The sequence below is a fragment of the Psychrobacter communis genome (assembly GCF_014836505.1).
Classification (GTDB): domain Bacteria; phylum Pseudomonadota; class Gammaproteobacteria; order Pseudomonadales; family Moraxellaceae; genus Psychrobacter; species Psychrobacter faecalis.
Map to the genome: position 1 here is coordinate 1 of NZ_JACSQR010000016.1, position 56,905 is coordinate 56,905.

General features: G+C 43.8%; 66 protein-coding genes, 1 tRNA gene and 1 pseudogene. 11 read left to right on the forward strand and 57 right to left on the reverse strand.

Features of this window, described 5'->3' with window-relative positions; genetic code table 11:
- Positions 1-164: 164 nt before the first annotated feature.
- The gene (locus H9653_RS07030) at positions 165-1,238 is read right to left on the reverse strand and encodes an aspartate carbamoyltransferase catalytic subunit (RefSeq protein ID WP_102076262.1); all 1,074 of its coding nucleotides are present in this window, start codon (positions 1,236-1,238) and stop codon (positions 165-167) included.
- Positions 1,239-1,659: 421 nt separating this feature from the next.
- Between H9653_RS07030 and H9653_RS07035 the strand changes: the two genes are divergently transcribed.
- Together H9653_RS07035 and H9653_RS07040 are read left to right on the forward strand one after the other, a co-directional pair.
- On the forward strand, positions 1,660-2,643 hold the full coding sequence (locus H9653_RS07035; protein WP_191691515.1) for a class 1 fructose-bisphosphatase: 984 nt from the start codon (positions 1,660-1,662) through the stop codon (positions 2,641-2,643).
- Between the two features lie 98 nt (positions 2,644-2,741).
- Positions 2,742-3,536, forward strand: coding sequence for a TrmH family RNA methyltransferase (locus tag H9653_RS07040; protein WP_191691517.1), 795 nt, complete (start codon positions 2,742-2,744; stop codon positions 3,534-3,536).
- Between the two features lie 81 nt (positions 3,537-3,617).
- Here H9653_RS07040 and H9653_RS07045 read toward each other — a convergent pair whose 3' ends face one another.
- From H9653_RS07045 to H9653_RS07080, 8 genes are all read right to left on the reverse strand, one after another.
- Complete coding sequence (locus H9653_RS07045; RefSeq protein WP_191691519.1) at positions 3,618-4,550, reverse strand: electron transfer flavoprotein subunit alpha/FixB family protein; 933 nt, start codon at positions 4,548-4,550, stop codon at positions 3,618-3,620.
- Positions 4,551-4,698: 148 nt separating this feature from the next.
- Positions 4,699-5,448: an electron transfer flavoprotein subunit beta/FixA family protein gene (locus H9653_RS07050; protein ID WP_144297715.1), complete on the reverse strand. Its 750-nt coding sequence runs from the start codon at positions 5,446-5,448 to the stop codon at positions 4,699-4,701.
- A gap of 506 nt (positions 5,449-5,954) precedes the next feature.
- Positions 5,955-6,527, reverse strand: a complete 573-nt coding sequence (locus tag H9653_RS07055; protein ID WP_191691521.1) for a DUF421 domain-containing protein — start codon at positions 6,525-6,527, stop codon at positions 5,955-5,957.
- 293 nt (positions 6,528-6,820) lie between these two features.
- Positions 6,821-7,033: a cold-shock protein gene (locus H9653_RS07060; RefSeq protein WP_068408416.1), complete on the reverse strand. Its 213-nt coding sequence runs from the start codon at positions 7,031-7,033 to the stop codon at positions 6,821-6,823.
- 367 nt (positions 7,034-7,400) lie between these two features.
- Positions 7,401-7,826, reverse strand: a complete 426-nt coding sequence (locus H9653_RS07065; protein ID WP_068408418.1) for a hypothetical protein — start codon at positions 7,824-7,826, stop codon at positions 7,401-7,403.
- Between the two features lie 297 nt (positions 7,827-8,123).
- On the reverse strand, positions 8,124-9,140 hold the full coding sequence (gene ilvC / locus H9653_RS07070; RefSeq protein WP_068408420.1) for a ketol-acid reductoisomerase: 1,017 nt from the start codon (positions 9,138-9,140) through the stop codon (positions 8,124-8,126).
- A 134-nt stretch (positions 9,141-9,274) separates the two neighbouring features.
- On the reverse strand, positions 9,275-9,772 hold the full coding sequence (gene ilvN, locus H9653_RS07075) for an acetolactate synthase small subunit (protein ID WP_068408422.1): 498 nt from the start codon (positions 9,770-9,772) through the stop codon (positions 9,275-9,277).
- Positions 9,772-11,604 carry an acetolactate synthase 3 large subunit gene (locus H9653_RS07080; protein ID WP_191691523.1) on the reverse strand — a complete coding sequence of 611 codons (1,833 nt, stop codon included), beginning with the start codon at positions 11,602-11,604 and terminating at the stop codon, positions 9,772-9,774. Before H9653_RS07080 ends, ilvN begins: the two co-directional genes overlap by 1 nt.
- A gap of 841 nt (positions 11,605-12,445) precedes the next feature.
- Between H9653_RS07080 and H9653_RS07085 the strand changes: the two genes are divergently transcribed.
- Positions 12,446-12,955 (forward strand): DUF4124 domain-containing protein, encoded by a 510-nt coding sequence (locus tag H9653_RS07085; RefSeq protein ID WP_225211650.1) that lies wholly within the window; start codon positions 12,446-12,448, stop codon positions 12,953-12,955.
- Between the two features lie 78 nt (positions 12,956-13,033).
- Here the strand turns inward: H9653_RS07085 and H9653_RS07090 are convergent, their stop codons facing one another.
- A complete protein-coding gene (locus H9653_RS07090) occupies positions 13,034-14,815 on the reverse strand; it encodes an NAD(P)H-hydrate dehydratase (RefSeq protein WP_191691525.1) in 1,782 nt (593 codons plus the stop codon).
- 194 nt (positions 14,816-15,009) lie between these two features.
- Between H9653_RS07090 and queG the strand changes: the two genes are divergently transcribed.
- A complete protein-coding gene (gene queG, locus H9653_RS07095) occupies positions 15,010-16,266 on the forward strand; it encodes a tRNA epoxyqueuosine(34) reductase QueG (protein ID WP_191691527.1) in 1,257 nt (418 codons plus the stop codon).
- 147 nt (positions 16,267-16,413) lie between these two features.
- On the opposite strand, the gene lysM is transcribed toward queG, so the two are convergent.
- The 6 genes from lysM to H9653_RS07125 form a co-directional block, all read right to left on the reverse strand.
- Positions 16,414-16,923, reverse strand: coding sequence for a peptidoglycan-binding protein LysM (gene lysM / locus H9653_RS07100; RefSeq protein WP_144297874.1), 510 nt, complete (start codon positions 16,921-16,923; stop codon positions 16,414-16,416).
- 402 nt (positions 16,924-17,325) lie between these two features.
- On the reverse strand, positions 17,326-17,562 hold the full coding sequence (acpP, locus tag H9653_RS07105) for an acyl carrier protein (RefSeq protein WP_068034635.1): 237 nt from the start codon (positions 17,560-17,562) through the stop codon (positions 17,326-17,328).
- 307 nt (positions 17,563-17,869) lie between these two features.
- Complete coding sequence (gene fabG / locus H9653_RS07110) at positions 17,870-18,604, reverse strand: 3-oxoacyl-ACP reductase FabG (RefSeq protein ID WP_223808606.1); 735 nt, start codon at positions 18,602-18,604, stop codon at positions 17,870-17,872.
- On the reverse strand, positions 18,595-19,563 hold the full coding sequence (gene fabD / locus H9653_RS07115) for an ACP S-malonyltransferase (protein ID WP_191691529.1): 969 nt from the start codon (positions 19,561-19,563) through the stop codon (positions 18,595-18,597). Before fabD ends, fabG begins: the two co-directional genes overlap by 10 nt.
- Positions 19,564-19,944: 381 nt before the next feature.
- Complete coding sequence (gene rpmF / locus H9653_RS07120) at positions 19,945-20,127, reverse strand: 50S ribosomal protein L32 (protein WP_068408434.1); 183 nt, start codon at positions 20,125-20,127, stop codon at positions 19,945-19,947.
- A gap of 328 nt (positions 20,128-20,455) precedes the next feature.
- Complete coding sequence (locus tag H9653_RS07125) at positions 20,456-21,049, reverse strand: YceD family protein (RefSeq protein ID WP_191691530.1); 594 nt, start codon at positions 21,047-21,049, stop codon at positions 20,456-20,458.
- 186 nt (positions 21,050-21,235) lie between these two features.
- On the opposite strand from H9653_RS07125, the gene H9653_RS07130 reads away from it, so the two are divergent.
- Complete coding sequence (locus H9653_RS07130; protein ID WP_191691533.1) at positions 21,236-21,940, forward strand: elongation factor P hydroxylase; 705 nt, start codon at positions 21,236-21,238, stop codon at positions 21,938-21,940.
- A gap of 241 nt (positions 21,941-22,181) precedes the next feature.
- Positions 22,182-22,802 carry an L-threonylcarbamoyladenylate synthase gene (locus tag H9653_RS07135; protein WP_191691535.1) on the forward strand — a complete coding sequence of 207 codons (621 nt, stop codon included), beginning with the start codon at positions 22,182-22,184 and terminating at the stop codon, positions 22,800-22,802.
- 79 nt (positions 22,803-22,881) lie between these two features.
- Here the strand turns inward: H9653_RS07135 and rplQ are convergent, their stop codons facing one another.
- The 33 genes and pseudogenes from rplQ to H9653_RS07300 all read right to left on the reverse strand — a co-directional run bounded on the left by rplQ (position 22,882) and on the right by H9653_RS07300 (position 42,847).
- Complete coding sequence (gene rplQ, locus H9653_RS07140) at positions 22,882-23,241, reverse strand: 50S ribosomal protein L17 (protein ID WP_068408443.1); 360 nt, start codon at positions 23,239-23,241, stop codon at positions 22,882-22,884.
- A gap of 19 nt (positions 23,242-23,260) precedes the next feature.
- Positions 23,261-24,268, reverse strand: coding sequence for a DNA-directed RNA polymerase subunit alpha (locus H9653_RS07145; protein WP_068408445.1), 1,008 nt, complete (start codon positions 24,266-24,268; stop codon positions 23,261-23,263).
- 81 nt (positions 24,269-24,349) lie between these two features.
- Entirely contained in the window at positions 24,350-24,991 is a 642-nt protein-coding gene (gene rpsD, locus H9653_RS07150) for a 30S ribosomal protein S4 (protein ID WP_068408447.1), read from the reverse strand.
- A gap of 48 nt (positions 24,992-25,039) precedes the next feature.
- Positions 25,040-25,429 carry a 30S ribosomal protein S11 gene (gene rpsK, locus H9653_RS07155; protein ID WP_058368279.1) on the reverse strand — a complete coding sequence of 130 codons (390 nt, stop codon included), beginning with the start codon at positions 25,427-25,429 and terminating at the stop codon, positions 25,040-25,042.
- A gap of 20 nt (positions 25,430-25,449) precedes the next feature.
- Entirely contained in the window at positions 25,450-25,806 is a 357-nt protein-coding gene (rpsM, locus tag H9653_RS07160) for a 30S ribosomal protein S13 (RefSeq protein WP_058025564.1), read from the reverse strand.
- Between the two features lie 254 nt (positions 25,807-26,060).
- Positions 26,061-26,177 carry a 50S ribosomal protein L36 gene (gene rpmJ, locus H9653_RS07165; protein ID WP_011279805.1) on the reverse strand — a complete coding sequence of 39 codons (117 nt, stop codon included), beginning with the start codon at positions 26,175-26,177 and terminating at the stop codon, positions 26,061-26,063.
- 32 nt (positions 26,178-26,209) lie between these two features.
- Positions 26,210-27,541, reverse strand: coding sequence for a preprotein translocase subunit SecY (secY, locus tag H9653_RS07170; RefSeq protein WP_180952577.1), 1,332 nt, complete (start codon positions 27,539-27,541; stop codon positions 26,210-26,212).
- Positions 27,542-27,560: 19 nt separating this feature from the next.
- Entirely contained in the window at positions 27,561-28,001 is a 441-nt protein-coding gene (rplO, locus tag H9653_RS07175) for a 50S ribosomal protein L15 (protein ID WP_068408451.1), read from the reverse strand.
- The gene (gene rpmD / locus H9653_RS07180) at positions 28,001-28,180 is read right to left on the reverse strand and encodes a 50S ribosomal protein L30 (protein WP_068408453.1); all 180 of its coding nucleotides are present in this window, start codon (positions 28,178-28,180) and stop codon (positions 28,001-28,003) included. Before rpmD ends, rplO begins: the two co-directional genes overlap by 1 nt.
- 22 nt (positions 28,181-28,202) lie before the next feature.
- The gene (gene rpsE, locus H9653_RS07185) at positions 28,203-28,718 is read right to left on the reverse strand and encodes a 30S ribosomal protein S5 (protein ID WP_068408455.1); all 516 of its coding nucleotides are present in this window, start codon (positions 28,716-28,718) and stop codon (positions 28,203-28,205) included.
- 2 nt (positions 28,719-28,720) lie between these two features.
- Positions 28,721-29,071 carry a 50S ribosomal protein L18 gene (rplR, locus tag H9653_RS07190; protein ID WP_068408457.1) on the reverse strand — a complete coding sequence of 117 codons (351 nt, stop codon included), beginning with the start codon at positions 29,069-29,071 and terminating at the stop codon, positions 28,721-28,723.
- Positions 29,072-29,082: 11 nt separating this feature from the next.
- Positions 29,083-29,616: a 50S ribosomal protein L6 gene (gene rplF / locus H9653_RS07195; protein WP_068408459.1), complete on the reverse strand. Its 534-nt coding sequence runs from the start codon at positions 29,614-29,616 to the stop codon at positions 29,083-29,085.
- A gap of 194 nt (positions 29,617-29,810) precedes the next feature.
- The gene (rpsH, locus tag H9653_RS07200) at positions 29,811-30,209 is read right to left on the reverse strand and encodes a 30S ribosomal protein S8 (RefSeq protein ID WP_068408460.1); all 399 of its coding nucleotides are present in this window, start codon (positions 30,207-30,209) and stop codon (positions 29,811-29,813) included.
- Between the two features lie 11 nt (positions 30,210-30,220).
- Positions 30,221-30,526 (reverse strand): 30S ribosomal protein S14, encoded by a 306-nt coding sequence (rpsN, locus tag H9653_RS07205; RefSeq protein ID WP_068408462.1) that lies wholly within the window; start codon positions 30,524-30,526, stop codon positions 30,221-30,223.
- A gap of 12 nt (positions 30,527-30,538) precedes the next feature.
- The gene (rplE, locus tag H9653_RS07210) at positions 30,539-31,075 is read right to left on the reverse strand and encodes a 50S ribosomal protein L5 (protein ID WP_068408463.1); all 537 of its coding nucleotides are present in this window, start codon (positions 31,073-31,075) and stop codon (positions 30,539-30,541) included.
- Positions 31,076-31,096: 21 nt separating this feature from the next.
- Entirely contained in the window at positions 31,097-31,414 is a 318-nt protein-coding gene (gene rplX / locus H9653_RS07215; protein WP_068408465.1) for a 50S ribosomal protein L24, read from the reverse strand.
- A gap of 8 nt (positions 31,415-31,422) precedes the next feature.
- Complete coding sequence (rplN, locus tag H9653_RS07220) at positions 31,423-31,791, reverse strand: 50S ribosomal protein L14 (RefSeq protein WP_010196702.1); 369 nt, start codon at positions 31,789-31,791, stop codon at positions 31,423-31,425.
- Between the two features lie 181 nt (positions 31,792-31,972).
- A complete protein-coding gene (gene rpsQ, locus H9653_RS07225; protein WP_068408467.1) occupies positions 31,973-32,245 on the reverse strand; it encodes a 30S ribosomal protein S17 in 273 nt (90 codons plus the stop codon).
- Positions 32,242-32,439: a 50S ribosomal protein L29 gene (gene rpmC / locus H9653_RS07230; protein WP_068408469.1), complete on the reverse strand. Its 198-nt coding sequence runs from the start codon at positions 32,437-32,439 to the stop codon at positions 32,242-32,244. The genes rpsQ and rpmC overlap by 4 nt, the downstream gene beginning before the upstream one ends.
- The gene (gene rplP / locus H9653_RS07235) at positions 32,439-32,852 is read right to left on the reverse strand and encodes a 50S ribosomal protein L16 (RefSeq protein WP_068034608.1); all 414 of its coding nucleotides are present in this window, start codon (positions 32,850-32,852) and stop codon (positions 32,439-32,441) included. Before rplP ends, rpmC begins: the two co-directional genes overlap by 1 nt.
- Positions 32,750-33,584: pseudogene (gene rpsC, locus H9653_RS07240) on the reverse strand (30S ribosomal protein S3). The gene rplP and the pseudogene rpsC overlap by 103 nt, the downstream one beginning before the upstream one ends.
- A 3-nt stretch (positions 33,585-33,587) precedes the next feature.
- On the reverse strand, positions 33,588-33,917 hold the full coding sequence (rplV, locus tag H9653_RS07245) for a 50S ribosomal protein L22 (protein WP_068408473.1): 330 nt from the start codon (positions 33,915-33,917) through the stop codon (positions 33,588-33,590).
- Between the two features lie 10 nt (positions 33,918-33,927).
- Positions 33,928-34,203: a 30S ribosomal protein S19 gene (gene rpsS / locus H9653_RS07250; protein WP_010196682.1), complete on the reverse strand. Its 276-nt coding sequence runs from the start codon at positions 34,201-34,203 to the stop codon at positions 33,928-33,930.
- Between the two features lie 12 nt (positions 34,204-34,215).
- Positions 34,216-35,043, reverse strand: coding sequence for a 50S ribosomal protein L2 (gene rplB, locus H9653_RS07255; protein WP_068408475.1), 828 nt, complete (start codon positions 35,041-35,043; stop codon positions 34,216-34,218).
- A gap of 11 nt (positions 35,044-35,054) precedes the next feature.
- Complete coding sequence (gene rplW, locus H9653_RS07260) at positions 35,055-35,405, reverse strand: 50S ribosomal protein L23 (protein WP_068408477.1); 351 nt, start codon at positions 35,403-35,405, stop codon at positions 35,055-35,057.
- Positions 35,402-36,004 carry a 50S ribosomal protein L4 gene (rplD, locus tag H9653_RS07265; RefSeq protein WP_068408479.1) on the reverse strand — a complete coding sequence of 201 codons (603 nt, stop codon included), beginning with the start codon at positions 36,002-36,004 and terminating at the stop codon, positions 35,402-35,404. Before rplD ends, rplW begins: the two co-directional genes overlap by 4 nt.
- Positions 36,005-36,018: 14 nt before the next feature.
- Entirely contained in the window at positions 36,019-36,657 is a 639-nt protein-coding gene (gene rplC / locus H9653_RS07270) for a 50S ribosomal protein L3 (protein ID WP_068408481.1), read from the reverse strand.
- A gap of 47 nt (positions 36,658-36,704) precedes the next feature.
- On the reverse strand, positions 36,705-37,016 hold the full coding sequence (gene rpsJ, locus H9653_RS07275) for a 30S ribosomal protein S10 (protein WP_010196670.1): 312 nt from the start codon (positions 37,014-37,016) through the stop codon (positions 36,705-36,707).
- A 428-nt stretch (positions 37,017-37,444) separates the two neighbouring features.
- Positions 37,445-39,037 (reverse strand): Rne/Rng family ribonuclease, encoded by a 1,593-nt coding sequence (locus H9653_RS07280; protein ID WP_191691536.1) that lies wholly within the window; start codon positions 39,035-39,037, stop codon positions 37,445-37,447.
- A 226-nt stretch (positions 39,038-39,263) separates the two neighbouring features.
- Positions 39,264-39,950 (reverse strand): Maf family protein, encoded by a 687-nt coding sequence (locus tag H9653_RS07285; RefSeq protein ID WP_191691538.1) that lies wholly within the window; start codon positions 39,948-39,950, stop codon positions 39,264-39,266.
- A gap of 65 nt (positions 39,951-40,015) precedes the next feature.
- Positions 40,016-40,501, reverse strand: a complete 486-nt coding sequence (mreD, locus tag H9653_RS07290; protein WP_191691540.1) for a rod shape-determining protein MreD — start codon at positions 40,499-40,501, stop codon at positions 40,016-40,018.
- Positions 40,502-40,703: 202 nt separating this feature from the next.
- Entirely contained in the window at positions 40,704-41,564 is an 861-nt protein-coding gene (gene mreC, locus H9653_RS07295) for a rod shape-determining protein MreC (RefSeq protein WP_102077546.1), read from the reverse strand.
- A gap of 245 nt (positions 41,565-41,809) precedes the next feature.
- Positions 41,810-42,847, reverse strand: a complete 1,038-nt coding sequence (locus tag H9653_RS07300) for a rod shape-determining protein (protein WP_414706782.1) — start codon at positions 42,845-42,847, stop codon at positions 41,810-41,812.
- A gap of 689 nt (positions 42,848-43,536) precedes the next feature.
- Between H9653_RS07300 and gatC the strand changes: the two genes are divergently transcribed.
- From gatC to H9653_RS07320, 4 genes are all read left to right on the forward strand, one after another.
- Positions 43,537-43,851 carry an Asp-tRNA(Asn)/Glu-tRNA(Gln) amidotransferase subunit GatC gene (gene gatC / locus H9653_RS07305; RefSeq protein ID WP_191691543.1) on the forward strand — a complete coding sequence of 105 codons (315 nt, stop codon included), beginning with the start codon at positions 43,537-43,539 and terminating at the stop codon, positions 43,849-43,851.
- Between the two features lie 68 nt (positions 43,852-43,919).
- On the forward strand, positions 43,920-45,422 hold the full coding sequence (gatA, locus tag H9653_RS07310; RefSeq protein ID WP_144297883.1) for an Asp-tRNA(Asn)/Glu-tRNA(Gln) amidotransferase subunit GatA: 1,503 nt from the start codon (positions 43,920-43,922) through the stop codon (positions 45,420-45,422).
- Entirely contained in the window at positions 45,422-46,948 is a 1,527-nt protein-coding gene (gene gatB / locus H9653_RS07315) for an Asp-tRNA(Asn)/Glu-tRNA(Gln) amidotransferase subunit GatB (RefSeq protein ID WP_191691545.1), read from the forward strand. Before gatA ends, gatB begins: the two co-directional genes overlap by 1 nt.
- Before the next feature lie 114 nt (positions 46,949-47,062).
- Positions 47,063-47,139 (forward strand) — tRNA-Pro (locus tag H9653_RS07320).
- A 79-nt stretch (positions 47,140-47,218) separates the two neighbouring features.
- On the opposite strand, the gene H9653_RS07325 is transcribed toward H9653_RS07320, so the two are convergent.
- Positions 47,219-47,503 (reverse strand): monooxygenase, encoded by a 285-nt coding sequence (locus tag H9653_RS07325; RefSeq protein WP_318242159.1) that lies wholly within the window; start codon positions 47,501-47,503, stop codon positions 47,219-47,221.
- A gap of 160 nt (positions 47,504-47,663) precedes the next feature.
- On the opposite strand from H9653_RS07325, the gene H9653_RS07330 reads away from it, so the two are divergent.
- Positions 47,664-48,587, forward strand: coding sequence for a DUF1853 family protein (locus H9653_RS07330; RefSeq protein WP_191691547.1), 924 nt, complete (start codon positions 47,664-47,666; stop codon positions 48,585-48,587).
- Between the two features lie 33 nt (positions 48,588-48,620).
- On the opposite strand, the gene H9653_RS07335 is transcribed toward H9653_RS07330, so the two are convergent.
- The 7 genes from H9653_RS07335 to H9653_RS07365 form a co-directional block, all read right to left on the reverse strand.
- Positions 48,621-49,151, reverse strand: coding sequence for a DUF2726 domain-containing protein (locus H9653_RS07335; RefSeq protein ID WP_191691549.1), 531 nt, complete (start codon positions 49,149-49,151; stop codon positions 48,621-48,623).
- Positions 49,152-49,480: 329 nt separating this feature from the next.
- Complete coding sequence (locus H9653_RS07340) at positions 49,481-50,668, reverse strand: SPOR domain-containing protein (protein WP_191691551.1); 1,188 nt, start codon at positions 50,666-50,668, stop codon at positions 49,481-49,483.
- A 275-nt stretch (positions 50,669-50,943) separates the two neighbouring features.
- Positions 50,944-52,311, reverse strand: coding sequence for a bifunctional tetrahydrofolate synthase/dihydrofolate synthase (gene folC / locus H9653_RS07345; protein WP_191691553.1), 1,368 nt, complete (start codon positions 52,309-52,311; stop codon positions 50,944-50,946).
- 170 nt (positions 52,312-52,481) lie between these two features.
- Positions 52,482-53,444, reverse strand: coding sequence for an acetyl-CoA carboxylase, carboxyltransferase subunit beta (gene accD / locus H9653_RS07350; RefSeq protein WP_191691555.1), 963 nt, complete (start codon positions 53,442-53,444; stop codon positions 52,482-52,484).
- 286 nt (positions 53,445-53,730) lie between these two features.
- Positions 53,731-54,555: a tryptophan synthase subunit alpha gene (gene trpA / locus H9653_RS07355; protein ID WP_191691557.1), complete on the reverse strand. Its 825-nt coding sequence runs from the start codon at positions 54,553-54,555 to the stop codon at positions 53,731-53,733.
- Positions 54,556-54,667: 112 nt separating this feature from the next.
- The gene (gene trpB / locus H9653_RS07360; RefSeq protein ID WP_225211652.1) at positions 54,668-55,942 is read right to left on the reverse strand and encodes a tryptophan synthase subunit beta; all 1,275 of its coding nucleotides are present in this window, start codon (positions 55,940-55,942) and stop codon (positions 54,668-54,670) included.
- 99 nt (positions 55,943-56,041) lie between these two features.
- The gene (locus tag H9653_RS07365; RefSeq protein WP_190295464.1) at positions 56,042-56,725 is read right to left on the reverse strand and encodes a phosphoribosylanthranilate isomerase; all 684 of its coding nucleotides are present in this window, start codon (positions 56,723-56,725) and stop codon (positions 56,042-56,044) included.
- Between the last annotated feature and the right edge of the window lie 180 nt (positions 56,726-56,905).

Consider the following 56,905-nt stretch of genomic DNA (forward strand, 5'->3'; position numbering starts at 1 on the left):
GATGCGCAACTTGAGCGTTTTCATAGAGTGATTATGACCTCAATGAGTTTGGTTGACAAGTCTGTTTTAAGGCTGAGCGACAATAGCTGACGCCTAATGTCCACGCCCTAGAAGGGACGTGGTTTTACAGCGCTTTTTGATAATTAAAATAGGGCAGCAGAGGATTATTGACTCGCCGCTTGATGCGCGCGCTGACCTTCCATAGCTAGCGATAACACTGCCATGCGAATCGCAATGCCATTATTTACTTGCTTTAAAATAACAGACTGGTCACCATCGGCAACGCTTGAGGCAATCTCAACCCCGCGATTCATCGGCCCAGGATGCATCACCAACGCATCGGGTTTAGCCAGTGCTAGGCGTTCAGGCGTAATACCATAGTGTTTATAATACTCACTCGACGACGCCAGCAGCGGCGAGCCGATACGCTCATTTTGTATTCTTAATCCCATAATGACATCACAGTCGGTGACGCATTCGTTCATATCTTCATAAACTTGCACGCCAAAACGCTCAATACCTTTGGGTAATAAGGTACGCGGCGCACAAACACGAATATCTTTAACTCCCAAGGTTTGCAGCGCACTGATATCTGAGCGTGCGACCCGCGAATGCTTAATATCACCGACGATGGCCACAGACAATTCTTCAAACGGGCGCGGTGCTTCACGGTGAATGGTCAGCATATCGAGCATACCTTGCGTCGGATGAGCATGCCAGCCATCACCGCCGTTGATAATAGCAATATCTGGCGTTACTTCGGTTGCCATAAAATGCGCCGCGCCTGACGCTGAATGCCGTACCACAAAGATATCCGCCGTCATCGCTTGTAGATTCCATAAGGTGTCGCGCAAGCTCTCGCCTTTTTTGGTACTGGAGCGCTCAATATCGATATTGAGCACATTGGCACCAAGACGCTTTTCGGCGACTTCAAAGGTTGTACGCGTGCGCGTTGACGGCTCAAAAAACAAATTCATCACCGTATAGCCTTCAAGCTCAGGGCGGTTAATCAGTTGCCCATTATCATCAAAAAATGTCTCTGCTTTGGCAATAATTGCCTGCAGTTGCGCTTTACTTAAACCCTCTACCCCTAAGAAATGGCGAATACTGCCATCGTTATTGAGCTGCGGACGACTGAGCGAGGCGTTGAGCTTTTGATGAATAGTCTCAGGATCAAACTTGGCATAATCAGTCGGCGAAACGGTTGGTGTTGAGCGACTATCGATAGAATTTGACATAATGGCACATCTTTATTGTTAGGTGATATGAGGTGATGATCATTATTTAGGCGTTTTACGCTCGTTAAGCACACAGACAAGGACATTTTGGCGCTTATTTGCTACAATTTAGCGCAATGACAAACAACCTTAAAAGATAGCTTTTGGCGTCTTAGTGAGCAATGGCTCTAGACATATAGCAAACCTTATCAAAAGCCACTTATTAACACCATAAATAAATAATCATAGCGCTAGTGTAGCTGATTTTGTGGTCAGGACAAAGACGCCTTGCTGGGTATTTAAAAATTTGCCAAATTTAGGCAAATTAAAGGTGATCTAACCGTCTCTCAAACTTCTATTTAATTTTTATTCTCATTGGTCTTATTTTTAAAAGTACTTATTTTAATACTATCTATTTTAACCGTCTTTATCAGGAAACCTTATGACAACCTTAGCAAATTATCTAAACGCTGATGCCAGTAACCCGGCACTTAATGACGTAATTACCACTGTAACTAATGTTGGTAAAACCATCTCGCAGTTATTAAGAAAAGGGGCGTTAGCAGATATCTTAGGCGAAGCAGGTAATCAAAATGTCCAAGGTGAAGAGCAGAAAAAACTCGACGTCTTAGCTAACGATTTATTATTAGAGGCGTTGGCAAACAACGCGCATTGTGCAGGTGTTGCCTCAGAAGAGCTCGACGATGCTACCCCTGCCAACGCTGATGGTAGTTTATTGGTATTGTTCGATCCGCTTGATGGCTCATCAAATATCGATATTAATATGGCCGTCGGTACCATCTTCTCTATCCTACCGTACCAACGCCAAGGTCAAATCAGTGCAAATAGCGATTTTTTACAAGCGGGTAATCAACAGCTAGCCGCCGGTTATTTGCTATATGGCACCTCTACCTTACTGGCATTAACCATTGCTGATAATGTCGTGATGTTTAGCCTAGACCCTGATAGCAATGACTATGTGCTGATAGAAGAAAATGTTCAGATTGATGCGGATACTAGTGAATACGCTATCAACGCTTCAAACTATCGCTACTGGCAAGCGCCTATGCAGCAATATATCGATGAGCTCATTGCTGGCAAGACCGGTGTGCGCGGCCGTGACTTTAACACGCGTTGGGTGGCGGCGATGGTCGGCGATGTACATCGTATTTTATGTCGCGGCGGTTTATTCACCTATCCGTTTGACACTAAAGATGCTAATAAAGCAGGGAAATTACGCTTGATGTATGAGGCCAATCCAATGAGCTTATTGGTTGAGCGCGCGGGCGGCGCTGCTACCGACGCGGTGCAGCGTATCTTGGATATAGAACCAACGGATATTCACCAACGTGTCCCTGTGGTACTTGGTAGTAAAAATGAAGTCGATTATGTTAAAAATCTGCATTTAAAACATGCTGGTAAATAAATCATTTGCACCCAATTTGATAATAATCGGCATATAGCGGTATAAACAATCGACTTTACGCTGATGATTCAAACTCTTTATATTTTAAGCGATCCATTATGGTAGCAAATCCCACCGAGCTGATTACCTCAGATAAAAATACCAGTATCAAGTTGGTTAAAGGCTTATTGACACAAGCGCGCCAGCGTAAGAAACAAGGGCAAACCGTCATTGAAGGCGTGCACCTTATCGATGCCGCTCTGCGTAGCGATTACCCATTTGTGCAGATATTACTGTCTGAATCGGCGCACCAGCATTCTGAAGTTCAGCAGCTTTTGACGCGCCTGCCGACTTATACGCCTATTTTGACTTTAGCAGATAGCCTGTACGAAGGTATTCGTAGCTTAGGGACTGGCATCGATATCATGGCGCTGATTAACATTCCAGCGCCTAGCCTTAAACCCATCAATGATGACTGCTTGATTCTTAATGATGTCCAGGACAGCGGCAATGTCGGTACGCTACTGCGTACGGCGGCGGCGGTTGGCATTAAAAACATACTTTGTACCAGTGCAACAGCGCAAGCATGGTCACCAAAGACGCTCAGAGCAGGTATGGGCGCGCAGTTTGCCCTCAGCATTTACGAGGGGTTAAGTGTGCAAGATATTTTAGATTTCGTACAAACGCCGCTATTTGCCACCAGCTCACATACCGATACGGTCATTTATCAACATGACTTAAGAAAGCCAATCGCTTGGATTATGGGGCATGAAGGCCAAGGTGTTTGCGACGAGCTAATGCAGTGTGCCACCCCTATCGCCTTGCCGCAGCCTAACGGGCAAGAAAGCCTGAATGTCGCCATTGCAGGCTCATTATGCTTGTATGAGACATTGCGTCAGAGAAGTTATGCTTAGAATCATTTAGAGAAAACACGAAAAACCCGCTATAAAAATAGCGGGTCTTTTTTGCTTCATTACTTATGCAAGAGGTAACAATTAAATCTTGCTAGTCAGCTCAGGCAATGCCTCAAACAAATCGGCTTCTAAGAAGTAATCAGCAACGCTCGCGATTGGTGATTCTGGATCATTGTTGATAGCAACGATGACTTTAGAATCTTTCATACCTGCTAAATGCTGAATCGCGCCTGAGATACCCGCTGCGATATAAAGGTCTGGTGCAACGATTTTACCTGTTTGACCAACTTGCATATCGTTTGGTACATAGCCTGCATCAACAGCAGCCCGTGATGCGCCAACCGCAGCGCCAAGCTTATCCGCTAGCGGCTCGATATATTTAGTGAAGTTTTCACCATTCGCTAATGCACGACCACCAGAAACCACGATGCTTGCAGAAGTCAATTCAGGACGGTCAGATTTTGCCATCTCTTCATTGACGAAGCTTGATTTACCCAAATCTTGAACATTATCGAGTGTCTCAACAGACGCTGAACCGCCTTCGCTTGCCACAGGATCAAAAGCAGTGGTACGGACTGTTAAAACCACTTTATCTTCTGAGGTCTTAACTGTTGCCGTGGCGTTACCTGCATAGATAGGACGCTCAAAGGTGTTTGCGTCTACGACCGCAGAGATTTCTGACAACATGCTCACGTCAAGTAAAGCGGCGACACGTGGCATAAAGTTTTTGCCAGTAGTGGTAGCAGCAGCGATGATATGGCTATAATCACTAGCGATGTCAGCAATCAATAGGGCGATATTGCCTGCCAATTGATGTTCATAAGCGGCGTTATCGGCTAATAGTACTTTAGTCACGCCTTCAGCTTTAGCGGCTGCATCAGCTGCTGCCTGCGCGCCGCTACCAGCGACCAATACATGGACGTCATCGCCTATTTGCTTAGCAGCAGCGATCGTGTTCAAAGTTGCCTTTTTTAGACTGGCATTGTCATGTTCTGCATATACCAAAATTGCCATTGTTTTTATCCTTTATTTATTCGTATTATCTATTCATGCGGTTGTTTGTGTACAAAACGATTTATCAAATCAGCTTAAATATGAAACCTTTTAGATAACATCATTTTGCACAAGATATGCCGTAGCAAAATATTAAAAGACTCACGCCTTAGATAACTTTTGCTTCATTTTTTAGCTTATCGACCAACTCGTCAACTGAACCTACCTTGATACCCGCTTTACGCTCAGAAGGTGGCACGACTTTGATAATTTCTTGCTTAGAAGTCATATCGACACCGAAATCAGCAGGTGTTTTTTCATCAAGTGGCTTTTTCTTTGCTTTCATGATGTTAGGCAATTTTGCATAACGTGGCTCATTTAAGCGTAAGTCAGTGGTGATAACCGCTGGTAGCTCAAGTGCTAGGGTTTGCAGACCACCGTCGATTTCACGCGTGACGTTGACTTTGCTGCCTTCAACTTTTACTTCTGACGCAAAAGTACCCTGACCGATACCCATCAATGCTGCTAGCATCTGGCCAGTTTGGTTGTTGTCATCATCGATGGCTTGTTTGCCCAATAAGATAATATCCGTAGACTCAGATTCAGCGATATTCTTAAGGATTTTAGCAACTTGTAATGGATAAGGTTTTTCGTCAGATACGACCAAAATCCCACGGTCAGCACCCAAGGCTAAAGCTGCACGAATTTGCTCTTGTGATTCTTTTGGACCGATTGAGGCGACGATGACTTCATCAATCACGCCCGCTTCTTTTAGACGAACGGCTTCTTCAACAGCAATTTCATCAAAGGGGTTGATTGACATTTTAGTGTTAGATAAATCTACGCCCGAATTATCAGCTTTTACACGAACTTTTACGTTGTAATCAATGACACGCTTGACCGCTACTAATGCTTTCATACGTTCCTCGTTTATTAATGTTATGAATTAAAAATTACCAATTAAGAACCAAAGGTTCATTTTTTTCAAACTATGGTGCAAATTGTCGTTCAAAATACTACTAAAGGTTTTTACCACATTAGCATAGATTTAAACATAAATATGTATAAGCCGCTCACCCAAGATATCGCGGCATCATATTTATTATTCGCTAGTCGTGATTTATTATCGGTATTTACTCATCTAAGTATTTACCAATAACAAAAGTATACCAGTAAACGATTAAATCCTGCTAAAGCTAAGCCAACCGTTATTATCAGACCCGTCTATCTTGCGTGAGCTCAGGACTAAGGTCAAGACAACGCCGTGAATAATGCGTCATAAATTTGTCACCATTGTTGCAAAAACAGTCTGTAAGTGCCTAAATAGAAAGTTATTTGACGTAAAAACGCTCACGCTCTCGATATTTACGACATTAACAAGCTTCTAATGACTGATTATTTTTTATGACTTGCTCTACTGACTTTTTATTGTTTAAGTGGGTTATCAGATTTGTTAGAATCAGTCAACAAATGGCTGTCGCGAATGTCGTCAAACAGTGACCAGTCGGGCGCGGTATTATCCTGCTTAATGACACTCATATCGCCGGTCGTTTCCATAATAACGGCGAATACTTCGCTCTTTGATTTCAATCCATTCTTACGCAATACTTCTTGCACGTCACTTTTGGTCAGATTGGCCTCTTTTAAATTATCGCAAAAATACTCTCCGTGCGCCATTAATATGATTGCTTGATTATCAATCAGCGATTTTAGAGGCTTAAATTTACGCCTAATAAGAGATATAGACCCTTGAATAAGAAACAACACCGCAACAGCGACTAAGCCTTGTGACAAAGATGGACTGTCAGATAAGATGGTTGACGCCAGTATGCTACCAATAGCGACGGTCATGGCAAAATCATAGCTTGAAAGCTTGGAAAAACTGCGTAACCCCATCAACCGCGTAAACAAAATGAGTCCCAAGTATAATCCAAGCGCCGATAGTGAAATGCCAACTATTTGCTGCCATTCAATCGCAAACCATTTTTCCCACTGCATACACTCGCCTTTTTTATTTGGTATTAATGCCTAAAAACTTTTTTAAACTAATCCTCTATTAACATAACAGCGTTATTGTCAAAAATAAATAATCACGCTTTGTCCAAACTTACAGAATTTAAGTCATTTTCTTAAAAAAATATCATAAAAAAAGCAACCTGATGAATGGTTGCTTTTTTTTAACGTCTAAACAGTATTTTTATTGTTTTAACAAACAAAGGAATCAATACTTATCGATCATCTTTATGGTATCAAGTTGGCTAATAAATCAGTTTACTCAATAATCACTAAGATTAGATAGCTTCGATTTGCTCAGCTTGTGGGCCTTTCTTGCCATCACCTAAGATGAAAGACACTTTTTGGCCTTCGGCTAGAGTTTTGAAACCGTTACCTTGGATAGCGCTGTAGTGAGCGAATACGTCTTGTCCGCCATTGTCTTGAGCGATAAAACCAAAACCTTTAGCTTCATTAAACCACTTTACAGTGCCTTCAACTTTCTCTGACATAAATTTTCCTAACTCTTTAACTGTTGGCGAGACGTGTGTCATCACCGATTAATTGATATATACTCAAGTGTTTTTTGCTAAGCGCATCGGCTTAAACCCTTGATTTATCTAGAAGATAACCTCAAGCTCTTGCCTAAAATCCTATGAGTACAAGCTGATTATAGCAGCTTTTCTAAACTGCAACAGGTTAAATTATTTTTTTTTGTAAAAAACCGCGGCCTTCTGTCAGCTTTATCATTAAATAAATATTTATTATTTAAATAATTGATTTTAATGGTTATTTTATAGTATCTAAGCTAAAAAAATTAATTTACGATACTCTTAATAGCACAACAACCAAAAATACCATCTAAACGCTAAAACATTGTTATGCAGGTAGCGGTAACCAGGGCGATAATAAAACCAGTAGACACAAGGCAAAAAATATCAAAGAAAAGGATTGGCTATAGGCGATATATTTAGCTGGCACCACCAAATCCTTCGGTGAGTCTGGTATGCCTTTGCGCTTGAGCAGACGCGTACCATATATCCAGCCGTAGATGGTATAGATGCTATAAGCGACTGGCACGGCAATGGCCAACGGCGCCAAATCAATGACGTACAACGCCAGAGTAGAGACAAAGAACCAAGCGGTATCAAGTAAAGAGCTGATGCGAAAGAACTTAGATTGCGGCAGCTTACCTTGGTTGCGCTTGAGCATCTCGCCTTCTATCCAAATCAATACTGCTACCACAGCGCTCAGAGTAATGTAGATAAATTGCGGCGTCAGCCAGTTAGGACTTGGTATTTGCACAACAGACAACCTGTAATCAAGAAAGAATAAGAATAAAAAATCAAGCGCTCAGATCATTCTTTAGCGTTTGGTTTTAGTATTTTTTTAAATAAAATAAGCAAGTCTGCTTATATGAGGCAGTAATAAAGAGTTTTCAACCACTAACAAGTGATTACGGTGGCAACTTTCTCTAGATTATTGAATTGCTAGCCATTAAAAAACCCATGCTATCGAGTGATAACATGGGTTTTGATTTTTAGATAACTAAAATGATAGAGATTTGATTATTGCTTAATTGCTTAACCATTCACTAATAAATTAGTTTTTGTCTTTATCGATGATTTTATTGCCACCAATCCAAGGCATCATGCCGCGCAATTTCGCACCAGTCACTTCGATTTGGTGCTCAGCGTTGTTACGACGACGGGCAGTCATTGAAGGATAGTTGGTTGCGCCTTCACTGATGAACATTTTTGCGTATTCACCAGATTGGATGCGTTTTAGCGCATTACGCATCGCTTCACGTGACTGTTCGTTGATCACTTCTGGACCAGTCACGTATTCGCCGTACTCAGCGTTGTTGCTGATTGAATAGTTCATATCAGCGATACCGCCTTCATACATGAGGTCAACGATAAGCTTTAGCTCATGTAAGCACTCAAAGTAAGCCATTTCAGGAGCATAGCCGGCTTCAGTTAGGGTTTCAAAGCCCATTTTTACCAGCTCAACCGCGCCGCCACAAAGTACCGCTTGCTCACCAAATAGGTCGGTTTCGGTTTCATCTTTAAAGGTCGTTTCGATGATGCCTGAACGACCACCACCAACACCAGCAGCATAAGACAAGGCTAACTGCTTAGCTTGACCAGACGCATCTTGATAGATAGCGATTAAATCTGGGATACCGCCACCTTTGGTAAATTCTGAACGTACGGTATGACCTGGTGCCTTAGGCGCCACCATAATAACGTCAAGGTCGCTACGTGGCTCTACTTGGTTGTAATGGATCGCAAAACCATGAGCAAAAGCAAGGGTTGCACCTTCTTTGATGTTTGGCTCAATCACATCGCTATAAAGCTGTTTTTGGAACTCATCAGGGGTCAAAATCATCACGACGTCAGCCGCTTTTACCGCTTCTTCTACTTCAGCAACTTTAAGGCCCGCGTTTTCCGCTTTTTTCCATGAGCTAGAATTGGCACGTAGACCAACGGTGACATCGACGTCTGAGTCTTGTAAATTCAACGCGTGTGCATGGCCTTGTGAACCGTAACCAATAATGGCAACTTTTTTGCCTTGGATGATTGATAGGTCACAGTCTTTGTCATAATAAACGTTCATAAATAGAGTCCTTTTCCTAAAACATGGCTGGCCATGGATAATAAGCGCTTCTGCTCTAACCTAAACTCTAAAGTATTGGCTAAAATGAGCGCGCTGTTGATAATAAATTAAGATTTTTAATAACGATTATAAAATTACAAGCTTAGGGTTTTTTCGCCACGTGCAATACCAATCACACCCGAACGCACCACTTCCATAATGCGCTCGCGACCAATCACATCGATAAAGCCGTCAAGCTTGGCTTTATCACCAACGATTTGAATGGTGTATAGGTTAGAATTGACATCAACGATTTGAGCGCGGAAAATATCAGCACTGCGTTTAATCTCTTCACGTACACCGCCCGACGCTCGTACTTTAATAAGCATCAGCTCACGCTCGACGTGCACATTGTCTGTTAGATTGAGCACTTTAACCACTTCAATCAATTTATGCAATTGCTTGGTGATTTGCTCGATTCTTTCAGGCGAGGTAATGGTAGTGACCGTCAGACGTGAGATACTTGGATCATCAGTAGGGGCGACGTTTAGCGTCTCGATGTTATAGCCGCGTTGGGAGAACAAGCCGACTAACCGCGACAACGAACCCGCTTCGTTTTCCATCAATACCGAAATCAGATGTTGTTGTTGCATTAGGTACGCTCCCCTTTTGTTAACCACATATCACGCATCGCTTGCCCAGCGACTTGCATCGGATAAACATGCTCATTACGATCGACATAAACGTCGATAAATACCAATTTATCAGTCATAGCCATAGCTTCAGCCAATTGTGCTTCCATAGTCGCAGGATCGGTAATCTTAATACCGACATGACCATAGCTTTCAGCCAATTTGACAAAGTCTGGTAGTGAGTTCATATAAGACTGCGCATGACGGCCTTCATACAGCATGTCTTGCCATTGTTTAACCATACCCAACTGTGCATTGTTTAGGTTCAAAATCTTGACTGGCAAGTTATATTGTAGGCAAGTCGATAGCTCTTGAATATTCATCTGAATAGAGCCTTCACCGGTAATACACACCACGTCACGCTCAGGATTGGCAAGTTTTGCCGCCATCGCATAAGGCAAGCCTACACCCATGGTGCCCAAACCGCCGGAGTTCAACCATTGACCAGGCTCATTATAAGTATAATAAAGCGCGGCAAACATCTGATGCTGACCGACGTCACTGGTGATAATGGCGTTACTATTGGTTACTTTATCCAAAGCCTGCACCACCGCTTGTGGCTTAATACCATTATCGGTATTAGTGTCATAACGTAGGCCATGACGCGTACGCCATTCATTAATTTGTGACCACCAATCTAACAAGGCATGCTGCTCAAGCTCTTTATCATCACCGATGATTTCTAACATATCGGTCAAGACTGCTTTAACATCGCCGACGATTGGAATATGGGCATTAATGGTTTTTGAAATGGATGCCGGATCAATATCGATATGAATAATCGTGGCATTCGGACAGAATTTTTTGACATTATTGGTCACGCGGTCATCAAAACGTGCACCGATTGCCAAGATGACATCAGCGTGATGCATACTCATATTGGCTTCATAGGTGCCATGCATCCCAAGCATACCTAAGAACTGACTATCAGAACCTGGGAAAGTACCTAACCCCATTAAGGTATTGGTAACTGGCAAGTTTAAGCGATGCGCAAGTTCCCTCAGCTCTTTGCTCGCTTTACTCCAGATGACCCCGCCGCCTGCATAAATAACAGGACGCTGTGCTGACAATAAAGTTTCAACGGCCTTTTTAATTTGACCGCTATGACCTTTTAGTGAGGGCTGATACGAGCGGATAAACACGTCTTTTGGATAAGCGTAGGCAAATTTTTCACTTGGCGCTGTCATATCTTTTGGTACGTCAATGACTACTGGGCCTGGACGTCCAGACTGAGCGATATGAAAGGCTTTTTTGACAATCATAGGGATTTCGCTAGCATGGCGCACTTGGAAGCTATGCTTGACGATAGGACGTGATACACCGACCATATCGGTTTCTTGGAAGGCATCTTCACCGATTAGGCTACTAGGTACCTGACCTGAAATAACCACCATCGGCACAGAATCCATAAACGCGGTGGCGATTGCCGTCACGGTATTGGTCGCACCTGGACCTGAGGTCGCGAGCACCACACCTGTCTGACCGGTCACGCGTGAATAAGCATCTGCCATGTGGCCGGCTGCTTGTTCATGACGCACTAAAATATGCTCAATATTTTCTTGTTGAAACAAGGCATCATAGATATGTAGAACGGCGCCGCCTGGATAGCCAAAAATATATTTGACCCCTTCGTCGGTCAGTGCCTGCACCAACATCTCAGCGCCAGACAACATCACAGGCTGCTCGCTACCTTCTGCAAGGCGTTGTTGCTTTTCTTCAAAATTTTTGGCGGCATTACCCGTTTGGGTATGTCCAGTCATATTCGGACTTTGCGTGGTTTGCGTCACTGTCATCACCTTTTTTTGTGGTAAGAATGGTCGCTCATTTATAAAAGAAAACACCGTTTTTACAAGGTTATTGGTCTTATAAAGAAGACTTGGGATTCTTATCCATATCAAGAATGTGTGCCTACTATATTCAAGTAACACTGTTATATAGAACAGCATGGCCCTCAAACACAGCAATATATGTAGGGTCAGCTTTGTGGCAGGATTTTATCGACAGACAGTGACAAGATGCGAATGCACCTATAAAAGAGGCTTATTATTTTGAGAATACCAAGTTACGACAGTGATAAATAAATAGAGGCAGGATATAAAACGACTCTCAATAATATTGACACGCTATAGGATCGCTAAATCTTATAACTTATTTAATGAGTTGTTGTTAAAACTACACATTGCGCCCTATTTTTTATTACAGCCAAATCTTACGAACCACAGTAATAATAAGTTTATCTTAGTCATTGTAGACAGATAAGTCCGCAGACAATAAATATAGCTTTGAATACGCATTAGGATAATGGCATTTTATTCCATATCATTGTCACAAAGAAAATAAAACTGAGCAAGCTACTGATAAGCAACCCGTAGTCCTTATTTTCAAGTGCCACGGCAATTTTATAAAAGCCGCTCACTGACCAATCAACTGCTATTATATTCGATGGTTTGGGCACCTTTGTCAAGAAAAACTTCTAAACCCTATGCCTAACTATTAGTTATTAAATAATGTACATTTATAAGTATTATTTGCTAAAATCAAACGCTAGTGTATTTATATTGTTATCAAGACGATTAAATATTATCCTTATCTGATAAATACGTCCGTTTCTTACCTATTAAGAGGATTGTCATTATGGCAATTGTTACCATGGCATCTGCGTTTCGTGTGAACACCGCTACCAAACTGCTTCTAAGTATCAGCACGGCGTGTATGCTCATGCTGCCAATCAATGCCAGTCATGCCATTCAGGTTTATAAATCTATCGGCGCGCATGGCGAGGTGAAGTACAGCCAACACGCCCCGCAAAACGGTAGAAATATTGAAGTGATAGAGTTTCGTAGTGACGGCAGACAAAGTAACGCCGGACAATTGGCAGGGAAAACCGAAGCCAATCAAGCGGTTCCGCAAAGTGCTGAAGAACAGCGCGTGGCTCAGCTAGAGGCGCGCATTAAAGAACAAGAAGCACAGGCGAATGCTCAGCGTTGCCAGTCATTACGCAATAATTTAACCAACCTAAATGTTGGTGGGCGTATCTACGAGATGGATGCCAATGGTAAACGTCAATATTTAGATGGCCGTGAAATTGAGCTAAAACGCGAGCGTGTACAGCAAGCCATCAATCAATATTGTAATGGTACCTAAACTCGGTCTTTATATACCTTTGAATAATACCATCACTGCTCTATTCAACGTTAGTCATTGATACTGATAACTGATGATTCAGTCAGTTATCAGGTGCATAATATGGCGGATAGCAACGGGCATATCCTGTGCTTGCAAGCCTCGTTGGCCGATCAATAATGAGCGACAATTATGAGTATGGCTAAGACTTTCTAAATTTTCTGCCTGCCCCGCTAAGCAGTCGCCTGCCAGACCGTGAAGCAGAACCGCTTGGTGCAAACTACGCGCTTCTTCGGTCAAATCCTTTTGCGCTAGCAGACCTGCAATGACGCCTGATAACACATCGCCCATGCCAGCGCTTGCCATCCCGGCATTACCGACGCCACAAACGTAAATCTGTCTTTCCTCAGCCTTTTGCTCTAGCACTAACGACCCTGCACCTTTTAGCACCCAATCGCCGCCATAGATTTTGGCGCACCGTTTTATCATGGCTAGCCTATCCTCTTCTACTTCATTGACCTCTTTATTCAACAATCTTGCCGCTTCACCACTATGCGGTGTTAGGCAAACTTGATGTTCGCTACTATACGCTTTTAGCTGTGTAACCAGTTTATACTGCTCTGCCTGCAATGTTGCCAAATGGTATAAACCATCCGCATCAATCACTATTGGTTTGCTGTTTTCTATCGCCGTTTGGATATAATTTATAAACAACGCTTTTGCTTTGTCATCACGGCCAAGTCCCATGCCGATAGCAATAACACTGGCTTCTTGGATGAGGTTTTTTACGCCATCTGTATCGTGTAAATTGATGGTCATCGCATCAGGCAATGAAGTTAATAGCGCTCCATGAAATGCTTCATGACAGGCGACGGTAATTTTACCCGCACCAGTCGCCATCGTACTTGAAGCCGAGAGGATAGCAGCACCGCCCATGCCCTGCGAGCTATCAACGCGATTACCGCCAATCACCAATACATGCCCGTAACTGCCTTTATAACTGTTTTGACGGCGTGGATTTAATGGATAAGCTGCTGTCAGTAGCTTGGCAATTGGCTTAAATTCTTTACTAGCCATTTGATAAGGTATGAGCGGAATGTCAATAACTTGTCCGCTATAATCCATACCATCGTTAGTATGCAAACCAAATTTGCGCGCAATCAAACATAATGTCGCATCAGCGTTTACAGCTACTTGGTCGAATACTTGCCCGGTTGCGGCAACCAAGCCACTGGGCACATCAACCGCAACCACTAAAGCGCCATTATACTGCGCGGCATCGTTAAGGGTACAAATTGCTTGCTTATAAATACCATCAGGCACGCGATCTAAACCTATACCAAATAACGCATCGACGTAGACGTCTGCTTGTAGCGGCTTACCTGCGTTTTCCTTGTCATGAGCGCTCATATCTTCAAATCGTAGACAATCACAGTTAGCAGATAGCGCTACTTGTAGAGCTTGGTTGGCATCAGATAAAGAAGCTTTTTTGTTAGATGACTGCGTTGTCTCAGCTATCGCAAAAACTTGTTTATCAAAGCCAACCGTGATGATTTGTACTTGCCAGCCTATTTGCTGCAAATAATAAGCAATCAACCAACCATCACCGCCATTATTACCCTTTCCAACCCAAATACTTACTCGAGGCGAACAGTTATTGCGATTATCAGTGTTAGTAAGTGCTGAGGAATGAGGATTAAGCATTTTTTGCTCATAAAGCACCACAATATAATGTGCCATCTGCCATGCAGCCTGCTGCATTAATCCAAAACTATCATGACCTGCGCCAAACCATGCCTGCTCCATAGCATAAATCTGCTGACTACTATACAACGCTACTGGTATGGTCGTTTTTGTGGATACATCGGTTGCTACTGGCATGGTTCATCCTCGCTTATTTTTATTGGCTGGTTTTATTATTTTAATCATAAGGTAACGTATGGGTGGTATCAGCTCTATTAGATTTTACGAGAGCTTACAGCTTGGTATAAATACAGCTTTATTCATTTTACTACTTGCGCTCGTCGCTCACTGGCTTATCATACTGCTATTCACATTATCATTTATAGCGCATTATGAATAGCAAAGCCCAACCTAAACAACTTCAATCGACACAGCCAGACGCACAGACCTCAGATGCTCACAACTTGGCAGCGCAGGCGTCTGCGCCTAATCGTGTAGAGCAAGCAAGAATTGCCGTTCATAATGCCTCAAGCTTTGCTACACCGGCAGACGTCAAACAATGGATTAAAACCCAAGCGCAAGGCCTAGGATTTGCTGACTGTGGTTTTTTATCGGTGCATCATCCTTTATTTATCGAGCAAACAGAACATCTAAAGCAATGGCTGGCAAAAGGGTATGAGGGGCAATTGCAGTTTATGCATCATAACCATCATCTGCGGGCCCAACCTGAGCAATTGGTAGAAGGCGCGAAAACCATCATCAGCGTGCGCATGGATTATTTAACCCAAACTCCCACGCCGCGCGCGGTCACTGATAACGCTTATCCCAATCAAGGTATCATCGCCCGTTATGCTAGGGGGCGTGATTATCATAAGACCATGCGCAGTCGCTTAAAGCAATTGGCATTAAAAATTGAAGCCATGCTACCTGAATGGCAGCATCTTAATATTGGCTCAGAGCAGGATTTTATTTTTCGCCCCTTTAGCGATTCTGCGCCTATCTTTGAGCGTCCTATTGCCGATGCGTCCGGTCTTGGCTGGACGGGCAAACATACCCTGCTCATAAACAAGCAAGCTGGCTCGTTTTTTGTATTAGGCGAGCTATTTATGAGTCTTGAGCTGCCTGATGACGAACCGGTCAAGGAGCATTGCGGCAGTTGTAGCGCCTGTATTGACGTCTGCCCTACGCAAGCAATTATTGCGCCCTATGAGCTTAAAGCCTCTGCTTGTATCTCTTACCTTACCATCGAACACGACGGCATTATTGACAGCAAATATCGCCGTGCCATCGGTAATCGCATCTTTGGCTGTGATGACTGTCAGCTTATTTGTCCGTGGAATCGCTATGCCAATATCACGCCCGTAGAAGATTTTGCTCCAAGGCACAACCTTGATAACAGTAGTTTACTTGACCTATGGCAATGGCAAGAAGCGGAGTTTATGAAAAAAACCGAAGGCAGTCCGCTTAGACGCACCGGTTACGTGAATTTTTTACGCAATATCGCCATTGGTCTTGGCAATGCAGATGGTAGTACGGAAATAATTACTCAGCTGCAAGCAAAATTAGGCGTTCATAATGCCATGCTAGACGATCATATCCATTGGGCAATTAAAGAACAACAGGAAAAATTAGAAAATTTAAAACCGTAAATTCTATGGAAAATAAAGACCAAAAAAAATGCCTCTAATTATATTAAGAGGCATTTTTATTAGCACATAACTTTAAATATCTGTGTTTAAGCGCTTATGTTTAAATACTTATATTTAAACGCTTAGCTTTAAGCACTTAACAACCTATTACGGCTTAGGAATACGTAGAACTTGACCTGGATAAATCTTATCGGGATCAGAAAGCATTGGTTTGTTGGCTTCAAATATTTTCATATAATCACCCGTTGAACCATACACTTCCTTGGCAATTTTAGATAAGCTATCGCCAGATTTTACTGTGTACATGGTAGATTCAGGCGCATCTTCTTCAATATCGATATTATCAATAACTTTAGCGACGTTTTGCACGTTACCGATAGCGATAATAGCTTTTTCGCGATCCGCTTGGGTTTTGGCCTTACCACTGATTTCTGCAGTATCTGTAGAACCGTTATATTTCACTTTTAGATTACTGATATTCAGATTTTGCTGCTGAATACGGCGTAGTAAAATATTGGCAACTGACTGAGCAGAAGGCTCTGTGCTTTGAACTGGAGTATTAGCATCCGCTTTGGTTTCTGCTTTAGCGTCATGCTTGGCATCGTCACGGTTAAAAATCTTTTCACCGATGTCTTTTGCGAAACTGAACATACCCATAAAATTGCTCCTTAAAATATTGTTATCTATTATTTATCATTATTGTTTTAATAGGCAATGTATTTAACGTTTGTCACTCTCGCATCGCCTACATATGAACATAACTTTTATCTCTAAACAGTGGTTTTAATCGATATAACAAATATCACCTTATTACTGCTTACCATTCCTAGTATAGACAAAGGCAAATACCGTCTCTAGTAATAGTATGTTGAGTAATGTTGATTTGGCGTAGCTTATGTAACTTTATTATTAATAGCTACCATTCAAATATGGCAGTGAATTGAGCAAATATAAGCAGTAAAACAGAGAAATAATCACTACCTCTAAAAAATAGCGTTAAAAAAACCGCTTATCAATAAAGATAAACGGTCATAGCACACTTACTAAGCAAAGGATTAATTACAATTGCGCTTGTACGTAATCAATGGCTTTTTGAACAGTCGTTAGTTCTGCTGAATCTTCATCAGGGATAGTGATGCCGAAATCGCTTTCGAATGACATAACCAATTCAACTAGGTCTAATGAATCAGCGCCTAAGTCTTCCATGAATGAAGCATCATTATTGATATCTTCAACGTTCATACCTAATTGTTCCGCTACCGCAGATTTAACTCTTAGCTCGGTATCATTACTCATGTAGATTTCTCCTTTTTGATCTATTATTTCGACAAATTGCCATAGTCTTATGATAAAGCACTATGGCAGTATATATAAAATGGGCTGGTCAAATTATCACGGCTGTCTAGAAGACAGATAACCAATTATACGTTTTGACTAATGTCTGCTAAAACCTAGCTATCATACAGGGCTTTGACAAAAAAGTATCCGCTATTATAGCACCCTTTATTATAGTTTACACTCGTTCACAGAGTTTTTTATTATAACTATGTAACGCACCGTTATAATAATAAATAACGCTAAATTAGAATAATAACTTCTAACCCTACATGTACATACCGCCATTGACAGGAATAACCGCGCCAGTAATATAGCTGGCTTCATCACCTGCTAAGAAAAATACGGCGGCGGCAATATCTTCTGGCTGACCAAGACGGCTGATTGGAACCGCATCAAGCATTGAGTTAAGTAGGCGCTCGTCAAGCTCATCGGTCATATCGGTTTCAATAAGACCCGGTGCCACACAGTTAATCGTCACTTGGCGTGAGCCGATTTCGCGCGCTAGCGTTCGGCTAAAGCCTTCGACGCCGGCTTTAGTGGCCGCATAGTTAGATTGACCCGCATTGCCCATTTGTGCAACCACAGAAGTAATATTGATGATACGACCACGACGCGCTTTCATCATTCCGCGTACTGCCCGCTTACTCATACGATAAACCGAAGTCAGATTGGTATCGACAACATTGTCCCAATCTTCATCTTTCATACGCATCAATAAACCATCTTGAGTAATACCGGCATTATTAACCAGCACTTGTACGGCACCGTAAACACTTTCGATTTCTTCAAATAACTTATCAATCTGCGCCGTATCGCGCACGTCTAGCACGCGCCCAATACCGCCACTATCGTTTAAGTATTCTTCGATAAGTGCTGCGCCTTTTTCGGTGGTCGCGGTGCCAATGACAAAGTGTCCTTCTTTGGCAAAACGTTTGGCAACGGCTTTACCGATACCGCGGCTTGCGCCTGTCACTAATGTAATCGTACGGCTCATGATAATACCTCCATCAACTTATCTAAACGGGCAGGCTTGTCGGTAGGATAACTCACAATAGGATGTGCTTGACGCTTGGCCAAATTACTTAAAACATTACCACTGCCACATTCGATTAAAATATTAATTTGCTTGTCGGCCAATTCCTGCATGGTTTTTGACCATAAGACTGGTTCACTGAGCTGCTCGGTCAATGCTTGCTTGATAGCGACTGCATTGCTTTCGACGCGCGCATGACGGTTTTGAATCACTGGAATGGTTGCTTGATCAAATTGAATGGCTGCCAACTCTTGCGCCAAAGCGCTAGTCGCAGGTTCCATAAGCGCACAATGCGACGGCACACTAACCTTTAATGGGATGGCTTTTTTACCGGTATTTTGAACTTTATCAATCACGGCATTGACACCAGCGGCGTTACCTGAAACCACCACTTGACCTGGACTATTAAAGTTTGCGGCGCCAACAATGGCATCATCAACGTGCTCGGTCGCTTGTTCGCATAAGTTTTCGACGCGGTGGTCTTCAAGACCCAGTACCGCTGCCATCGCTGTATCGACCCCTGCCACCGCCTCTTGCATCAATTGACCGCGTTTATGCACCAGTTTGACCGCATCAGCTAAGGATATTACGCCAGCAGCACATAAGGCGCTATATTCACCCAAGGAATGGCCCGCTAGGTAACAAGGCTTATCTTCTATTTTTTGTTGTAAGATGCGCCAAATAGCGATACTAGCAGTCAATAAAGCCGGCTGAGTATATTGGGTTTGGTTCAGTTTGTCTTCGTCCTGACAAATTACCCATAAGTCTTCACCAAGCGCTGTACTGGCTTCGGTAAAGGTATCACGAATTTCAGGATAGGTTTCAGCAAGCTCGCTCAGCATACCGACCACTTGTGAACCTTGTCCAGGGAATAGCACAGCTATACGGGTGGGTTGTTTTTTTACCATATCGGGTACAGAGGCCATAACCAATATTCCTTATTTAATTGGAAATACCCCTAAATGAATGGGGTTTATTATAGAATTAGAGACTAATAAAAAGATTCGCTGTACAAAGCACCGCTATCATTATTCCTTTAAGACAGCTGACTGCTATTAAACTATACACTGACGCAGACAATAAGCATAGCTATCAAAGACTGAACGCTTAAAATGTAATATCTCTATAATCACTACTTGATAAAAAATAGATAACAAAAAGCCAAGATATCTGACTTCATAATATATGATAGCGAGATAACTTGGCTCTTATTTGCTTAAACTGCTTGCACCATAACAACTGTGTAAAATCATCGATAGTCATTAGAACTACCAGCATTTTGCATCAACCATCAGCGCGCAAATAAATTAAGCGTCTTGACTAACTTTGAAAAGCTGGCGACCACGATAGAAACCATCTTTAGTCATGTGATGACGACGATGTTTTTCACCAGTAGTAGCGTCGATGCTTAATTCAGCCACTTCCATACGATGATGTGAACGGCGCATGTCACGACGAGAACGACTTTTACGACTTTTTTGAACAGCCATGATATAGCTCCTATACTTAAAAGGGTTAAGCTTGAAATTCAGCTTTAATCGATACCGACAGAGGCTATATAATCACAACAACCTAAGTCTTACGCATCATTAGTTAAATAGATTGCCACACGTATTAAAGTGCTGACTACGTCTAAAATCTATAGTTCGTTTGCGAAGCCAGCTTCTCTCTGCCAGCGGCAGGTTGCTAGAATGCAATAAACGGGACATTATACGCATGTTTCGCCAATTAATAAAGCCTTGCTTTTCACTCTTGGGCAAAAAGCTGATAAAAGGTAGAAAGTAATGATTTATCGACGTTATACTGCCAGTTACGCGGCTATAACTTGTCCTTTAACGATGCTAACGCTGCAAAAGGATTCTCATTTTCCTCTTCTTCTGGAATGTCACCAAACTGCTCAACGCTCATCTCGCAATCATCGTGCTTTGGTGCCATAGGCGCTTTTAGCAAAATTTCATCTTCGATCAATTTTTTAAACGGCAATAAACGCTCAGGCGCAGGCTCAGTGATAATTTCATCGAGCAGCAAGTAATCCTGCTCTTCACCGACCAAACGCACTTGGCTTTCGTTATCTAATAATGCAATATCATAGTCATCAGTCAAATCAATAGCAATCGGTTGCAAACAACGCTGACAAGTCAACCATATCTCACCTGTGAAAGTAAAAGACAAATGCAACACATTATTATGGCGATATAGATTGGCTTTAAGCTCAAGGTTTGATTGCTCGTGCTCAGTTGACAAGATGGCATTTAGGCGCTCAAACGAACGCGGCGCAACTTGCCCTGACCATTCAAAGCCACTGTCTTCCCATTTGCTTAAAGAGATATCCTCTGGCAAGTTGCTCGACATCGTAGCTGCTGTTTTGTCAGCCTGAAGCGCTGACGGCTTGTTTATTGGAGTGCTTGACATGCGCGGCCTCATTCATCAAAAACGGTGTATAATATTGCCTGCCATACTAACGGAAAGCGCTGATGAGCGCTAGGGCTAGTATGTTAAGATTTTTGGTAAGTGCTTTCGTATTAAGTTTGCATTTACCTTGGCTTGCTCGCGTTGCAAATCACGCGCTCTACCTTTTTATTTGGTTAATATATTCATATGATATCGCCTGCTGTGGATCCTGACTTTTCTGTTTTGCTTTCTGTTTCTGACGCAAAACGCTTGCTACATCGTTTAAATACTTTAGAAACCAAAAAGCCACCTGAGTCTTTGAGCGCTATTTCAAAGATGCAGTTAAACGCACTGTCAGAACAATGGCAGAAAATTATCCATGCTGAAAATATCAACACTGTTGATGAGAATGAAAAAACAGCGACCGATTGGCTGATAAGTCTCTTTAATACGTTATTTGCCCACCAGCACGTTATCCTAGTACGTGGCGCTGGCGAACCAGAGTACTTTCCTGCCAAAGACAATCAGCCAGCACGTATTGAATTTGCCCATGGTTTCTTTCAAAGCGCATTGCATGAGCTAAGCCATTTTTTTATTGCAGGTGAGCGTCGTAGACAGCTCTCTGACTTTGGCTACTGGTATGCTCCCGATGGGCGCACAGAGGCTCAACAACAAGCGTTTGAGCGTGTAGAAATCAAGCCCCAAGCGTTAGAGTGTTTATTTACTTTAGCGTGCAGACGTCCTTTTCAAGTCTCGCAAGACAATCTGTTTGCCACCTTTGATACCAGTACCAGCACCTTTGCGCAGGACGTCTATCAGCAGGCCAAAGCATATATCGCTGAACCTCACGTCATACCACGTGATGCCAAAATATTATTGCAAGCATTATTAACGATTTGTACTGCTAATTAGCGATGAAAAACTGCGCTCTATATATGTATTTCCTGTCGAAAGCGGTCCACAACTATAGTGTTAACGTTTCCCTACCCACCGTAACGCCTTGCTAATAAACTTATATTTACTTTGCGTTATACTGATTGAATAGTAGTTCTATCTTTTGATGCTGTCAGAGAGATATGCTAAAAAACAAAAAAATTTCATTTTTTAAAAACTACCTACGAAGCACTCTATAATTAAAAAATAAGGAAAAATCATGCAAGTATTTTACATTCATCCGGACAACCCACAACCGCGGCTTATCGAACAAGCAGCGGATTTATTACGTAATGATCAATTAGTTATCTATCCTACCGATACCAGTTATGCGTTTGGCTGCCGCTTAGGCGCTAAAGACGCGCTAGAAAAATTAAAACATATCCGTGAGCTTGATGATAAGCATCAATTTACCTTGTTATGTCGCGATTTAAGTGAAATTGCCAACTATGCCACGGTAGACAATGTGCAATTTAAACAGCTAAAAGCCCATACACCGGCACCGATTACCTTTATCTTAAACGCCACCAAAGATGTACCTAAGAAGTTGGCGCATCCTAAGAAAAAAACCATTGGTATTCGCGTGCCAAGCAATCCTATTGCGCAAGCATTGCTAGCAGCGATGGATGAGCCTATATTGACCAGTTCACTCATATTGCCGCATCGAGATGAGATATTGGACGATCCATTTGAGATTGAAGAGTTACTCGGTAATCAAATAGATGGTCTCATTAATGCTGGTATCAAAACCACCAAACTGACTACTATCGTCGATATGACCACTAATCAGCCCGAAATCATCAGACGAGGTGCTGCTGACGTCAGCTCACTCGTACCATAAAAAAAATTTTAAGAATAAAAGGCATAAAAAAAGCTCCAAATTATTGGAGCTTTTTTTATTATACAATGAGCGCATAAAATTAGTCACGATCAACCAATTCTACATAAGCCATTGGCGCATTGTCACCATCACGGTAACCGCATTTTACGATACGCAAATAACCACCTGGACGAGTTTGGTAGCGAGGACCAAGCGTGCCAAATAATTTACCTACCATAGTTTTGCTACGCATACGGCTAAATGCCAAACGGCGATTAGCAACGCTGTCTTCTTTAGCCAAAGTGATCAATGGCTCAGCAACACGGCGTAATTCTTTTGCTTTTGGTAAAGTTGTTTTGATCAGTTCATGCTCAAATAATGAGTTGGTCATGTTCTGAAACATTGCCTTACGATGACTGCCGGTACGACCCAGCTTGACTCCACTCTTACGATGGCGCATAGTCAAAAATCCTTAAAGTTTAACGGCTACGATAAGAAAAGCGATCATCGACACGAAGGTCAGCTGGTGGCCAATTGTCTAGGCGCATACCGAGCTCTAAATCTTTAGACGCTAATACGTCTTTGATTTCGGTCAATGATTTCTTACCAAGATTTGGGGTTTTTAGTAGTTCAGTCTCTGAACGCTGTACCAAATCACCGATATAGTAAATGTTTTCAGCTTTCAAGCAGTTGGCTGAGCGAACCGTTAGTTCAAGATCGTCCACAGGGCGTAATAGCACCGGATCAACCTCTTCTTTTTCTTTCACAGGCTCAGGCGCTTCTTCAGCTTCTAGGTCAACAAAGATAGAAATCTGCTGTTGTAAAATAGTGGCTGCTTTACGAATTGCTTCTTCTGGATCGATAGTGCCATTAGTTTCAAGCTCGATGATAAGACGATCAAGATCGGTACGTTGTTCTACACGTGCGTTCTCAACCTGATAAGCAACACGCAGTACTGGACTAAAACTTGCATCAAGCTTTAAGCGTCCAATCGCTTTAGTGTCACCATCTTCACGGCGCTGGTTTGCTGGCTCATATCCACGACCCATTACCACACGCAAACGCATCTTAAGATGACCACGGTCGCTTAATGTACCTAATACCAATTCTGGATTGATAATGTCGACATTATGCGGCAACGTGATGTCTGCAGCAGTAATAGTGCCTGGACCTTGTTTATCCAAGGTCAAGAATACTTCATTTTGGTCATGAAGGGTGATTGCCAAGCCTTTTAAGTTCAAAAGCAAGTCAAGCACGTCTTCTTGTAGTCCTTCAAGCGTTGAATATTCATGGTCAACACCATCAATCTCAGCTTCAATGACTGCAGCACCAGGTAATGAAGATAACAAGATGCGACGTAAGGCATTACCTAAAGTATGCCCAAAGCCGCGTTCTAACGGTTCGAGCGTGACTTTCGCAATTGTTTCATTAACCGTATCCACGTTAATGGCGTTCGGCGTTAGAAACTCAGTTGCACTTAGCATCATGATGTCACCTCGATTTATTAAACTGGTTTAATTAACGTCAATTGCTCAATGCTATTATTATAACATCGAGCAGTACGTTACTTACTTAGAGTATAGCTCAACGATCAAGCTTTCGTTGATTTCAGCAGGTAGATCAATGCGATCAGGCGCTTGTTTAAACGTGCCCTGTAGCTTGCTGTGGTCAACATCTAGCCATTCTGGAATACCACGTTGTGTCGCTAGTTCAATAGCGTTTTTAATACGTAGTTGTTCGCGAGACTTCTCACGGATAGCGACGACATCACCATCTTGCAACTGAATTGATGGAATGTTCACACGAACAAACTCATCGCGGCCAGCTTTTTTTACCATCACAGTGCGATGGCTAACTAGCTGACGTGCTTCAGCACGAGTTGAGCCAAAGCCCATGCGATAAACGACGTTATCAAGGCGACTCTCAAGCATTGCTAGTAGGTTTTCACCAGTAGCGCCACGCTTACGAGCAGCTTCTTTATAGTAGTTAGCAAACTGACGCTCTAGTACACCGTAGATACGCTTAACTTTTTGTTTTTCACGTAACTGTAGAGAGTACTCTGAGCTCTTATTACGGCTGACACCATGTTGACCAGGTGGACGAGCCGCTTTTTTCGTTTTTACGTCATATGGTTTAACACCAGACTTAAGGCCTAAGTCTGTACCTTCACGACGTGATAATTTGAGTTTTGGTCCAATATAACGGGCCATTGTTATGTCTCCTATAAGCTCTTATGATAAAAAGCTTCGTCTTTAATATTAGACGCGGCGCTTTTTCGGCGCACGGCAACCATTGTGTGGGATTGGGGTCACATCAGAGATGCTGTTAACTTTATAACCCAATGCACCAAGTGCTCTTACCGCAGACTCACGACCCGGTCCTGGTCCTTTGACCAAAACGTCGATATTCTTAACACCGTATTCTTGAGCCGCTTTACCAGCGACTTCAGCTGCAACCTGAGCTGCAAATGGTGTAGATTTACGTGAACCACGGAAGCCTTGTCCACCTGAAGTGGCCCAAGCCAGTGCATTACCTTGACGATCGGTAATCGTAACAATGGTGTTATTAAAAGACGCATGGATATGGGCAACGCCCTCCGATACTGAACGACGAGTCACTTTTTTGCGACTACGAGTGTCTTTAGCCATCTTTTAGCTTCCTAAGTTAATTATCTTTTGAGAGGGCGTGTCGGACCCTTACGAGTACGAGCGTTGTTCTTGGTGTTCTGACCTCTAACTGGTAGGTTACGGCGATGGCGGATGCCACGGTAACAACCAAGATCAACCAAGCGCTTGATATTCATTGACACTTCACGACGAAGATCACCTTCAGTCATGTAATTTGCAACTTGTGCACGGATAGCATCTAACTGTGTATCATCTAACTGGCTAACTTTAGTAGTAGGGGCAATGCCAACTGCTTCTAAGATTTTCTGAGCAGTGGTACGACCTATACCAAAGATATAAGTTAGTGAAATAACAGCATGCTTATTATCCGGAATGTTTACGCCGGCAATACGAGCCATTGATTTCTCTCCATTAAAGAAAAATAAGCTTTATTCATTAATAAAGCGTTATTTTTCAGATTTGTTGCTGTCAATACTAAAGCTTTTATAATTATTATCGCTGCTTCAACTTGATAACAAGTCTCTTCATTGACCATTTTATAAAAGATTTTGCATAAACTACGGCAAGTGGCGGATGATATCGCATCCGCCGTTATTTTTCAAGTATTAATTTTATAAAACCAATAAGCGTGACGCTTTATGTCTTTAAAACATTAACCTTGACGTTGCTTGTGGCGAGGTTCTGCGGTACAAATAACATGTACACGGCCTTTACGGCGCACAACTTTACAGCTACCACAAATCTTCTTAACTGATGCTTGAACTTTCATAGCATACTCCTTTGAGATATCGTACCGCTCATTTAAGGTTGAGTGGGCGATTGAATTAACGTCTGATCATGATATTGATGGGTCATCAAATGCGCTTGGATTTGCGAAATGAAGTCCATTACCACAACCACCATAATCAGTAATGACGTACCACCAAGTTGAAACGGCACACCAAACGATGACTGCACGACCATTGGCATTAAACAAATAACCGTCATATACATCGCGCCAATAAAGGTCAGTCGGTTTAATACATGATCAAGGTAACGCTGAGTTTGTTGTCCGGGGCGAATACCTGGGATATACGCACCACTACGTTTAAGGTTTTCAGCAACTTCACGCGGACTAAATACCAATGCCGTGTAAAAGTAACAGAAGAAAATAATCATTGCGCCAAACAGAACCAAATACAGCGGCTGCCCTGGAGACAACACCAATGCCATATTTTGTAATATCTTTTGTGTAAAAGTAGGATCAGCCGATTGACCAACCCATTGTCCTAAACTTGCTGGAAACAACAATAACGAGCTGGCAAAAATAGCGGGAATAACCCCTGCCATATTTAGCTTAAGCGGCAAATGCGACTGCTGCTGAGCATAAATTTTGCGACCTTGTTGTTGCTTCTGCGCATAGTTTACTGGGACACGGCGCTGCGCTCGTTCAATATAAACGATACCGGCAGTCACCGCGATGCCTAGCAATACAAAGATAAAAAGTACAATCAAGTTCATCTGCCCTTGATTGACCTGTTCGATAGACTGCGAAATCATACCTGGCGTACCAGCCACAATACTCGCAAAGATGAGCATTGAGATACCATTACCCACGCCGCGTTCTGTAATTTGCTCACCAAGCCACATTAGGAACATAGCGCCAGCTACCAATGAGGTAACCGCTGGAATATAAAAAGTCAAACCAGTAGATAAGGTAAGATTCTGACTGATAAGGCCAGCACACATTCCTAATGACTGTACTAGTGCTAATCCAAGTGTCCCTTGACGGGTGTACTTGTTTAGCTTACGTCGTCCCGCTTCGCCTTCTTTTTTGAGGGCTTCAAGCGATGGCAATACCGCCGACATCATCTGAACGATAATAGATGCTGAAATATACGGCATGATGCCAAGTGCCATGATGGACATACGTTCTAGTGCACCACCTGAGAACATGTTAAACATGCTCAAAATGGTATTTTCGTTGCGCGAAAACAGATCAGCCAAGTTAACCGGATTGATACCCGGTACTGGAATATGTGACCCTAAACGATAAACAATCAATGCGCCGATTAAGAATAATAAACGCGTCCATAATTCATCATACTTACGTATAAAGGCAAATGGATTGAGCGGTATACCAGTCGATGACATTGATTGTTTTGACACGTTACTACTCCTCGATGCTACCACCAGCAGCTTCGATTGCTTGCTTGGCGCCTTTAGTCACTTTGATACCTTTAAAAGTATAAGCTTTAGTGACTTCGCCTGACAACATAATACGAACGCGTTTCATGTCATGACGGATAACGTTAGCAGCTTTTAGTGTTTCAATGCTAACCACATCGCCTTCGACTTTGTTTAATTCAGACAGACGAACTTCAGCAGTCGTCATTGCCATTTTACTGGTGAAGCCAAATTTTGGTAGGCGACGATATAAAGGCATTTGACCACCTTCAAATCCTGAGCGGATGCTAGAACCTGAACGAGATTTCTGACCTTTTACACCGCGACCACCAGTTTTGCCAAGACCTGAACCGATACCACGACCACGACGTTGGGCAGTTTTTTTCGCGCCAACACCTGGTGATAATTCATTTAATCTAAGTCCCATTACGCTTCCTCCACTTTTACCATGTAGTTGACGCGATTGACCATACCACGGGTTGAAGGAGTATCTTCTACTTCAACAGTATGACCAATACGGCGTAAACCCAATCCTTTCAAGCTCGCTTTGTGGCTCTTGAGGCGATGGGCACCCGATTTAAATTGAGTGACTTTCATTTTTTTCATCGTAACTCACCTAGTTTCTAAGTTAACCCAAGATTTCGTCTACAGATTTACCACGTTTTGCTGCCATCTTTTCTGGAGTTGACATATCACGTAAACCGTTAAATGTTGCACGTACAACGTTTGCCGTGTTGGTAGAACCATGAGATTTCGTTAAAACGTCTTTAACACCAGCAACTTCTAATACTGCACGCATTGCGCCACCAGCGATTACACCAGTACCTTCAGATGCAGGCTGCATGTAGACTTTACTAGCACCATGACGTGCTTTGATCGGATGGAACAATGTTGCACCATCAAGCTCAACAGTAATCATGTTGCGCTTAGCAGCTTCAAGTGCTTTTTGGATAGCAGCTGGCACTTCACGTGCTTTACCACGACCAAAACCAACACGGCCATTGCCATCACCCACTACGGTTAGCGCAGTAAATGAGAAAATACGACCACCTTTAACCACTTTTGCAACGCGATCAACGGTAACTAAGCGTTCTACTAGACCGTCAGTCTGTTCATTTTTATCATTTTTATCATTTCTAGCCATGATTAAAACTCCAATCCGTTTTCGCGAGCAGCTTCAGCTAAAGCTTTTACTCGACCATGATATTTAAAACCACTACGGTCAAAGGCAACTTTAGTAATACCAGCTGCTTTTGCGCGTTCTGCGATTAATTGGCCCACAGACGTCGCTGCATCAACGTTACCAGTTGCACCTGAACGTAAGCTGCTGTCTAAGGTAGATGCCTGAGCAATCACTTCACCACCGTTTGGAGAGATAATTTGGGCATAAATATGTCTTGGGGTGCGATTAACCGTTAAGCGATTTACGCCTAAAAAACGGATATGTGCACGGGTTTTCTTTGCTCGACGTAGACGAGCTGCTTTTTTATCAAACATTTCAACTCACCTTATTTTTTCTTGGCTTCTTTGCGAATCACATGCTCGTCACTATAACGAATACCTTTACCTTTATAAGGCTCTGGTGGGCGGAAACCGCGGATATTAGCCGCTGCTTGACCAAGCTGCTGCTTATCGTTTGATTTTAAAACGATTTCAGTCTGCGTTGGGGTTTCAGCTGATACACCTTCAGGTAGCGTATATTCTACTGGATGTGAGTAACCAACGTTTAGCGTTACTTTATTACCAGTAGCTTGAGCGCGATAACCAACACCAATAAGTTGAAGGCGTCTTTCAAAACCTTCATTTACGCCTATTACTAAATTGTTTAGTAAAGAGCGCATGGTGCCAGTATGCATCATGGCTTCTTTTGAATCGGCTGCAGGTGAGAGAAGAATTGCATCATCTTCCTGTTTTAGCTCGACCAATTCATGCAGGCGTAAAGACATATTGCCATTTTTGCCTTTAACTTCGACCTGCCGATCGTTCAAAGTAACACTTACGCCGCTAGGCAGTGCTACTGGGGCTTTAGCCACACGAGACATAGGAATATTCCTTAAAAAAATTAACTTACTTTTATTAGCGAAAAAACTAACAGGCTAAAAAGCGTGTTAGTTTAGCATAATTGACTGCATTAGGCACCTATCAATGTTAAAAAACATGTATGATAAAATTGATAAGTGCCCAACGAAGATCAAGTAGACTTTATCGTCTCGTTACCGATAGCAATGATTGCTAATTAAGCAACGAATGCAACGATTTCACCACCGATACCAGCAGCGCGTGCAGCACGATCGCTCATGATACCTTGGCTGGTTGATACGATAGCAACACCCATACCTTGTTTAACAGTAGGGATAGCGTCTTTACCGCGATGCTGGCGTAGGCCAGGACGGCTATAACGTTGGATCGTTTCAATAACCGCTTTGCCTTCGAAGTATTTTAACTCGATGGTCAAAGTTGCTTTGTTATTTTCTTGCTCAGTCACAACAGCGCTGGCTACATAACCTTCGCTTACTAATAAGTCAGCGATTGATTTACGTAGTTTAGAGCTCGGCATTGCTACCGATACTTTATTAGCCATTTGTGCGTTACGAATACGGGTTAGCATATCCCCAACGGTATCTTGCATACTCATATCGTTACTCCTTACCAGCTTGCTTTACGAACACCAGGCACATCGCCTTGCATGACACGCTCACGCAGCATATTGCGTGATAAGCCAAACTTGCGGAAGTAACCGTGAGGACGACCAGTGATAGCACAACGGTTGCGTAGACGTACTGGTGATGCGTTGCGTGGTAGGGCTTGTAGCTCTAGCATCGCTTCCATACGCTCTTCGTCTGATGCGTTGATATCACTGATAGTTTCTTTTAGCTTAATACGCTTTTCAGCATATTTAGCAACCATTTTTTCGCGTTTTAATTCGCGGTTAATCATGCTCTTCTTTGCCATAACGTCTTTACCTTATTTAAATGGGAAGCCGAATGCTTTAAGCAACGCACGACCTTCTTCATCATTACCAGCTGACGTGGTGATGGTCACATCCATACCGCGGATACGATCAATCTTGTCAAAGTCTACTTCTGGGAATACGATTTGTTCTTTGATACCCAATGAGTAGTTACCACGTCCGTCAAAGGCTTTAGGTGAAAAACCGCGGAAATCACGAATACGAGGAATTGCAATGGCAATGAGACGATCTAAAAATTCGTACATTTGCTCACCGCGCAGCGTTACTTTACAGCCAATTGGCCATTCTTCACGAATTTTAAAGCCAGCAACTGATTTGCGCGCTTTGGTGACGACAGGTTTTTGACCAGCGATAGCGGTCATGTCAGCTACAGCACCTTCAAGCAATTTTTTGTCTTGAGACGCGCCGCCTACACCCATATTAAGCGTGATTTTAGTGATTTTAGGCACTTGCATCACGTTCGCCAAACCAAGCTCTTCTTTGATTTGTTGCTTTAATTCTTCGTTATATAAAGATTTTAATCTTGCCATTACCATTACACCCTTAGTGTCTTACGCAGTCGCCACTACTTCACCGTTCGAACGATAGACGCGTTGTTTCTTGCCGTCTTCACCGAACTGATAAGTAATACGATCAGCTTTTTGGGTTTGCGCATTTAAAATTGCGACATTTGAGATATGCAAAAAAGCTTCTTGCTTAACGATGCCACCTTCAGTACCAGTTGCCTGATTTGGCTTCTGATGTTTGGTGACAATGTTGATGCCTTCAACTTTAATACGATCGTTTTTTACAGCTTGCACAGTACCTTGCTTGCCTTTGTCTTTCCCAGCAATCACGATAACTGTATCGCCTTTACGTAATTTTGACATGGATTACCTCACAATACTTCTGGTGCTAGTGATACAATTTTCATAAACTGATCACCACGTAGTTCACGAGTTACCGGTCCAAAAATACGAGTTGCTATCGGTGCTTTGTTTTGGTTCAACAATACCGCAGCATTGTCATCAAAACGCAGAACTGAACCATCAGGACGACGAACGCCTTTTTTGGTACGTACAACTACAGCATTCATCACGTCGCCTTTTTTAACACGACCACGCGGAATGGCTTCTTTAACCGTTACTTTAATAATGTCGCCAACTGATGCATAACGACGATGAGAGCCACCCAGTACTTTAATGCACTGAACTCGTCTTGCACCGCTATTGTCTGCAACTTCCAGCATCGATTCAACCTGAATCATAGCGTTACTCCACACGTATGAGCAATAAAAACCAGTTGCTGCCGCTAGCACAGAATGAGTAGTCGGCATTTTAATATTAATAACCGCTGCTACTCTTAATGTGAGTGATATACGCTCGGCGCAATCAGCATCCTTAAAAAGGCGGCTATTTTAACAGCTTCTGGCTTTTAATGCAATTTACTTAGATTTTTTCTACTTTTTCAACCACTTCAACCAAAGTCCAAGACTTGGTTTTTGAGATTGGACGCGTTTCTTTGATGCGGACAAGGTCGCCTTGTTGACAAACGTTATCTTCATCATGAGCTTTGATTTTTGTAGAACGACGAAGCTGTTTGCCATACAAAGGATGACGAACCAGACGCTCAATCAAAACTGTGATGGATTTGTCCATCTTGTCGCTGACAACTCGTCCTGTCAATACGCTAGCATTAGCTGTTTGATTGTTATCGCTCATGAGTCGCCTCGTTGTTTCTCGTTAATCAAAGTCTGAATCTGAGCAATCGTGCGACGATTGCTTCTGACTTCATGGGTGTTACCCAACTGACCCGTTGCTTTAGCCATACGAATACGGAAAGCATCAAGTTGCTTTTCATCAAGTAACTGAGTCAGTTCTTCTAATGATTTATCACGTAATTCACTGATCTTCATTACATTATCGTCCGCTTAACAATGGTAGTTTTAAAGGGCAGTTTTGCTGCAGCAAGCGTTAACGCTTCGCGAGCAAGTTCTTCTGAAACCCCTTCGAGTTCATATAGCACTTTACCAGGTTTGATTTCGCATACCCAATACTCGACTGGACCTTTACCTTTACCCATACGTACTTCTAGTGGTTTGTTGGTAATAGGTTTGTCTGGGAATACACGAATCCAAATCTTACCGCCACGCTTGATTTTACGAGTGATGGTACGACGTGCTGCTTCAATTTGACGGGCAGTCATACGACCACGAGTCAACGATTTTAGACCAATTTGTCCGAATGCAACGGTGCTTCCACGGTGAGCAAGACCTGTGTTACGACCTTTGTGCATTTTACGAAACTTGGTACGTTTTGGCTGTAACATAGTTTAACCTCTGTCTGTGTTTCGACGGTTTCCGTTTCCACGACCACGGCGTTTTGGCGCACGAGTCTGCTCTTCTTTGACGGGATTATATACGCTGTTCATACCGTCAAGGATTTCGCCACGGAAAATCCAAACTTTTACACCGATAGTGCCGTATGTGGTTTCTGCACGAATTGACGCGTAGTCAATATCAGCGCGGAGTGTATGCAATGGCACACGACCTTCACGGTACCATTCAGTACGAGCAATCTCAGCACCGCCAAGACGGCCAGACAGCTCAACTTTAATACCTTTAGCACCAGAACGCATGCTGTTCTGTACGGCGCGTTTCATCGCACGACGGAACATAACACGGCGCTCAAGCTGGCTGCCGATACCGTCTGCTACCAAACGTGCATCAAGATCAGGTGATGTGATTTCTTCAATGTTGACCTGAGCAGGTACGCCCATAATTTTGGTCAATTCTTTTTGAAGTCTTTCGATATCTTCGCCTTTTTTACCGATAACAATACCAGGACGCGCAGTGGCGATGGTAATCTTAGCAGCACCAGTAGGACGCTCAATCATAATGTTGCTGATCATAGCGTTGTCTAGTTTTTTGCGTAGATACTCACGAACTTGAATGTCGTTGATGAGGTATTCTGAGTATTGTTTAGGGTTAGCATACCAGTTTGCGTTATGCTTTTTGACAACACCAAGACGAATTCCGATTGGATGTACTTTTTGACCCATAACTTATTCTCCTACCTTTATAGTGATGTGACAAGTACGCTTACTGATACGATCAGCGCGACCTTTAGCACGTGGTAGGATACGTTTTAGCGTAATGCCTTCATCAACGTAGATGGTTGATACTTTAAGAGTATCGATATCTAAACCGTTGTTGTGTTCGGCATTGGCGATGGCTGAGTCAAGACATTTCTTAACGAAAACAGCGCCTTTTTTATTACTATACGTTAGGATATCCAAAGCACGCTCGATAGATTTGCCACGAACTTCATCAGCAACGAGTCTAACTTTTTGTGCCGATATGGCGGCACCGCGTAATTTTGCAGTTACTTCCATGGTAAGCACCTTATCTCTTAGCTTTCTTGTCAATGCCATGACCACGATATGTACGAGTCGGGGCAAATTCACCTAGTTTATGACCAACCATCTGCTCGCTTACGATAACCGGTACGTGAGTACGGCCGTTGTGAACAGATAAGGTTAGGCCAACCATTTGTGGCAAAATCATCGAGCGGCGCGACCAAGTTTTAATTGGTTTGCGTGAGTTGGTGTCTAATGCATTCTCAACTTTAGCAAATAAGTGCGCGTCTATGAATGGACCTTTTTTCAATGAACGAGGCATGAAATTCTTCCTTTATTTCTTCTTGGCGCGGCGGCGGATGATCATACTGTCAGTACGCTTATTATGACGCGTTTTAAGTCCTTTAGACTTCTGACCCCAAGGGCTGGTTGGATGGCGACCTTTGTTACGACCTTCACCACCACCGTGTGGGTGATCAACCGGGTTCATAGCGACACCACGAACAGAAGGACGAACACCGCGCCAACGTGAAGCACCGGCTTTACCAAGTGATTTCAAGTTATTTTCAGTGTTAGAAACTTCACCAATAACAGCACGGCAATTCACGTGTACGCGGCGAGTTTCACCTGAGCGTAGACGTAGAATAGCATAAATACCGTCACGACCTAGTAGCTGAACGCTGGCACCCGCAGAACGAGCTAGCTGTGCACCTTTACCGATTTTAAGTTCGATATTGTGTATCACAGTACCCAATGGGATGTTTTTCAGTGGTAAGCAGTTACCTGGACGGATTGGAGAGTTCTCTCCTGACATGACGGTATCGCCAACTGCTTGTTTTTTAGCAGCAATGATATAGCGACGTTCGCCGTCAGCGTACTTAAGTAAAGCAATGTGTGCAGTACGGTTAGGATCGTATTCGATACGCTCAACCACAGCTGGGATATTGTCTTTAGTACGTTTAAAATCGATAATACGATAATGCTGCTTATGACCACCACCAACGTGACGAGTCGTGATGCGACCATTATTGTTACGACCACCTGACTTACTTTTTGATTCGAGAAGCGCTGCAAAAGGACGACCTTTGTAAAGGTGTGGATGCACCACTTTTTCAACAAAACGACGGCCTGGTGATGTTGGCTTTGCTTTTACGATAGGCATGAGTGTAATCCTTATTCGTTGTTCGCTGTTTCACTAGTAGAAGCAGTCGTGTTTGCGACTTCTTCACCAGCATCAGCCATTTGTACATCTTGACCAGCTTTTAAGGTAACGTAGGCTTTTTTATAGTCATTACGACGGCCGATATTTTTACCAAAACGCTTTGTCTTACCTTTAACATTCAAAGTGTTTACTTTTAAAACTTCAACGCCTTCGAACATCATCTCAACCGCTTTTTTGACTTCAAGCTTAGTAGCATTAGAGTCAACTTTAAATACCTGTACACCAAGTGAGTCGCCAAGCATTTGAGATTTTTCTGAGAATACAGGCCCTCTTAAGACCTGATAAAGTCTTGCGTTATTCATGCTAGTGCTTCCTCAAATTGTTTCGCAGCTTCAACTGACATGATTACTTTATCAAAAGCAATCAAGCTCACTGGATCCACTTCGTTTGTACCAAGTACATTGACGTGTGGGATGTTGCGCGCAGCTAAGTATAGATTTTCGTCAACTTCTTTGGTGACGATGAGTGCACGAGGTGCGCCCAAATCATTTAACTTTGCAATCAGCTCTTTGGTCTTAGGACCAGAAACGCTTAGCTCTTCAACCAAAATCAAACGCTCTTGGCGAATCAATTCGGCTAGGATGCACTGCATCGCACCGCGATACATTTTGCGGTTAACTTTCTGTGACCAATCTTGTGGTTTGGCTGCGAATGCACGACCACCTGAACGCCAGATTGGGCTACGAATAGAACCTGCACGAGCGCGACCAGTACCTTTTTGGCGCCATGGCTTGATGCCACCACCAGAAACTTCGGCACGGGTTTTCTGAGCGCGTGTACCTTGACGAGCACCAGCAAGATATGCGGTGACGACCTGATGCACTAATGCTTCGTTGAATTCACGACCGAAAGCCGTATCAGAAAGCTCAACTGCCGCCCCTGTAACTGTTTTTAAATCCACGTTAATCCCCTTGCTTAGGCTTTGACTGACGGACGTACGATGACATCGCCACCGGTGGCACCTGGGATAGCACCCTTGATGACAAGTAACCCTTTTTCAACATCAACCGATATCACTTCTAGGCCCTGAACGGTAACGCGTTTGTTACCCATTTGACCTGGCATTTTTTTGCCTTTGAAGACTTTACCTGGTGACTGGTTTTGACCAGTTGAACCAAGGACACGGTGAGACACTGAGTTACCATGAGTGGCATCTTGCATGCTAAAGTTGTGACGCTTTACGCCGCCTTGAAAGCCTTTACCTTTACTCTGTCCTGTGACATCTACAATCTGACCTTGTTCGAACAAGTCAGCTAGGATCTCACCACCAATTTCACGACCTTCAAGATCGCTGTCATTGGCACGAAATTCCCATACACCACGGCCAGCTGCAACGCCAGCTTTAGCGAAGTGACCTTTCTGTGCAGCAGTTACGCGGCTGTCACGACGAGTACCTGTGGTAACTTGAATGGCTTGATAGCCATCTACATCAGTATTTTTTACTTGAGTAATGCGGTTAGCATGGACCTCAACCACTGTAACAGGAATAGATTCGCCTGCTTCAGTGAAGATACGGGTCATGCCGCATTTTTTACCGACTAAACCGATCGCCATTTTAGACCTCTTTATATCTTATATTAATGGGTTGGGTGTGTTTTGCATTAACCCAAAGCAATTTGAACGTCAACACCCGCCGCTAAGTCTAACTTCATTAGCGCATCCACAGTTTTGTCGGTAGGCTGAACGATATCAACCATACGCTTGTGAGTACGGATTTCGTACTGGTCACGAGCGTCTTTATTAACGTGTGGTGAGGTTAGAACGTTGAAGCGCTCAATGCGAGTCGGCAACGGTACAGGACCACAAACTTGCGCACCGGTGCGCTTTGCAGTATCAACGATCTCTTGTGCAGATTGATCAATCAGACGATGATCAAAAGACTTAAGACGGATACGGATTCTCTGGTTAGCCATGCCAGCAAGCTCCTAATATGTGCTTTTGTCATTCTTGCTTTGCAAAGATATGAGCAAAAGCCGTTTGGTTAAATATTCACTTTAAGCGGCCTTCTGTTCTTAACCAGAATGAGTTCGTTACCGGAACTTATAGCGTGCCAAAAGCAAAATAGTTTAAAGCCCCGCCGACCCTTCCATTATAGGATGTCAGCAAAGGCATAATGAAATAGTGCTAGAAACGATGCTCTAGCTGTCATAGCGCCAGCTGTTTAATTGGCTGCGCATATATAATTCAGTGGTGTGTATTATACATAGTATTTCGCTCATTGCAAGAGTAATATCGGCGGTGTTTTGAGATATCCCCCTTTATAAACAAGCGCTTTTATCAATAATTTTCTTATCAAAACCTCAATTAAGATACTTTATAATGGTATAAATTTACTCTATCATTAATCTAAAACGATGTCATATTGCTCTTGGGTATAGAGATTTTCGACCTCAAAGGTAATCACTCTACCTAATAGATACTCTAAATCTGCGACGGTGTCTGATTCGGTGGTCAATAGTAAGTCAATGACGGCAGCATGGGCAACCACAGTGAATTTCTTGGGCGAGTTATAAGTTCGCGCACAGCGCATAATCTCGCGAAATATCTCAAAGCAAACGGTTTCGGCCGTTTTAACAAAGCCGCGACCCTGACAGGTTGAGCAAGGTTCACATAGCTGCTGTCCAAGCGACTCACGGGTACGTTTACGCGTCATTTCAACCAGCCCAAGCTCACTGACTTGGGTAATTTTGGTTTTGGCGTAGTCTTGCGCTAGCTGCGCTTGCAGGCTCTCTAAAATATCATCTTTATGCTGCTGCTCAAGCATATCAATAAAATCTAAGATAATAATGCCGCCAAGGTTTCTTAGGCGTAATTGCCGTGCAATAGCGTGGGTGGCCTCTAAATTGGTTTTATAAACGGTATCTTCTAACGAGCGCCCACCGACAAAAGAGCCAGTATTGACATCGATGGTGGTCATGGCTTCGGTTTGATCGATAATCAGATAACCGCCAGACTTTAAATCGACACGACGTTTTAGGGCATCACGCAAATCATCCTCGACACGGTGGACATCAAACAAGGAAGGCTCGGCGGTATAATGCACAATACGGTCGTAGACGAAAGGCACAAACTCTTTAGCAAAATAACGGACTTGCTCATAGATTTGCGCGTTATCAATCACCACTTTTTCGGTATCGGCATGCACCAAGTCACGAATGGAGCGTAGCGGCAGTGATAATTCTTGATAAATAAGCTCAGAGCTTTGATTTGGTTTTGTTTCTTGGCGACGGGCACAAATGGTGCGCCAGAGCTGCAATAGATAGTAGATATCTTCTTCGAGTTTATCGACTGGCACGCGCTCAGCAGCGGTGCGCGCAATCAGCCCACCTTGTAGATTGACCGTTTGCATCAGGCTCGCCAGTTCAGTTTTGAGACGAGTACGTTCTTCTTCGCCATCAATACGCTGCGAGATACCGATATGGTCACTCGATGGCAGATAGACCAAGTAACGTGATGGTAGCGATATATTGGTAGTTAAACGCGCGCCCTTGCTACCAAGCTGGTCTTTGGTCACTTGTACTAAGATACGTTGGCCTTCGTGCAGTCGATGCTGGATAAGAGATTTTGTAACGGCTACAACCTCGGTGCTGTGCGCACTGATCACAGGCGGCGTGACCGCCAAATCATCAGCGGTAGCTTCGATAACAGGACGTTGGTTATTGGTGTTTTCTGAGGTCTTATTTTTGCTCTCGCTAACAGGACGCGGTTCGCGCTGCATGTCATTGACATGTAAAAACGCTGTGCGTGACTGGCCGATGTCGACAAAAGCTGCCTGCATACCCGGAAGCACGCGTACTACCGTGCCCAAATAAATATTGCCGACCAAGCCCAGTTTATGATGACGCTCGATATAAATCTCGCCCAACACCCCGTTATCTAACACGGCGACGCGCGATTCCATGGGACTAATATTAATCAGCAGCTCTTCGGACATAATATTTTCTCTTAGCACTCAGCTTTCTTGTGAAGCGTTCATCGTTTGGTAGCCTCACAGTGTACCAAATGCACCTTGGGTTTGCCCATTATCCTAGCGTGTCATTATGTGCAGATAATTGAGTGATAGCCATTTGCCATCTCATGTAAGACCAACCATTTAATTATCCTACATCAAATACGCTCTACTCTAACCTATTTATTTGCCCAGTTTATTTCTTCAGTGCTTAGGCTTTATCGTTGGCGCTGATAGCCGTGATATTTTTAATCAACGCCACAGTTTGTGCCAGCGGTAAACCAACCACATTGGTATAGCTGCCATTAATGCGGCTTACCCAGGCGGCGCCCAAACCCTGAATACCGTAGCCACCAGCTTTATCAGCAGGCTCGCCGCTGTCCCAATAGTTTTCCATCATCTCTTCGGTTAAAGGAATAAAGGTGACATCGGTGCGCTCAGTGATTTGTTGTTGATTCACGATTTGAAATGCTCTGCCGGAGTTTGGAGAGCTTGAAGGCTTAACAGATAACAATACTTGAGTTGCTTGCACTGCTGTCCATACTTGGTGGGTGACATCAGACATCTGTTGCCACATGCGATAAGCGTCTTCACGGCTGTCAGGCTTGACCAATACCGTTTTGCCATCGGCTAAGACGCCAATGGTATCAGCGGTTAAAATAATTAGAGATGCAGATAAATCAGTTTGCCTGTCGTTTAACTTTTTATTTAGCTTTTTATTCAATTGCTCTAGCGCCGCTTCTGCTTTGCTAGCAACCATACGTTCAATGTAATCTTTAGGAGATTCATTCACATGCGGCGTCTCATCAATATCGACGCTCATGACCGTAAAGTCGAGTTGCGCTCTGGTTAGCAGCTCATGACGCCGCGGCGAGCCAGACGCTAAAATGAGATTCATTGTGTTAACTCTTATTTTATAAATTTATGGTTTTTCAGCTTTATGAAACAAATAAATGTAAAAAACTAGCGGGCAAATCTCCGTAATGTCAATAACACCAATGGCCAGCTGATGATACTCATAAATAAGGATAAGGCAGATTGCGCAACAAAGGTATTTTGGATAAAGAGTTGCAATATCCATAAGCTGACTTGGAAAACAACCAATCCTAAGCTTGCAATAAGCCAAGCGCTAATGGTATTAAGCTGTCTGATATAGATACTGGTGATTTTGATGACCATCGCTACCATAACGGCGGCGAACGCTTGCTGACCTAAGTGGGTATCCATTAATAAATCGGCGATAATACCAATAGCAAAGGCGCTGAAAATCCCGACATAGCGCGGCTGAAACAGTAACCAAAAAATCAGCACCATGACCATGACCATTGGGCGCAGGGCGGCCATACTTGGGCTTAAAGGATAGACGCTCAGCGATGAGGCAATAATAAAACTCAGTATAATCAAGGCCGGGAGTACGCCAGTTGCATCATCAAAATCCGCGTATGCCATGAATACTTACCTTTAGCGAGAGTTTAGCAGCTATTTAATCGTTCATTTAATATTGAAAAGAGTAGCAGCGCTAGTTGACCAAATAATTTTGAATACTATTTATCTTATCTGTCTATCCAGACGTCTATGTAAATATCTGTGCAAATGTCTATGCTATAAATAATGACGCGCAATGTGGACTTATGAGTAAGCTGACAAGCCCTTAGTTTTCTTTAATACCGGCATTTCTTCTATTAACCAGTTTATCTTGCAGCACCAATACATAGGCATTGTCGATAAAGTTTGCCGCTGGCGTGACTTCAATACTTCTAAAGTTATCTTCTTGCGTGTCTTCGACATGGGCGATACGACCAACGCGATAGCCCGCCGGAATACGTCCGCCCAAGCCTGAAGACACCAGCTCATCGCCGACGCGCACATCTGAGGTTTTAAAGACGTAGTTAAGGCGTAATGAGGTCGGTATGCCCTCGCCCGTGACAATAGCCCGCTGTCCGGTACGTTTGACGGTCACAGCAACCGATTGCTGCTCATCGGTAATCAGCAATAAGCGACTGGTATTAGGATAGACATTAATAATCTGACCTAAAATGCCCACTTCATCGATGACCGTTTGACCAACTTGCACGCCATCTTGCTCGCCTTTATTAAGTACCACAATTTGCCTGAGCAGATTGGTATCCGTTCCAATCACTTGCGCTAGGTTTAAATCAAATTGCTCAGGGCGCGTGGTCGATAAGATACCTTGCAAACGCGCGTTCTGTGCCAAGACATAATCCTGCTGCTGCAGCTTAGCTTGGGCATGGATAAGTTGCGTTTTTAGCTGCATGTTTTCACGGCGTAGCGCTTCTTTCGACTGCAAGCTGCCGCTCGACCAGTGTTTTGCATAACTTGGTAATAACGACAGCTCATAAATAGGCTGCATGGCGGCATGGGTGGTCGAGCGTATCGGCTTAAACCATTCTGGATTTTTGCTATCAAACCACATCAATACCAGCGCCACTATCAATACGATAGCAGTCTTACGAAGCGCGAGCGGCTGACGAGCAAAAATACTTGGAATCATAATTGGTCTAATTTAGAGGTTTTAAGGTGAGCAATAGCTGCGACGCGCCATAAGAGCAACAAATATCAGCCTATAGCGTCAGTTTAAAATAATGTCGATATATTATTAGCGACGTTTAGCTGATATCGTACTGCTATCGCATTTTGGTATGGCTAAATGTCATTAAAGGCAACCTTATTGGCTACCTTTAATAAGAAAAAACAAATAGGATCAAACAATTTTTATAGCGCTTTAATATTCACAACTTAAACAAAAATCATATTTAGGCTTTTGTTGTTGATAAAATCAAGCGCAATACCGCCGCCACGGCTGACACAAGTTAATGGCTCTTCAGCGACCGTCACAGGCAGACCGGTTTCTTTAGAGATAAGCTTGTCTAAATCACGCAGCAATGCACCGCCGCCGGTTAAGACAATACCGCGCTCAGCGATGTCTGATGACAGCTCAGGTGGCGTCTGTTCAAGTGCTGCTTTTACCGCGCTCACAATGCCACTTAATGGGTCGCTGAGAGCCTTTTGTACTTCTTCTGAATTGACCGTAAAGGTCTTTGGTACGCCTTCTGCCATGCTGCGACCGCGAACTTCAACTTCTAATTGGCTGTCTTCATTTAATGCCGAACCCACCTCTTGCTTGATACGCTCAGCGGTGGTTTCACCAATCACGCAGCCATGCGTACGGCGCACATGAGTAATAATCGCTTCATCAAACATATCGCCGCCGATACGAATCGACTCGGCGTAGACGCAGCCTGACAGTGCGATAACAGCAATCTCAGTCGTGCCGCCGCCGATATCAACGACCATTGAACCACTGGCTTCATGCACGGGCATGCCCGCACCGATAGCGGCAGCCATTGGCTCTTCTAACAACAAGACTTTGCTCGCGCCAGCCGACGATACCGCTTCACGAATCGCTTTACGCTCAACCAACGTCGATTTGCAAGGCACACAAACCACCACGTTGGGCTGCGCCATAAAACGCTTGGCTTTTACTTTAGTGATAAAATGCTTGAGCATTTTTTGTGTCACTTCAAAGTCTGCAATCACGCCATCTTTTAATGGGCGAATAGCCGTGATGTTGGCAGGCGTACGACCTAGCATCTGTTTGGCATCAATACCAACGGCGGCGACGGTAGGGTTTTGGGTACGATTACTACGTAGCGCGACCACTGTAGGCTCGTCGAGCACCACCCCTTTACCAGGAATAAAGATAAGGGTGTTCGCAGTACCGAGGTCGATTGCGATATTATTTGATAAAAATCCAAACGGGTTCATGGCTAATATATCCAGCGTATTACAAATGAGGCGAATGAGGCGAACGAAATTGACTGAGGGTTACTCGTCAGTGTTGAGCAGGTCGTCGTAAGACGTGACCGATGGCGCGAGTTTATCATCGCAGCAAGTCAAACCGAAGCAATAATGATGAAATGAAAAAACTGAGCTAAATTATACCGATTTAGCTCAAAAAAAACACAGAAATTTGCATCAGTACGCTAGGATTTTGCCGTTAAACGCGAAAAGATGTTACAAAGTTTGAAATGACAGAGCAGAGCATGGCATTTAATGAAACATCATTTAATTCAAACACTAACAAGGCGCGATCACCAAGTATTATTGCTGCGGCGGGTCTTGCTAAAGCATTTAAAGGCATTTACTTAACGTTTCGCTGAGCAGTGGCTGCATACTGTAACGTATTTCTGAACGCAATGCTGAGCAATTGACAATCAATCCATAACTATTGGGTCAATTTTGTAATGCTCTTTATTTGAACAAAGTTAGTAAAGATACAGCAGCAATCGATGCCCTGCTCTGTAATCTTCGGTGAGATGCTTTATAATAAAGGCACTCTTTATAAAATACTCAGGTAGATTGTTTATTTGCGTGTATTTTAAACATTATTACTTTATTCAGTTATTAGTCATTACCTATTTTTATCCCTACTCTAATAAAAACTATCCTTCACTGGAGAAACTATGTCACAGCAAACCCTCGCCGCTGAAAGCAATGTCAGCCGCAAAGAAATCTTAGAAGTTGCCCGCCTTGCACGCCTCGGTGTTGATGAAGACACCGCCAGCAGCTACGCCGACGATATCAGCGACGTATTAAAATTGATGCAAACGCTTGGTAGTGTCGACACCACTGGTATCAAACCTTTATCAAACATTCATGAAGTTTGCCAAGATTTGCGCGCCGATGTCGCCAAACACGATATCAATCGCGAGCGCAATCAATCGGTCGCGCCTACCGTAGAAGCAGGTTTATACCTTGTGCCACAAGTGATTGAATAATTGCCCCAATAATTTTTACCGTATTTCACTTTATTTAATGTTATTCACATTTTGACGGACGACACCTTATGTCTGAACTTCACCTTTTAAGTACCCAGCAGCTGATTACGGGCTTGCAAGACAAGCAATTTAGCAGTGCAGAATTAACTGAGCACTATATCAAGCGTATCGACGCGCTCGACAGTAAGATCAACAGCTTTATCACCCACACCTCCGAAACCGCGCGCGCGCAAGCACAAGCCGCTGATGAGATGCGTGCCCAAGGTGACAAGCGTCCCCTGCTTGGTGTGCCGATGGCGCATAAAGATATCTTTTGTACCCAAGGTGTCTTAACGACTTGTGGCTCAAAAATGCTGCATAACTTTGTGTCACCTTATGATGCCACTGTCGTCACCAATATCAATAAAGCCGGCATGATTAGCCTTGGTAAGCTCAATATGGATGAGTTTGCGATGGGCTCGGATAATGAGAGCTCGCATTATGGCGCGGTACACAATCCTTGGAATCTTGAGCGCGTCCCAGGTGGCTCATCAGGTGGTAGTGCCGCTGCCGTTGCCGCAGGGTTTGTTCCGGTTGCTACTGCCAGCGATACTGGTGGTTCTATCCGTCAGCCTGCTTCATTTTGTGGTTTAACCGGTATCAAACCAACTTATGGTCGTATCTCGCGCTTTGGTATGATTGCTTATGCGTCAAGCCTTGACCAAGCGGGTAGCATGGGCCGCAGTGCTATGGACTGTGCGTATCTGCTACAACCGATGATTGGTCACGACCCACGCGATGCCACTTCTATCAAGCATGATATGCCAGATTACGTGCAAGACTTAAATGATGCCGTCACAACTGCTGGCGACAACGCCAAGCCATTAGAAGGCTTACGTATTGGCGTGGCAAAAGAGTACTTTACCAAAGGCTTAGATGCTGAGGTTGAGCAAGCGGTACGTGCAGCGCTAAAACAATACGAAGCGCTTGGTGCGACGATTGTAGAGGTCAACATCACTGACCCTGAAATTACCCTTGCGACTTATTATATGCTCGCCCCTGCTGAAGCATCATCGAACCTATCACGTTTTGATGGTGTGCGTTTTGGCTATCGCTGTGACAACCCAACCGACCTGCTCGATTTATATACGCGCTCACGCTCAGAAGGCTTTGGCCCTGAAGTACAACGTCGTATTTTGACCGGTACTTATGCGCTATCCGCGGGTTACTTTGACGCCTATTACACTAAGGCTCAAAAAGTACGCCGACTCATCGTACAAGACTTTGAAGACGCTTTTAACAATTGTGATGTCATCGCCAGTCCAACCGCGCCGACCGCAGCTTATAAACTTGCTGAAGACCTTGATCCTGCAACCATGTATTTGGGGGACGTATATACCATTGGTGTTAACTTAGCGGGTTTACCTGCGCTTAGTCAGCCGGTTGGGTTAACCACAAACGGTTTGCCTATTGGTTTGCAATTGATTGGTCAATATTGGCAAGAAAGCAAACTGCTCTCTACCGCCCATCTATTCCAGCAGCATACCGACCACCATTTACAACACTCTACCATCGCGAAGGAGACGGTATAATGAACACAGCAACTACTACTGATAATGCCGCTCAGCAAGATATCGTCCGCAAAGAGCTGTTCGTCGATGGCTATGAAGTAGTCATCGGGATTGAGATTCATTGCCAACTTAATACTGAAAGTAAGATATTTTCCAGCGCGCCGACTGACTTTGGTCATGAGCCAAATACCCAAGCCAGTATCGTTGATTTAGGCCTGCCTGGCGTATTGCCTGTATTGAATACGGGCGTCGTCGATCGCGCCTTAAAATTTGGTATTGGCGTCAATGCTGAGTTGGGATTATTTAACACCTTTGACCGTAAAAACTACTTCTATCCAGATTTGCCTAAAGGCTATCAAATCACCCAAATGGCCAACCCCATCGTTGGCAAAGGTTACATCGATGTGGTGGTCAATGAAGGCGAAAAAAACGAATATCCGAAACGTATGGGTATCACCCGCGCGCACCTAGAAGAAGATGCGGGTAAATCCGTGCACGATGCCGTCGATGGTATGACGGGCGTTGACCTTAACCGCGCAGGTACGCCACTTATCGAAATCGTCTCTGAGCCTGATATGCGCTCAGCTGCCGAAGCGATTGCTTACATCAAAGCCATTCACCAGCTGGTCACATGGCTTGGTATCTCAGATGCGATTATGGCAGAAGGCTCATTCCGCTGCGACTGTAACGTCTCTGTGCGTAAACCGGGCGCAGATTTGGGAACACGTACGGAGTTGAAAAACCTCAACTCATTCCGCTTTATCGAACGCGCCATCAATCGTGAAATCGAGCGTCAAATCGACATCATCGAGGACGGCGGTAAAGTTATCCAAGCGACGATGCTATACGATCCTGAGCGTGATGAAACCCGCACCATGCGTACCAAAGAAGACGCCAACGACTATCGCTATTTTCCTGACCCTGACTTATTGCCAGTGCGTATCGAGCAGCATACGGTCGATGCCATCAAGGCTGCGATGCCCGAATTGCCTGTTGCTCGCCGTGCACGCTTTGAAGAAGCGCTTGGACTATCAGAATACGACGCTCGCATCTTGACCGGTAGCCGTACGCTCGCCGATTATTTTGAAAATGTCGTCGCTGAGGTCGGGCAACAAGACGCCAAAATGGCAGCTAACTGGGTCATGGGCGATCTACTCGGTGCTCTTAATAAAGATGATAAAGACATTGCCGACTCGCCCATCAGCGCCAAACAATTGGCTGGCATGCTGGCACGTATCAAAGATGACACTTTATCGGGCAAATTAGCTAAAAAAGTCTTTAGTGCGCTTTATGAGCGCGAAGGCGGCGATGCTGATGACGCTGCTGATAAAATCATCGAAGAAAAAGGGCTTAAGCAAGAAACCGATACGGGCGCAATTAAAGCCATCGTTGAAGACGTTATTGCCAAAAACCAAGCGATGGTCGACGAGTATCGCGGCGGTAAAGAAAAAGCCTTTAACGGTTTGGTTGGGCAAGTGATGAAAGCCAGCCGCGGCAGTGCCAACCCGCAACAAGTCAACCAAATCCTAAAAGAATTACTAGGTTAAGGTTGAATAACTATGTATGCAACTGACTGTGATAAGTAAAATGCCATTGTAGATTTTGACTAAAATAAATAGCCCTTGCAATATGCATAATTTTGCGTAAAATAGTCAGTCATTCGGGGCGTAGCGCAGTCTGGTAGCGCACTACACTGGGGGTGTAGTGGTCGCAGGTTCAAATCCTGCCGTTCCGACCAAACATAGTAGTTAAACAAAAAAGCCAACCATTGATATCAATGGTTGGCTTTTTTTATGCTCATTATTCTTCATAAAGTATTACAAAGACGCTTTAGTAATCGCACTTAGCGCTTCATTGATAACAAAGATTTTGGATTTGATATCTTTAAAACCAAATGAAGTCAGTCTTTGGCTATGCTTTTCTAAATATCTGTTGGCATCGTCCAAATTATCAAACACATAAATCCCGCCCGCTTCTTGCGTTGCTTCATTTTCTGTCCATAGCTTATAGACCAGACCGTTTACGGTTGCGATATCTTCAGCCAACTCTTTCATGGCATCAAAAAACGCACTACCAAAAGGACCGCTATAAGGAAAGTCGATTTACAAAAGGTACTTCATAACTTAATCCTCTGTATTATTAAAGGGTTGGCAATCATATATTCTGCCAGATGACTACAATCTTAACATATTACGATTCGCTATAGACTTTTAGTAAGCAAGTCGCTAGGGTAAATACTTTATATTTACTCTGGTTTGTCCTATGTCTGAGCTTACGCCGCGCCTTGATAGCTATGCACCTTGGGAAGCTTATCGGCGACCTTTTGTGCGTGATTTGGCGTATGTACTCGCCTGCCCTAACGTCTTGACGACGTGGTTGGATTTCGCACCGCATCAAACTACCCACAAAGTTGCAATACATAGCGCAGACTTTTGGCAACAGCAGTTTGAAGCTTATAAGCCGCGTTTAAAAGAGTTGGATACCACCAATGACTATCAGGCATTAACCCGCTATTTATTAAAACGTCCTAGCCCCAATCGCTTGGGTTTTCACTTTGAAGGATTGTTATCGTTTTGGCTAGAAGATGGCTTTGCACGCAAATTACATCGGTACGAGACGCTTGCCAATAACGTGCAGTTATACAATGGCAAGCAGACAACAGGCGAGCTGGATTTGATTTTGTATAATCATGAAGACAATCTGGTTGAGCATTGGGAGCTGGCGATTAAGTTTTTTATGGGTTCAGCGCCGTTTGCGCCGATAAATTGGGTCGGTATCAATTCTAACGACAATTTACAGCGCAAAATGACCCACATGCAAACCAAACAGTTTCGTACGGTGTGGGTCGAGACTAAAAGTCATGGCCAAGTGAAGATTGATAAGCGTTATGGCGTCATTAAAGGACGTTTCTTTTTGCCAGTTGGCACTCATAATTTTAATTACCCTGCGTGGCTAGCGCCAAGCTTTCCGATGCACGAATGGTGCGATAAAGCTGATAATGCCACGCTTGCAACGATTGATGTAACTGCATTACGCGCCGCTCATTATATTGAATGGTTTAGCAAGCGCGACTTTTATGACAATCGGCTGTTACCACTTATCTATTCTGAAAACGGTGTTTTAAGAATAGGATTATATTTTGAAGGTGACAGGCCGATTGTGATTTATCCTAAAAAGCTTGGCTAAGCAAAAGATAAAGGTTAAGTTTTTATTATAACCTCAATAACTCTCAATCACCTGCATCAGTTCATATCTGAGCATATCGGCACTCGGCATGCGTTCGGCATGAAAGCGCACGATAGCAATACCGGCACTGGCAAGCGCTTTATCCTTTTTATCATCCGCCTTTTGCCGCGCTTTACTATTATGCGTCCAATCATCAAGCTCGATGGCCAGCAAGGTAGTCTGCGCATCGATATCCACGATGACATAGTCGACGCTTTGGCGACAAATGCGATTGAACCAAAAGCTACGCTCCGAGGTTTCGTCACTGTTTGCTTCAATGATACGAGACAGCTGAACTTGGACAAAGATATGATATTCGGGCAAGGCATTTTTTAACTTTTTAAAGAAGATAACTTCCGTATCAGTCATAATAGGCATGGGCGCAAATGGCCAAATAGCCAGATCATCACCGCGCACAGGTGGTGGCTCAGGCTCAGTGGCCTGCTTATCAGAAAACAGTTTTGGCAGGGTGATCAGCCCGACAAATCCAACTGCCAATATTAAAAATATAACGCCAAATGACATGGTTTTACCTTATACATAATGAAAGCCGTCAGCTACGTAGAGGATGTCATTAAATAAAATGACGAAACATAGCTAACCGCGGCAGGGCAGCCTTTATAGGCTGACAGGTTATACAGTACAGAAAAGAAAAGAACAGGAAGAAACAGAAAATAGCGGCGCACATCGTAACCAAGCTGGCCCCAATCGGCAAACGATAAAACGAAAAACACGACAATAGATGTCGTGTTAAAAAATTTAGTGAGAATGATAAAAGTGAAAACGGGCGTAGTTAAAATTGTGCGGTTTATTTAGCGCTAATGGCTATCAGATTGCAGCAATTTAAATTTATTTTAGCGCCAGTATAAAACCCAAGCACTTGTCGTATTAACTTTCGGGTCGCTATTAATCTTATCTTTTAGCGCCAAAGCGGCCACTTTACCGCGTTCAGGACCGACGATGACGCGCACACCACGACTGGTAGGACTGGTTTTGACTTGATAGCCTGCTGATTGGAATTTTTTTGCCAACTCATCCGCTTTGGCTTGGTCATTCGCCAGTGCCACTTGTACACCAAAACTGCCTTTAGCATCGGTTTCTTTCACTTCTTTACGCGCTTCGTTCAGTTTCTGCTGCGCTTCACGCTTGGCATCGGCCGATTTCTTGGCTAACGCTTCTTCTTTTTGACGCTTTTCTTCACGCGCTTTTTCAGCCGCTGCTGCTTCACGTGCTAAGCGATCAACCTGCTGACGCGATGGGATGGTGATATTCTGACCCAGTTGTAGCGAGGTCGACGGTGAAAGGTTATTCGCTTGTGCCAAGACTTCTACGGGCATATTGTGTTGCCGTGCCAGTTTAATCAGCCCATCACCCTTTTTGACCTGATAATCCGTAGGCGATTTTGGCACCTCATTTTTAGCGATTTCTGCAGCTTTTTGTTTTTTCTCAGCTTCAGCCTGTTTTTTAGCCTCTGCCTGCTTTTTTGCTTCCGCTTCCTTTTTACTCTCTGCTAGCTTTTTAGCTGCTGCTTGTTCTTTCAGCTTGGCTTCTTGTTGCGCTTGAGCCACTTTTTGCTGCTCACGGGCGCTATTATCACTCTCAGTTGCCGTGGCAGTATTATCGCTATCTGTACTAGATTTGGTCGCGGTCGCCGTGTCTTGTTCAGCGTCTTTACTCTCCTCGGCTTCTTTATCTTTAGCAGGTGCGGTGCTTGCCAAATATTGCTGACTTTCGGCGCGCGCTTTGGCCAATGCTTGCGCTTCAGCCGCCTCTTGCTCACTTAAAAATTGCTGTGCACGTCTTTCTTGCTCTGCTACGCGGGCGGCGCGCTCTTTTTGCTTTTGTGCCAAGATGCGCTTTTCAGTCTCGATATCAGTCGTCAAGGGTTGTGGAGATTCTTGCGCCGGGCTTTGTTTTTCTATCATCGCTGAAGCAGGTTTTGTTTTATTGCTATCGCCAATTTGTTGCACCATGGCGTACAGCATCACGCTACCGCCGATAATCATCCCAATGCCCAATAAGGCTTGCCTCGAAAAGTTCATCCGTTTACGTCTCTTAGTTGGTAATAAGGTTGATTGAGCGGCGCAACTATCGTCCCAAGCTATGTTTATATAGCTTTAATAAACAATTTTGAAACTTAATATCGCCGCCAGCTACGTCCAGCCATTTTTAAATGCTAAGTCAAGCTGTACATATCCATTTTAATTTGTACATAACATTGTATTGCAGTATGTTAAAGCAGTTTGATTATAAAGCATATTTTTTATACTGTCTGCTATCATGCTTCTCCCAAGACTAACATTAAATCATTATGATTTTAATTTAAATTATCAGCAGCAAGCGCCGCTAGCGCCTCGCCAATTGTATGGAACGAGCCACATACCACGATTAAGTCTTGCGCTTGACTACCCTTTATAACGGCAGCGGTGGCTTCTGATAAGCGTCTAAACTCATGTATTTGCGCACTATCAACATAACTCGTTAAGATGCCTTGTAGCTTCTCAGTGCTGGCTGCACGTGGATAATCAATCTCAGCGATAAACCAATCGCTAATCGGCAAGCCCGCTTCAGTCAAACGCTGCACGACTTTATTGATATCCTTATCGCCCAACATAGAAAACAGTATTTTAATGTTGGCAGGCCTGCTACTTAAGTTTTCGTAACTATTTTGTTTAGCCAAATGCTGCTGCCAAAGCGGTAATAATTGCGCCAACAAAAACTCAACGCCTTGCTCGTTATGCGCCACATCAAACAGCCAATGGCGATTATGGGTCTCACGATAGTCAAAGCGACCGGCAAGCTTGACCGTTCGCAATGCCTGTTCGATAGCATTTTTATTAATATTCAATGGGCTTGCCAGCACCGCTGATAAGGCATTGGCTGAGTTAGTCAATGACAGTGCGGGGCGTGGTAGTTGCATAGTGACAGCGGCATTACTGTATTGCCAAACGTCGGTATCTACTTCACGATAATCAAAGTCTTGCCCAGCTTGATAACAAGTTGCCTGATGCGTATCAATCGCTTGCTGTACACTCGCTGGCATCGCCTTATCGCCATAAATTAAGGTAATGCCATCGCGTAAAATACCTGCTTTTTCACGGCCGATATCTTCGACATTATCGCCTAGCCAATCGACATGATCGATAGCGATATTGGTAATCACTGCCATATCAGGGTCAATAATATTGACCACATCTAAGCGACCGCCGAGTCCCACTTCTATTACCCAGACATCACAATCTGCTTCAGCAAAGATTAATAATGCTGCCAATGTTGTCATCTCAAAAAATGATAAGGTTAAAGCGCACTGTAACCTTGCCGCCTCTACTTTGCTAAAGGCATCAATCAAGGTCTCATCGCTGACCATCTCGCCATTGATACGCACACGCTCGTTAAATACACTTAGATGCGGTGATTGATACAGCGCGGTTTTATACCCTGCCGCTTGGCACATTTGCGCGACGACCGCGGTCGTTGAGCCTTTGCCATTGGTGCCCGCTACGGTAAATACATAAGCATCGTCTTTGGCTGACTGTACCACGCCTAACGCCTCAGCAACCGGCAATACGCGCGACAAGCCCATATCTATCGCCGAGACATGAATCTGCTGCATATAATCAAGCCATTCGGTCAAATTCGAGTGCTCAGTAGGAATATTAGAATTAGAAACGATAGAGTCAGACATGGGCGGAACCTATATGGAATTTTTCGGGAAAATAGAGAATGAGAAAATGGTTAAATAAGAAATAGAGACAGTATATAACTACCTAGCCAAAAAGCAAAAATAGCATTTATCGTGATTGACGATAAATGCTATTAATTAATAACGAGCTCAATTACCTGTTTGCTAAGCTGCTAAGCATCAACATTAGGCACGCGGCATAGTTTTGCCAGCAGACGGTAAATGGTATCAATAAGCTGATGACGATGTACCACTTCATCAACCACGCCATGCTCTAACAAGAACTCGGCACGCTGGAACGGCTCTTCTAGCGTCTCGCGCACCGTTTGTTCAATCACGCGCTTACCTGCAAAGCCAATCATGGCTTTTGGTTCTGCCAAATGAATATCGCCAAGCATAGCAAGCGATGCCGTCACCCCGCCATAGACAGGATTGGTCAATACTACGATATATGGCACACCAGCTAAGCGCAAACGCTCAATCGCCGCTGCCGTACGAGCCATTTGCATCAAGGATAGCAGACCCTCTTGCATACGCGCGCCGCCAGAGGCCGCAAAGCAGACTAAGGGTACTTTATCTTTAAGGGCTTTTTCAGCGGCTTCTACAAAACGGTCGCCGACCACCGAGCCCATAGAGCCACCCATAAAACGGAAGTCAAAGGCACACGTCACGATATCAAGATTGCGCAATTTACCGTACATCACAATCAGCGCTTCAGACTCACCGGTCTTGTCCTGTGCTTCGGTCATGCGCTGCGGATACGGCTTACTATCCACAAAGCTCAATGGATCTTTGGCAGTGAACTGCTGTCCTAGCTCACCCTCTACTTGATCGAGCAGCCAGTTTAAGCGCTCACGAGCACTCATCGGTAAATGATGGTCACAATGCGGGCAGACATAGCAATTAAAAATCAGCGCCGTATTGGTAATCATCGAATGACAGCTGCTACACTTGGTTGACGGTTCAGTTTCGACAGCCGTCAAAGGTGCAGTCAGTTGCTGTTTAATACCCGGTATCGGGCGCTCAAACCATGATTGCCCAGCGGAACTGCCATTTTTTTCAGTCGTGCTTGTTTCAGTATTATTTGCAGTGGTCATATCAGGTTTTGTTATCGTATCAGTCATAATGTTCGCCATTATCAAAGGCTTATCGACAAGTTGGCCAAGTCGGTTTAATTGGCTTAGTCTCTTGTCCCTAAGAAGTCCGTTTATAAGAATCAATTTAAAAGTCACATAGCCTTAAACATCAGCAGTTATAAAGCACGCTTATGCGCAACTGTAACAATTTATATGTGATGTTAGTTTACACACGTAAACTAACTTTAGCAAAGTCATTTGCCTGTGTCTTTATAAACATTGTTATAAAAATTGCGCTGACCTTCTAAGCCTTTCAAATTTAGATACCAATAAACTCGATATAATATTAGGCGGTTAAACTATCAAGTGCGCCGCGTAACTCGTCCATTTTTGCCATAATTTTTTGCTGAGCAGCTGCGACCGCAGTCGCATCTTTAGCATCGATATCAGCAAAGTTTTGCACCAGCGCACTACCGACGATAATACCATCGGCGTGCTGACCGATCGCTTTGGCAGAGGCCGCATCACGAATACCAAAGCCCACACATACTGGCAAATCGGTCTCGGCTTTAATCGCTTGTACTTGGGTTGCCACATCATCGGTATCGAGCGTCGCCGAACCGGTCACGCCTTTTAACGACACATAGTAAATATAACCACCGCAATGGGTCAGAACTTGCTCGCGGCGCTCAGGCAAAGTGGTCGGCGATAATAAAAAAATCTCATTCATCGCATGCTCAGTCAAATGCTGCGTAAAGCTGCCCGCCTCTGCTGGTGGTAAATCAACCATTAAAATCCCATCGACGCCTGATTGCTCGCATAAAGCGACAAAATTGTCATAACCGATGATTTCCACGGGATTCAGATAGCCCATTAAAATGATGGGTGTTTGCGTATCTTGCTTGCGGAATTCTGCCACCATGTTTAGCGCATCACGCGTACTGGTACCGGCTGCTAACGCGCGCTCACCAGCTGATGCAACAGTTGGGCCATCCGCCATTGGATCAGAAAACGGCAAGCCTACTTCAATCATATCTGCGCCATGCTTAACCAAGTCATGTAGTAAGCCAACAAAGTTAGCAGGGGTTGGATCGCCTGCCATGACATAAGGAATCAGGGCTTTTTTATTTTGGGCTTTTAAAGTTTCAAACGTACTTTCAATTCGGGTCATAGTGATTCTCTACAATTAATTCAAACTGGCTATATTGGCTCTATATATATTAAAAAGAGCCAATCAATTTATTTTATAAAAGTGGATTTATAGGGTGCAGTACAATACGTGGCTACAACTCAATCCCTTCTGCCTTCATTACTGAATGCAAATCTTTATCACCGCGACCTGACATATTGACGATAATACTTTGCGCAGGCGTCATGGTTTTAGCCAGCTTCAGCGCGTAGGCGACCGCATGAGCGGATTCAAGCGCAGGGATAATCCCTTCTTTACGTGTCACTTCATGAAAGCCCTCTAGCGATTCTTTATCGGTACAGCCAACATATTCAACACGCTTCATGTCTTTTAAGAAGCTGTGCTCAGGGCCAACGCCCGGATAATCAAGACCCGCTGAGATAGAATGCGTCTCTTGGATTTGGCCTTCATCATCTGCCATCAGGTAAGTACGATTGCCATGCAGCACACCGATACGGCCAGCGGCCAATGGCGCTGAATGTCGACCCGTTTCTATGCCGTCACCTGTCGCTTCGACGCCATACATTTTGACCTCAGTATCGTTTAAAAAATCAAAAAACAGACCAATCGCATTTGAGCCACCACCGACACAGGCAACCAAAGCATCAGGTAATTTTCCCGTTTTTTCTAAATGTTGAATACGCGCTTCTTTACCGATAATCGCTTGGAAATCACGTACCAGTAGCGGATAAGGGTGCGGCCCTGCAACCGTGCCAATGATATAATAAGTCGTATCAACGTTGGTCACCCAGTCGCGCATGGCCTCGTTCATGGCGTCTTTCAGCGTCCGCGAACCTGAAGTCACTGGCACCACTGTCGCACCAAGCAAACGCATACGATAGACGTTCATCTTTTGGCGCTCGACATCATCGGCACCCATATAAACGATACACTCTAACCCTAGGCGCGCAGCAATCGTTGCCGTCGCAACGCCATGTTGTCCCGCCCCAGTTTCGGCGATGATACGCTTTTTACCGCACATTTTGGCAAGTAGCGCCTGCCCGATGGTGTTATTTACCTTATGCGCGCCCGTATGATTTAAGTCTTCGCGTTTAAAATAAATCTGCGCGCCACCAATCTCATTACTCAAGCGCTTGGCATGATAAAGCGGGGTTGGACGACCGACATAATTGACCAAATCGTTATGATACTCTTCCCAAAACGCCGGATCGGCTTTTACTTTGGTATATAAGGTTTCAAGCTCTTCAAGCGCTGCCATCAGGGTTTCAGACACAAAACGACCGCCATGCACACCGAAATGTCCGCGCGCATCAGGATATTGGTTAAAGTCTTGTACGTTTTCTGGATTGGTAAAGGTATTGATAGCTTTAGCAGTAGCAGATACATCTTTGTTTGCGACATGACTCATGATAATTCCTACTATAATAAGTGGTATTTTTTAGAATAAATAAAGGGAAGGGTTTTAGGTAATGAGCTATTTAATAAATATAAATCCACCGTTAAAAAGCTAATTACTGTTATTCGAAGGTTCGCTCGGCGTCTCGTTTTGCCATCGGTCGCGTTTAACTGCTTTCATAAAGGCACGCATTTTGGCAGCGTCTTTTTTACCTTTGCCCGACTCAATACCGCCACTGACATCGACGGCATAAATCGGCAGCTCTAAAGTAGCAGCGACATTGTCGGCATCAAGCCCGCCCGCTAAAATAATAGGCAGCGAGCTGTCTTGCGGTAGCAAACTCCAGTCAAAACGTGCACCTGTGCCGCCATACTTATGAGGATGGTAAGCATCGAGCAAAATACTGTTCGCGCCAGCAACAGCAAACTCATCAATTTGAGCGCTTACGCCAGCAGTGGTGTGCTGCTCGGTATTAATACGTAAGGCTTTTATCCAGCGTTTATTGACCGCGCTTGCCAGCTGCTGACACTGTTCGGGCGTTTCATCACCGTGAAATTGAATGATATCAAAAGGGACATGGTTTGCCAGTTCAATAAGTTCTGCTCGCGGCATATTGACCACCAAGGCCACGACACTGATAAAAGCGGGCAAAGAAGCACTTAGCAATTGCGCCTGCTCAATAGTAACAGCGCGCGGACTTGGTGGATAAAACACCAAGCCGACGGCATCGACACCCAACTGAGCAGCCATTTTAATATCACTAGGCTGGGTAAAACCACAAAACTTCACCTGCATAATGTGACCTTAGATATAACATAAAATAGACATGACACTAAATATAACGTTGATAGATTGGCTCGAATACATAGATGACGATAAATATTGATTGCCAACGCTAAAAAGCAAATATGATGATTTGTTAATTGAATGGCAAATCCATTGCATCCAAAAACTTATCCTAGCATACTTTTATTC

Bases quoted from the DNA above. Each gene is read 5' to 3' on its own strand.
- H9653_RS07030 (WP_102076262.1), bottom strand. From the start codon at position 1,238: ATGTCAAATTCTATCGATAGTCGCTCAACACCAACCGTTTCGCCGACT.
- H9653_RS07035 (WP_191691515.1), top strand. From the start codon at position 1,660: ATGACAACCTTAGCAAATTATCTAAACGCTGATGCCAGTAACCCGGCA.
- H9653_RS07040 (WP_191691517.1), top strand. From the start codon at position 2,742: ATGGTAGCAAATCCCACCGAGCTGATTACCTCAGATAAAAATACCAGT.
- H9653_RS07045 (WP_191691519.1), bottom strand. From the start codon at position 4,550: ATGGCAATTTTGGTATATGCAGAACATGACAATGCCAGTCTAAAAAAG.
- H9653_RS07050 (WP_144297715.1), bottom strand. From the start codon at position 5,448: ATGAAAGCATTAGTAGCGGTCAAGCGTGTCATTGATTACAACGTAAAA.
- H9653_RS07055 (WP_191691521.1), bottom strand. From the start codon at position 6,527: ATGCAGTGGGAAAAATGGTTTGCGATTGAATGGCAGCAAATAGTTGGC.
- H9653_RS07060 (WP_068408416.1), bottom strand. From the start codon at position 7,033: ATGTCAGAGAAAGTTGAAGGCACTGTAAAGTGGTTTAATGAAGCTAAA.
- ilvC (WP_068408420.1), bottom strand. From the start codon at position 9,140: ATGAACGTTTATTATGACAAAGACTGTGACCTATCAATCATCCAAGGC.
- ilvN (WP_068408422.1), bottom strand. From the start codon at position 9,772: ATGCAACAACAACATCTGATTTCGGTATTGATGGAAAACGAAGCGGGT.
- H9653_RS07080 (WP_191691523.1), bottom strand. From the start codon at position 11,604: ATGACAGTGACGCAAACCACGCAAAGTCCGAATATGACTGGACATACC.
- H9653_RS07085 (WP_225211650.1), top strand. From the start codon at position 12,446: ATGGCAATTGTTACCATGGCATCTGCGTTTCGTGTGAACACCGCTACC.
- H9653_RS07090 (WP_191691525.1), bottom strand. From the start codon at position 14,815: ATGCCAGTAGCAACCGATGTATCCACAAAAACGACCATACCAGTAGCG.
- queG (WP_191691527.1), top strand. From the start codon at position 15,010: ATGAATAGCAAAGCCCAACCTAAACAACTTCAATCGACACAGCCAGAC.
- lysM (WP_144297874.1), bottom strand. From the start codon at position 16,923: ATGGGTATGTTCAGTTTCGCAAAAGACATCGGTGAAAAGATTTTTAAC.
- acpP (WP_068034635.1), bottom strand. From the start codon at position 17,562: ATGAGTAATGATACCGAGCTAAGAGTTAAATCTGCGGTAGCGGAACAA.
- fabD (WP_191691529.1), bottom strand. From the start codon at position 19,563: ATGGCCTCTGTACCCGATATGGTAAAAAAACAACCCACCCGTATAGCT.
- rpmF (WP_068408434.1), bottom strand. From the start codon at position 20,127: ATGGCTGTTCAAAAAAGTCGTAAAAGTCGTTCTCGTCGTGACATGCGC.
- H9653_RS07125 (WP_191691530.1), bottom strand. From the start codon at position 21,049: ATGTCAAGCACTCCAATAAACAAGCCGTCAGCGCTTCAGGCTGACAAA.
- H9653_RS07130 (WP_191691533.1), top strand. From the start codon at position 21,236: ATGATATCGCCTGCTGTGGATCCTGACTTTTCTGTTTTGCTTTCTGTT.
- H9653_RS07135 (WP_191691535.1), top strand. From the start codon at position 22,182: ATGCAAGTATTTTACATTCATCCGGACAACCCACAACCGCGGCTTATC.
- rplQ (WP_068408443.1), bottom strand. From the start codon at position 23,241: ATGCGCCATCGTAAGAGTGGAGTCAAGCTGGGTCGTACCGGCAGTCAT.
- H9653_RS07145 (WP_068408445.1), bottom strand. From the start codon at position 24,268: ATGATGCTAAGTGCAACTGAGTTTCTAACGCCGAACGCCATTAACGTG.
- rpsD (WP_068408447.1), bottom strand. From the start codon at position 24,991: ATGGCCCGTTATATTGGACCAAAACTCAAATTATCACGTCGTGAAGGT.
- rpsK (WP_058368279.1), bottom strand. From the start codon at position 25,429: ATGGCTAAAGACACTCGTAGTCGCAAAAAAGTGACTCGTCGTTCAGTA.
- rpsM (WP_058025564.1), bottom strand. From the start codon at position 25,806: ATGGCTCGTATTGCCGGCGTAAACATTCCGGATAATAAGCATGCTGTT.
- rpmJ (WP_011279805.1), bottom strand. From the start codon at position 26,177: ATGAAAGTTCAAGCATCAGTTAAGAAGATTTGTGGTAGCTGTAAAGTT.
- secY (WP_180952577.1), bottom strand. From the start codon at position 27,541: ATGTCATCGACTGGTATACCGCTCAATCCATTTGCCTTTATACGTAAG.
- rplO (WP_068408451.1), bottom strand. From the start codon at position 28,001: ATGGGACTTAGATTAAATGAATTATCACCAGGTGTTGGCGCGAAAAAA.
- rpmD (WP_068408453.1), bottom strand. From the start codon at position 28,180: ATGAAAAAAATGAAAGTCACTCAATTTAAATCGGGTGCCCATCGCCTC.
- rpsE (WP_068408455.1), bottom strand. From the start codon at position 28,718: ATGGCTAGAAATGATAAAAATGATAAAAATGAACAGACTGACGGTCTA.
- rplR (WP_068408457.1), bottom strand. From the start codon at position 29,071: ATGTTTGATAAAAAAGCAGCTCGTCTACGTCGAGCAAAGAAAACCCGT.
- rplF (WP_068408459.1), bottom strand. From the start codon at position 29,616: ATGTCTCGTGTGGCTAAAGCCCCAGTAGCACTGCCTAGCGGCGTAAGT.
- rpsH (WP_068408460.1), bottom strand. From the start codon at position 30,209: ATGAGTATGCAAGATACCGTTGGGGATATGCTAACCCGTATTCGTAAC.
- rpsN (WP_068408462.1), bottom strand. From the start codon at position 30,526: ATGGCAAAGAAGAGCATGATTAACCGCGAATTAAAACGCGAAAAAATG.
- rplE (WP_068408463.1), bottom strand. From the start codon at position 31,075: ATGGCAAGATTAAAATCTTTATATAACGAAGAATTAAAGCAACAAATC.
- rplX (WP_068408465.1), bottom strand. From the start codon at position 31,414: ATGTCAAAATTACGTAAAGGCGATACAGTTATCGTGATTGCTGGGAAA.
- rplN (WP_010196702.1), bottom strand. From the start codon at position 31,791: ATGATTCAGGTTGAATCGATGCTGGAAGTTGCAGACAATAGCGGTGCA.
- rpsQ (WP_068408467.1), bottom strand. From the start codon at position 32,245: ATGAGCGATAACAATCAAACAGCTAATGCTAGCGTATTGACAGGACGA.
- rpmC (WP_068408469.1), bottom strand. From the start codon at position 32,439: ATGAAGATCAGTGAATTACGTGATAAATCATTAGAAGAACTGACTCAG.
- rplP (WP_068034608.1), bottom strand. From the start codon at position 32,852: ATGTTACAGCCAAAACGTACCAAGTTTCGTAAAATGCACAAAGGTCGT.
- rplV (WP_068408473.1), bottom strand. From the start codon at position 33,917: ATGGAAGTAACTGCAAAATTACGCGGTGCCGCCATATCGGCACAAAAA.
- rpsS (WP_010196682.1), bottom strand. From the start codon at position 34,203: ATGCCTCGTTCATTGAAAAAAGGTCCATTCATAGACGCGCACTTATTT.
- rplB (WP_068408475.1), bottom strand. From the start codon at position 35,043: ATGCCTATCGTAAAAGCAAAGCCAACATCACCAGGCCGTCGTTTTGTT.
- rplW (WP_068408477.1), bottom strand. From the start codon at position 35,405: ATGAATAACGCAAGACTTTATCAGGTCTTAAGAGGGCCTGTATTCTCA.
- rplC (WP_068408481.1), bottom strand. From the start codon at position 36,657: ATGGCGATCGGTTTAGTCGGTAAAAAATGCGGCATGACCCGTATCTTC.
- rpsJ (WP_010196670.1), bottom strand. From the start codon at position 37,016: ATGGCTAACCAGAGAATCCGTATCCGTCTTAAGTCTTTTGATCATCGT.
- H9653_RS07280 (WP_191691536.1), bottom strand. From the start codon at position 39,037: ATGTCCGAAGAGCTGCTGATTAATATTAGTCCCATGGAATCGCGCGTC.
- H9653_RS07285 (WP_191691538.1), bottom strand. From the start codon at position 39,950: ATGAATCTCATTTTAGCGTCTGGCTCGCCGCGGCGTCATGAGCTGCTA.
- mreD (WP_191691540.1), bottom strand. From the start codon at position 40,501: ATGGCATACGCGGATTTTGATGATGCAACTGGCGTACTCCCGGCCTTG.
- mreC (WP_102077546.1), bottom strand. From the start codon at position 41,564: ATGATTCCAAGTATTTTTGCTCGTCAGCCGCTCGCGCTTCGTAAGACT.
- gatC (WP_191691543.1), top strand. From the start codon at position 43,537: ATGTCACAGCAAACCCTCGCCGCTGAAAGCAATGTCAGCCGCAAAGAA.
- gatA (WP_144297883.1), top strand. From the start codon at position 43,920: ATGTCTGAACTTCACCTTTTAAGTACCCAGCAGCTGATTACGGGCTTG.
- gatB (WP_191691545.1), top strand. From the start codon at position 45,422: ATGAACACAGCAACTACTACTGATAATGCCGCTCAGCAAGATATCGTC.
- H9653_RS07330 (WP_191691547.1), top strand. From the start codon at position 47,664: ATGTCTGAGCTTACGCCGCGCCTTGATAGCTATGCACCTTGGGAAGCT.
- H9653_RS07335 (WP_191691549.1), bottom strand. From the start codon at position 49,151: ATGTCATTTGGCGTTATATTTTTAATATTGGCAGTTGGATTTGTCGGG.
- H9653_RS07340 (WP_191691551.1), bottom strand. From the start codon at position 50,668: ATGAACTTTTCGAGGCAAGCCTTATTGGGCATTGGGATGATTATCGGC.
- folC (WP_191691553.1), bottom strand. From the start codon at position 52,311: ATGTCTGACTCTATCGTTTCTAATTCTAATATTCCTACTGAGCACTCG.
- accD (WP_191691555.1), bottom strand. From the start codon at position 53,444: ATGGCGAACATTATGACTGATACGATAACAAAACCTGATATGACCACT.
- trpA (WP_191691557.1), bottom strand. From the start codon at position 54,555: ATGACCCGAATTGAAAGTACGTTTGAAACTTTAAAAGCCCAAAATAAA.
- trpB (WP_225211652.1), bottom strand. From the start codon at position 55,942: ATGAGTCATGTCGCAAACAAAGATGTATCTGCTACTGCTAAAGCTATC.
- H9653_RS07365 (WP_190295464.1), bottom strand. From the start codon at position 56,725: ATGCAGGTGAAGTTTTGTGGTTTTACCCAGCCTAGTGATATTAAAATG.